Genomic DNA, 54,943 nt, shown 5'->3' on the forward strand with positions numbered 1-54,943 from the left:
GGCAACAGGCTGACCAGGACAGAGACATCCGGCTCACTCGGGCCGGGCATCCGGCCCACCCCGGCCGGCGACGCCGGCATCGGATCAGGAAGGCATCGGTGTGACGGTCACCGCACGCCCGGTCGAGTCGACCGGGGCGCCCAGCCACCCGCCGGGTCGGCACCGCCGCCACCGTCCGTGGCATCTGGCCGGGCTGGCCGGGGCGCTGGCAGCCGCGGTCCTGCTGGTCGTGTTGCCGCAGGCCGGCCCGACGACCAGCGCGGACGAGCCGGGCCGGCTGCGTACCGTCGCCGAGGTCTGGCCGGCGGCCGAAATCACCGAGGTACCCGCCAACCTCGCCGACGGGCCGGCGTACAGCCCGGTGCTCTTCCGCGACGGCGCCACCTCGGTCGGCACCGCGCCGAGCCCGGACGGCACCGCGCTGCGGCTGGTCGTGCGGGCCGCCGACGGATCGGTACGGGAACTGCGCCGGCTCCCGCTCGGCGCTACCCCGCAGTTCGGTGGGTTCACCACCGACGGGGACACGTTGGCCTGGTCCGAGTCGGTCGCGGACGAGGACGGCCGGGGGCGGACCGAGATGTGGGCCGCCGGCTGGGCCGACGACGCCGAGCCACGCCGGCTCACCACCGACACCGGCGACGTGGTCTTCTTCAACTCCCAGTACGACATGGTGATCAACGAAGGCAGTCTGTACTGGGTCGCCGTGGCGCCCGGCACCGAACCGGCGACCGAACTGCGATCGGTCCCGCTGGCCGGCGGCGAGGTGACCACTCGCACCGATCCGGGTGCCTGGGCGTTGTCCAGGTGGCCGACGATGGTCAGCGCCGGCAGCGGCGAGACCGGCCCGATCCGGATCCGTGACCTGGTGCAACGCCGGATCACCGACGTCCCCGCCGGCCCGACCGAGCTGGTCACCTGCGGTCCCACCTGGTGCCGGGTGCTGGTGCTGGCGGCGGACGGCCCAGGCCGCATCGACCTGATGCGCCCGGACGGTACGGACCGTCGGCGCATCGGCGACGGCTCGGTGACCGCAAGCACCATCGACGTCGCCGTGCTGGACCGGTTCGAGGTGCTGTCGCTGTCGTCGGCACCCACCTCACTGACCAACTCGCAGCAGTTGATCATTTACGATCTGCAGCTCGACGAGGCGATCGTGGTGAGCGACGACGTGGGCATGGTGCTCTGCCGGGGCGGTGTGCTGTGGTGGTCGGTCGGCGACGACAGCTCCGCCTCCTGGCAGGTGCTGGATCTGCGAAGCTTGACGGACTGACCGGCTCACCGGCCGAACGGGGCCCGGCTGACCGGCCGGCTCACCGGCCGAACGGGTCCGGCCGACGATCCAGCAGCCGGTGCAGGGCCTGCTGGATCGTCTCCCGCACCTGATCGGCCAGGTTGAACACGACCAACGGGTCATCGGCGTGGTCGGCGAACTGGGTGGTCGGGATCGGCGGGCAGAACTCGATCAGCCACTTGCTCGGCAACGGCACCAGGCCGAGCGGCCCCAGCCACGGGAACGTCGGCGTCACCGGAAAGTACGGCAGGCCGAGTATCCGGGCGAGCGGGGCGATGTTCGCCAGCATCGGATAGGTCTCCTCGGCGCCGACGATCGCCACCGGAACGATCGGCGATCCGGTCCGGATGGCCGCCGAGACGAACCCACCCCGACCGAACCGTTGCAGCTTGTAGCGCTGCGAGTACGGTTTTCCGACTCCCTTGAAGCCCTCCGGGAAGACCCCGACCAGTTCCCCACCACCGAGCAACCGCTCGGCGTCCGGGTTGCAGGCCACCGTACCGCCGAACTTGCGGGTCAGTTCGGACAGGAACGGCAGCCGGAAGACCAGGTCGGCGCTGAGCAGCCGCAGGTGCCGGTGCCGCGGATGCTCGTCGTGCAGGATCGCGGTGAGCACGGCCGCGTCCAGCGCGACCGTGCCGGAGTGGTTGCCGACCACCAGCCCGGCACCGTCCACCGGCAGGTGTTCGATCCCGGACACCTCGGTGCGGAACCACTCGCGGTAGAGCGCCCGCAGTACCGGCAGAAACACGCCTTCGGTGAGCTCGGGATCGAAGCCGAACTCGTCCACCTCGTACTCGCCGGCCAACCGGCGGCGCAGGAACGCCAGGCCGGCGGCCACCCGTTGATCCCAGACGTCGCCGGGTCGGTCCGGCACGGTCATGCCAGTTTCCGCTGATCGCCGACACGGGCGGCGCGGGCCCGGCGGATGCCGTCCAGGATCGCCTGTTCGGCGGCGGCCAGCCGGTCGCCGGCGAGCAGCGCCCCGTCCGGGTGGGCGCGCAGGAAATCGTCGAAGGCGGCCTGCGTCGACCGCGGCTCGAACCCGAACTCGCGGATCAACCGGGAGGTGTCGACCACCCGGCCATGGACGAACAGGTCGATCTGGTCGAACCCGTAGCGCCCGACGCCGAAGGCCCGGGTGACGCCGGCGGCACTCGACAGCCCCGGCTCCAGCACCGGTACGGCGACCCGGCCGGCCCGCCGGATCGCCTGGGAGAGGGTGAGCACGCCCGGACCGGCGACGTTGAACGTGCCCGGACGGTCTTCCACCACGGCCCGGTGCAGCACCTCGAGCGCGTCGTCTACGTGCACGAACTGCAGCCGGGGGTCCCGACCGAAGACGGTCGGCACCAGCGGCTGGGCGAAGTAGCGGGTCAGACTGGTCTCGGCGGTCGAGCCGATGAACGGGGCGAACCGCAACACGGTGGCGGTGACGTCGGGCCGCCGGCGGCGGAAACCGCGCACGTACGCCTCGATGTCCAGGATGTCGCGGGCGAACCCGCCGCGCGGCACCTCACGGGGCTCGGTGTCCTCGGTGAAGACCGCCGGATCGCGGAACGAGGCACCGTACGCCGCCGTTGACGAACGCACCACCAGCTTACGCAGACCAGCCGCCCGCTGGCAGGCGGCGAGCAACTGCATGGTGCCGATGACGTTCTGTTCCTTCATCGCGGCGCGGCCGCCGTACTGCTGATCCGGTCCACTGACCACGGCCAGGTGCACGACGGCTGACGCATCGAGGTCCGCGATGATGCCACTGGCCGCACCAGCGTCGGCGCGGACCTGGTCGACGTCGCGCAACAGATCCGCGAAGTCCGGCGCCGGTGTGGCGGTGTCCAGCCCGACGACCCGGCCGACCCGGGGGTCGGCGGCGAGTCGACCGGCGACCCGGGCACCGATGAATCGGCTCGTCCCGGTTACCACCACGGTCGGGGACCTCACCATAGGGCCCTCCAAGTGCCGGCGGGTGACCGGAGCGTTGCTGAGCCGGGCCTGGGCCCGGCCACGGTCACTTGCCGAGACGTCGACGCTGGACGCGGGTCTTGCGCAGCAGCTTGCGGTGCTTCTTCTTGGCCATACGCTTGCGGCGCTTCTTGACCACCGAGCCCATACGAAAGCCTTTCCAACGAACGTTCGGGTCGGCCCGTGCGCAGCGTGCGGTGAGGCTGACGCGTGGACCGAACTGGACAACCGGCCGGGCCGGCGGGCGGACTCACCCGCGCATGCGACGGCACGGCCGGCGTCAAGCCTAGCCCGCGCGTGTCATCAGCACCAACGCGGCCCCGGCGCCAGCCGGGGGACGCGTCGGTGCCGGGCGTCTCCGGATACCCGCTAGGCGGTCTCCCGGAAAGCCCCTCGCAGGTACTCGTGCACCGCGTGTTCCGGTACCCGGAACGACCGGCCGACCCGTACCGCGGAGAGCTCACCGGAGTGCACGAGTCGATAGACGGTCATCTTGGACACCCGCATCACCCTCGCCACCTCGGCGACGGTCAGGAACTTGACCTCCGACAGCCTGTCCTCGGACTGTGGTGATCCTGCCATGGTTCACCAATCCATCCCATTTCCCCGGCGCGTGCCGCCCGGCGGGACCCTTCCGCGCCGCGACGGACAACGCACGTGTTACCAGTACGGTAACGGGGTCGCTGTGACCGGCGCGATCCGTTCCGTCATTTGATCCCTACGGCGGGACGGCCGACACCCGTACGGGCTACCGGCACGACGGCGGCGGGTGACGGCTCAGCCGACCGCCCGCCGGACGTAGTCGACGCACGCCTCCTGCAGGCCCTCCCAGGCTTCACCGAACTGCGTCCGAGCGGCCTCGTCGAGACTCACGCCGTCGTGCACCACGGACCGGAAGAACGCCAACGTCCGCTCCTCGCCGAACCGGTCGACCAGGTGCCGGACCGCCAGGTAGCCCACCCCGTACCCGGCACCTACCTGCCAGTCCTCGGCGTCCGCGGTCGGCTCGACGCTGCTCAGCGGCCCCTGCCAGTCCTGTTCCAGGACCAGCCGGCGGACGTCGTCCAGCCCTTCGTAGCGGACCACCGGCCGGCCGCCGGCCGCCGCGTGCTCCGCGAGTCCCTCGATCAGCCACCAGGCGGCCCGCTCCCGGTTCCCGCCGTCCGGCAGGGACGCGGCGTGGGTCAACTCGTGACGCAGCAGGTCCGGCCGGACCACGTCGCGCAGATTGGTGCCGTTGAGCACGATCTCGTAGTGTCCGCCGCCGACCGCCACCGCGTACCCGGCGGTCCAGTCCGGACGGTTTCCGCCGTACCAGCTGCCCCATTCGTCGGCACCGGCGTAGAAGACCCGGTACCGGTCCGGAGCGGCACCGGAGACCGCGTACCGGTCCGCGACCGCCGCCGCCTCCTCGGCGTCGCGCAGCAGATCGGGCAGCAGGTCCCGGTACTGCGGAGTGGTCGCCACCAAGGTCCGGTTGCCGGTCGCGACGACCAGTTCACTGACCTCCCAGGGCCGGGGCCCGTCCTGCAGGGTCAGCGACGGCTCGACCGCTACGAGGCGCAGCCGTCCGCCCTCGGTGCTCCAGCGCTGACCGACCACCACTTCGCTGGTCTCGCAGGAGGGCACCACGAAGCAGTGCTGGTAGCTGACCAGCAACCGCCATTCGGTGCCGGTCGGTGACGGGGCGGTCGGTGACGGTGGCGGGCCTGCGGTAACCGTCGCCGTCGCGATCGGCGCGGCGGTGACCGTCGCCGTCGCGATCGGCGCGGCAGTGACCGTCGCGGTCGCCGTCGGTGCGGCGGTGACCGTCGCCGTGGCCGTCGGGGCGGTGGTCGTCGTCGCGGTCGGCGCGGCCGACCCGGTGGCCGCCGGCGTGGGCGTGGCGCTGGCGGTCGGGTCGAACTCGACCGGCAGCGTACTGACCGACGGGCGCCACGCCGTCACCTGCATCGCGCGCAGGGTCTGGAACTGGCGGGCCAGATCGTCGTGGGCGGCCGAGCCGGGTTCGGCGACCGCGAGGAACCCCCGTTCGTCGCCGGCGATCAGCGCGGCGGCCTGCTGGTCGAGCAGGGCGTTGATCTGGGTACGCAGCCAGGCCTGGACAGCGGCCGGCGGATCACCCGGCACCGGGCTGGCCGGCGGGCCGGTCTGCGGGGTGACGGTCGGCTCGATCACCGGCGGTTCCGGGCTGGGCAACCGGTCGATCAGCGCCACCGCGCCGACCACCGGCACGGCGCAGAACAACACCGTCGCGACGATGCCGAGCACCGGCCAGAGCGACCAGCGGCGCTCCGGCGGCGGGGTCACCGGGACCGGCGCAGGATCCGGCTGCTCCGGCTGGTCCGTCGGAGACGAATCCGATTCGTCCGATCCATCGGGCTCCGGCCGGTCCGCCGATCCGTCCGGCTCTCGCTGATCCGCCGATCCGTCCGGGTCCGGCTGGTCGGTCGGTACGGAGTCCTGCCGGTCGGTCACCCGCCGAATGATACGGGGGCCGGAACCGTCCCGGTCCAGCCCGGGTTGAGCGGCAACACAGGGTGCCGGCGTCAGTCGCGGGAGCGCAGCGCCCGGCCGAGAAACGCCACGTTGGCTGGACGCTCGGCCAGCCGGCGCATCAGGTAGCCGTACCAGTCGGTGCCGTAGGGCAGGTAGACCCGCATGGTGTAGCCCTCCCCCGCGAGCCGGGCCTGTTCGGCCGGTCGGACCCCGTACAGCATCTGGAACTCGAACTCCTCCGGCGCCCGGTCGAACCAGCGGGCCCGGTCCTCGGCGATCGCGATCAGGCGCGGGTCGTGAGTGGCCAGCATCGGGTAGCCAGCGCCGGAGAACAGGATGTTGAGGCACCGCACGAAGGACTTGTCGACGTCGATCGCCGACTGGTAGGCGACCGATTCCGGCTCCGCATACGCCCCCTTGCACAGTCGCACCCGGGAACCGGCGGTGGCCAGCTCCCGGCAGTCCGTCTCGGTACGCCGCAGGTACGCCTGCAGCACCGCACCGGTGGACGGATGGTCGGCACGCAGCGTCTGCAGAATGTCCAGGGTCGAGTCGGTGGTGGTGTGGTCCTCCATGTCGAGGGTGACGGTGCCACCGACGGCGGCCGCCGCCGCGCAGATCGCCTGGGCGTGCCCGGTCGCCGCCGGCTCGTCGAACCGCTGCCCGAGGGCGGAGAGCTTCACGCTGACATCGGCGCCGGTGGCGAGACCGGCCCGGTCCAGCGCGTCCAGCAGAGCCAGGTACTCCGCCCGCACCGCGCTGGCCTGCTCGGCGGTGGTGGTGTCCTCACCTAGGTGGTCGATGCTGATCACCAGACCGGTACCGGTGAGCTCGGCCGCGGCGGTCAACGCCTCGTCGATGGTGGTGCCGCCGACGAATCGGCGTACCACGTCGCGGCTGAACGGGGCGGCGGCGACCAGCCGTTCGATCGTGGTCGACCGGGACGCGGCGAGGATGACCGAGCGAAGCATAGGGCGAGCGTATCGCCCTTGACCACGACCGGCCCGGCCAGTGGCCGAGGTCCGGCGACGCCGGGCGTGCGTCGGTGAGCTACAACAGTGCTGTGGACAAGATCTCCCCGCGCCGGCTCCGGTCGACCAGTGTCCAGCTCGGTGCGCTCACCGCGCTGGCGCTCTCCCTCTCCGGCTGCAACCTGGTCCCGGACGACGACTGCGACGACGACCGGTCGATGGGTGCCGGCTCCGGCGGCGGCACGACGGTGCTGGCGATGGCCGCCGACGGCGCCGGGGCGTTCGTCGCCCGTACCGCGCCGGGAGCTCCGGCCGACACCACAGCGGCCATGCCCGAGCGGGGCGGATTCGGCACCCACCTCGCCTCCTGCGGCGGCTGAGCGTGCGGCGCGAAACCTGTCGGCCCCGGCCGGACTGGGACGCGACGGTACGGCAGCAGGGTCTGGTGTACGCCGACACCGAACTACCCAACGGCTCGGTGATGTCCTACTGGGACGAGTCCGCCTGCTACGCCTTCGACCTGTCGGAAGTGCTGCGGCTGGAGGAGGCGACCGAGGAACTGCACCGGATGGCGGTGACGGCGGCCGAGCACGTGGTGACGCACCGGCGGTACGCCGACTTCGGCATTCCGGCGTGGGCCGCCGACGCCGTCGCCCGGTCGTTGCGCGAGCGGCCACCGAGTCTGTACGGCCGGTTCGATCTCTGGTACGACGGCTCCTGGCCGCCGAAGCTGTTGGAGTACAACGCCGACACCCCCACCGCCCTGGTCGAAGCCGCGATCGTGCAGTGGTACTGGCTGGAGGACACCCGACCGCAGCTCGACCAGTGGAACAGCCTGCACGAACGGCTGGTGGCGGGCTGGGCGCAGATCAAGGCCGGGATGTACCACCCGACGCTGCACGTCACCTGGTCGAGCGAGGAGGAGACCGGCGAGGATCTGATGACCGCCGGCTACCTCGCCGAGACCGCCCGCCAGGCCGGGCTGACCGTCGAGCTGCTGCCGATGCTGGACGTCGGCTGGGACGGCCGGCGCTTCGTCGACGCCGCCGACCAGCCGATCACCACCTGCTTCAAGCTCTACCCGTGGGAGTGGATGCTGGCCGAGCCGTACGGGCGGTTGGCGCTCGAATTGGGCACCCCGACCACCTGGATAGAGCCGGCGTGGAAGCTGCTGCTGTCGAACAAGGCCCTGCTGGCGGTGCTCTGGGAGCTGTTTCCGGACCACCCGTACCTGCTGCCGGCGTACCTGGACGGACCGCGCGGGATGTCGGAGTACGTCGCCAAGCCGCTGCTCGGCCGGGAAGGCGCGGCGGTACGGATCGTGACCGCTGGCGGTGAGATCGAGAATCCGGGCGACTACGGCGCCGAAGGCTGGTGCTACCAGGAGTTCCGGGCGCTGCCGGCGTTCGACGGCAACCATCTGGTGCTGGGCAGCTGGGTGGTGGACGGCGAATCGGCCGGTGCCGGGTTGCGGGAGAGTTCCGGTTTGATAACCGACGGGTACGCCCGGTTTCTGCCGCACTACGTGGCCGCCCACCGGGCGATCTGAATCGTCTACGGTTGTCAGGTGGACTTCGACGCCTACGCGCGGACCGCAGTTGATCTGGTCAACTCCCCGTTGGCTGACCTCGACGACCTGAGGGCGCTGTTCCACGGCGACCACGTCTGGATGTGCGACGAGGTCTGTGACCGCGACCTGACGGTGTTCCGGCGGGCCGGTAGACGCCTGCGGGACGTCTTCGAGTACGGCACCACCGGGCGCGACGCCGACGCGGTCGCCGAGCTCAACTCGCTGCTCGCGGCGTTTCCGGTGCAGCCGCGAATCTCCGGCCACGACTCGAACGACTGGCACATGCACGTGACCGGCCGGGGAGCCTCGGTCAGCGCCGAGTATCTGGCCGGGGCGGTGTGGGGGCTGTCGGTCTGGCTGTGCGAGTACGGCAGTGCCCGGTTCGGCGTCTGCGCTGACGCCCGCTGCGGCAACGTCTACCTGGACACGTCGTCGAACTGCTGCCGGCGGTTCTGCTCGGAGCGCTGCGCCACCCGCTCGCACGTGGCCGCGCACCGGGCCCGCAAACGCGCCGCGGTCGAGGACAAGCCGCTGCTGCCGGTCAGCTGACCGGTCTTCCCCGGCTCCAGTCGGCCAGTTTCCTCCGGCCCAGCCGGCCAGTCTTTCCGGCTCAGCCGGCCGGCTGGTCGGCGGTCGCCGACCGGCCGGGGCTGCCGCCGTCGATGGCGGCCAGGTGCCGGCGGGCGAACGCCAACGACTCGCGCAGGTCGGCCTCGCGCACCGTACGGCTGCGGGCGCCGCGGGTGGCGACCTCGACCGCCACCGCGCCCCGGAAGCCATTGCCGGCCAGTGAGCTGAGCAGCTCGCCGCACGGCTGGTTGCCCCGGCCGGGGACCAGATGCTCGTCGCGGCCGAGGCCGCTGCCGTCGCCGAGGTGCACGTGCTCCAGCCGGTCGCCCATCGCGGCGGCGAGGGCCAGTGCGTCGGCCCGCGACGCGGCGCAGTGCGACAGGTCAAGGGTGTACGCGTCGTAGCCGACCTCGGTCGGATCCCAGCCCGGCTGGTACGGAACGAACTCGCGGCCGGCCATCCGGACCGGGAACATGTTCTCCACCGCGAACCGCACCTGTGGGTGGGCGTCGCGCAGGGTACGCAGCCCGTCGGCGAAGGTACGGGCGTAGTCGCGTTGCCAGCTGAACGGTGGATGCACCACGACGGTCGGCGCGCCGAGCGTCTCGGCCAGTACGGCCGAGCGGCGCAGTCGTTCCCACGGGTCGGAGCTCCAGACCCGCTGGGTGACCAGCAGGCAGGGGGCATGCACAGCGAGTACCGGCACACCGTAGTGCGCGGCGAGCCCACGCAGCGCGCCAGCGTCCTGGCTGACCGCATCGGTCCAGACCATCACCTCGATGCCGTCGTAGCCGAGCGCGGCGGCCAGCTCGAAGGCGGCCGCCGTCGGCTCGGGAAACACCGATGAGCTGGAGAGCAGCACGGGTACCGCGGAGGTCACGTCGCCCAGCCTAGCCCGGTCGGCGCGGACCTGCCGGACCGGTGACCGCGCCCAGGTCACCGGCAGAGATCAGCTCCAGCTGTGCCATCCGGCGCAGGATCACCCCTTCCCGCAGCGCCCACGGACAGATGTCCAGCGACTCGATGCCCAACTGCCGCATGACCGACTCGGCCACCACCGCCCCCGCCAGCAACTGATGCCCCCGGCTGGCGCTGACCCCTTCGAGTTCGTGCAACTCGGCAGGCGGGATGTGGCGGATGAACCCGGTCACCTGACGCAGCCCGGTACGGGTCAGCCGCCGGGGTGCCCACAGCCCGGCGCTGGACGGCGCGGCCCCGGTCAGCCGGGCCAGGGTGCGGAACGTCTTGGAGGTGCCGACCGTCCGGTCCCAGCCCTGCGCCTGCAGCAGCGGAACCATCGTCTGCACCTGGGCGTCGACGTACTCCCGCAGGTCGGCGACGAACTGTGCGGCCGGCGGGCTGACGGTGAACGGGGTGACCCCGAGCCGCTCCCGGGTCAACCGGCCGGCCCCGAGCGGCAACGACTGGGCCAGGTGCGGCTCCTCGTCGACCCCGGCGGCCAGCTCCAGGGAGCCGCCGCCGATGTCCAGCACCAGCAGCCGGCCGGCGGACCAGCCGAACCAGCGGCGGACCGCGAGGAAAGTCATCCGGGCCTCGTCGGCGCCGGAGAGCACCTGCAGGTGCACGCCGGTCTCGGCGCGGACCCGGGCCAGCACCGCCGCCGAGTTGGTGGCGTCGCGCACCGCCGAGGTGGCGAACGCGATCAGGTCGCTGGTCTGCCAGTGCTCGGCCGCGGCCCGCGCGGCGGCCACCGCCTCGACCAGGGCGTCCGCCCCGGCCGGGGTGAGCGCGCCGTCCGGTCCGATCTGTTCGGCGAGCCGCAGCAGCGACTTCTCCGAGTGTGCCGGCCACGGGTGGGCGCCGGGGTGTGCGTCCACCACGAGCAGATGCACGGTGTTGGAACCGACGTCGAGCACACCCAGTCGCATGTGATCACCCTAGGCCAACCCGGCGTACCGACCCGCTTGCCCGGCCAGCCGCAGGTGGCAGGCGTACGCTGGCCGGGTGGCACCCCGTGACGAGCTCCGGATCCTGGTCGAGACCCCGGCCGACCCCCGCAGTCGGGAGGTCGAGCTGGACTTTCCCCGTGAGTGGATCGAGTTCGTCGACCCGGCCGACGCCGCGCATCTGGTCCGGGCCGACCTGACCTGGTTGCTGTCCCGCTGGACCTGTGTGTTCGGTGGGTCCTGCCACGGCATCATCGCCGGGCGGGCCGGGGACGGCTGCTGTTCGCACGGTGCCTTCTTCACCGACAGCGACGACGAGAACCGGGTCAAGGCGGCCGCGAAGCGGCTCACCCCGCAGACCTGGCAGCACTACCGGCGCGGGTTCAAGAACTACACCGAGATGGACACCGTCGACGGTAAGAATCCGGCGCGGCGGACCGCCACCCGCAGCGCCGACGGGCCGTGCGTGTTCCACAACGACGCCGACTTCCCCGGCGGCGGGGGCTGTGCGCTGCACGCCCAGGCGCTGCGCGACGGGGTGCATCCGCTGGAGTACAAGCCGGACGTCTGCTGGCAGTTGCCGATCCGCCGGGACCAGGAGTGGACCAAACGCCCGGACGGCAGCAAGGTGCTGGTCTCCACGCTGACCGAGTTCGACCGGCGGGGCTGGGGTGCCGGTGGGCACGACCTGGACTGGTGGTGCACCTCGTCGCCGGAGGCGCACGTCGGGGGCGAGCCGATGTACCGGTCGTACGAGCCGGAGCTGACCGCGCTGGTCGGCAAGGCGGCGTACGCCCGTCTGGCCGAGCTGTGCGTGGCACGGGCCCGGCGTGGCCTGGTGGCAGCGCACCCGGCCACGCCGCGCCGGCGGACGCCGAACGCCCGCCGGTCGGACTGACACCGACGCGACCGGCGGCCCCGGCACCGGCACCGGCACCAACATTCGGTCAGGACTCGAACTTGTAGCCCAGCCCGCGCACGGTGACGATGAAGCGCGGGGCCGACGGCTCCGGTTCGATCTTGGAACGCAGCCGCTTGACGTGCACATCGAGGGTCTTGGTGTCACCGACGTAGTCGGCACCCCACACCCGGTCGATCAGCTGCCCCCGGGTGAGCACCCGGCCGGCGTTGCGCAGCAGCAGCTCGAGCAGCTCGAACTCCTTCAGCGGCAGCTGGACCGAGTCACCGTCGACGGTCACCACGTGCCGCTCGACATCCATCCGGACCGGTCCGGCGGTCAGCGTCGCGGTGGACGGCTCGATCACCTCGGTGCTCTGTCTGCGCAGCACCGCCCGGATCCGGGCGACCAGTTCCCGAGGCGAGTACGGCTTGGTGACGTAGTCGTCGGCGCCGATCTCCAGGCCCACCACCTTGTCGATCTCGCTGTCTCGGGCAGTCACCATGATGATCGGCACCCGGGAGCGTTGCCGCAGTTCACGGCAGACCTCGGTGCCGGACATCTCGGGCAGCATCAGGTCGAGCAGCACGATGTCCGCTCCGGTGCGGTCGAACTCGGTGAGCGCGTCGGTGCCGGTTGGCGCCACCGACACCTCGAACCCCTCTTTGCGCAGCATGTAGGAGAGCGCGTCGGAGAAGGACTCCTCGTCCTCCACCACGAGTACCCGGGCCACTTGTCGTTCCTTCCCTGTGTCCGGCCTGATCCGCTCAGACCTGCTCGTGCGCGGCCGGACCGGTGTCGATCTCAACCGATTCGGGTAGCGGCAGTGCGGCGTCCGGCGGGCTGGCAGGCAGCCGCAGCGTGAACGTCGACCCTCCACCCAGCGTGCTGGACACCTCGACCCGACCGCCATGGTTGGTGACGATGTGCTTGACGATGGCCAGGCCCAGCCCGGTGCCGCCGGTGCTGCGCGAGCGTGCCTGGTCAGCCCGGTAGAACCGCTCGAAGATCCGGTCGACCTCGTCGGGGGCGATGCCGATGCCCTGGTCCGCGACGGCGATGTCGACGTATTCGTCGGCCCGGGAGGCGGTCACCGTGACCCGGGTGTCCTCCCCGGAGTAGGCGATCGCGTTCTCCACCAGGTTCGCCACCGCGGTGGCGATCTGGCTGTCGCGACCGTACACGGTCAGCCCGCGCTCGCCCGTCACCGTCACCTCGATCCGGCGGGCTGCGGCCGGGGTACGGGTCCGGTCCACGACCTCGGCCAGCACCCAGTCGACAGCGATCGGGTCGGGGGCCGGCAGCGGCTCGGCTCCCTGCAGGCGGGTGAGTTCGAGCAGCTCGTTGACCAGCCGGCCGAGCCGGGTCGACTCGTGCTGAATCCGTTCGGCGAACCGGCGGGCGGCGGCCACGTCCTCGGTCGGGTCGGTGACCGCGCTGTCCGGGTCGGTGGCGTCCAGCAACGCCTCGGCGAGCAGCTGCAGGGCGCCGATCGGGGTCTTCAGCTCATGGCTGACGTTGGCGACGAAGTCCCGGCGGACCCGGGCCACCCGGTGCGACTCGGTGACGTCGGCGGCTTCGACCGCCACGTGGTTGCCGCGCAGGCCGACGGCCCGCAGATGCACCCCGAGCGGGTCCTGGGTGCCGCCTTCGCGGCCCCGGGGCAGGTCAAGCTCCACTTCGCGACGCACGCCAGTGCGGCGGACCTGCCCGGCCAGGGTACGGATGATCGGGTGCGCGGTGACGCTGCCCGGCGTCGGCCCGGCCCGGAGCATGCCCATCGCCCGGGCCGCCGGGTTGACCAGCACCGGCATGTCGGTGTCGTCGAGCACCACCACGCCGACCCGCAACGAGTCCAGGCTCCGGCGGGCCAACGAGTCGATGAGGCTGCGGTCCGGGGCCGGGGGTGCCGCAGCGGCGTCGTTCGCGACGATCTGCGGCCTCCCGTTGCTGGACGTACGCTGCCCGCCCCGGTGTTCGACCGGGGCGGATGCCAGTTGTCGTGCCCGGGCTCGCGCCAGGAGCAGACCGGCGACGAGCCCGCCGCCAGTGCCGACGGCCGCACCGCCGGCCAGAACCGCCCAATCCACGGGGCGATCGTAGGGTCATTGTTAACCTGGTCAGCCACCCGAACAGGACATATCTCACCGCAATCGCCAGATGTTCATACTGCCGCCCCGCTCTGTTCACCCCTGTTCATCTGGGTGCCGGCAAGCCGCCATACGGTGTGGGCGACACCGGGCGGGACCAGGACCGGAGACCTCCCACCACGACGACGGAAGGCCACCATGCGCGAGGAGTTCCAGGCCGAGCTGCAGGAAATCAGCGAGCTGCTGGTATCGATGGCGGAAGCCGCTCAGACGGCGCTGCGCCGGGCGACCGGCGCGCTGCTCACCGCCGACCGCGAAGCCGGCGAGCTGGTACTGGTCAACGATGCCGAGATCGATGCCCTCTACCGCACGGTGGAGGAGCGGGTGAGCGATCTGCTGGCCCGGCAGGCGCCGGTCGCCTCCGACCTGCGGATGGCGATCACCGCGCTGCACGTGGCCTCCGGGTTGGAGCGGATGGGCGACCTCGCCGACCACGTGGCCAAGACCGCACTGCGGCGACACCCGTCACCAGCGGTCCCGGCCGAGCTACGCGGAGTCTTCTCGGAGATGGCCGAGGTCGCCGACCGCATGATCGCCAAGGTGGTCGGGGTGCTGCGTACCCCGGACGCGGAGACCGCAGCCGAGCTCGACAGCGACGACGACGCGATGGACGAACTGCACCGCAAGCTGTTCCGGGTGCTGCTGGGCAAGGACTGGCCGTACGGTGCGGAGACCGCCATCGACGGCGCGCTGCTGGGCCGGTTCTACGAGCGGTACGCCGACCACGCGGTCAACGCCGGCCGGCGGGTCGTCTACCACGTGACCGGGGTGAACCCGAACGACTGACCGGCCGGCCGGGGCAGCGGTGGTGCCCGGCCGGCCGTGACCGGGGCCAGGGGTACGGGGCGGACCACGTCCCGTACCCCTGGCCCGACGGCTCAGCGGCCCTGGTTGGCGACCGCGGCGGCCGCTGCCGCGGCGGCGTCCGGGTCCAGGTAGTCACCGCCGGCGTTGACCGGCCGCAGCGCGCCGTCCAGGTCGTAGCGCAGCGGGATGCCGGTCGGGATGTTCAGCTTGGCGATCGCCTCGTCGGAGATCCCGTCAAGGTGCTTCACCAACGCCCGCAGCGAGTTGCCGTGCGCCGCGACCAGCACCTGCTTGCCGGCGAGCAGGTCCGGCACGATCGCGTCGTACCAGTACGGCAGCATCCGCCGCACCACGTCGGCCAGGCATTCGGTGCGGGGCATCAGCTCGGGCGGCAGCTCCCGGTACCGAGGTTCGCCGACCTGCGACCAGTCGTCGTCGTCGGCGATCGGCGGCGGCGGGGTGTCGTAGGAGCGGCGCCAGAGCATGAACTGCTCCTCGCCGTACTCGTCCAGGGTCTGCTTTTTGTTCTTGCCCTGTAGCGCGCCGTAGTGCCGCTCGTTGAGCCGCCACGACCGGCGCACCGGGATCCAGCCCCGGTCCGCGGTGTGCAGCGCCAACTCGCTGGTCCGGATAGCCCGCCGCAGCACGCTGGTGTGCACCACGTCCGGCAGCAGGTTGTGCTGCGCCAGCAGCTCACCGCCGCGCCGCGCCTCGGCCTCGCCCTTGGCGGTCAGATCCACGTCGACCCAACCGGTGAAGAGGTTCTTCGCGTTCCACTCGCTCTCGCCGTGCCGGAGCAGCACCAGTGTCCCCACAGTCATGTCGTCCATCCTGCCGGACCCGGTGCCCGGAGGTTCACCGGCCCGGGGCACCGGCCGGCCGGGGTGACGACCGCCACGCGGAAATTCGCATGCTCGGTACGCCGCCCGCCACCTAGCGTGTAAGGCACAGATGTTGCACTGTTCATTACTGCACGGGGGTAGCTAGCCGATGTCGGGTGCGCGGGGATGGCTACAGCAGACCACCAGCGGCCTGCCCCGGGCCTTCTGGTACCTGTGGACCGGCAGTCTGATCAACCGGCTCGGCTCGTTCGTCGTGATCTTCCTGGCCATCTACCTGACCGCCGGGCGCGGCCTGTCCGGCTCCCAGGCCGGTCTGGTGCTCGGCGCCTGGGGCGCCGGCGGAGCCGTCGGCACCCTGCTCGGCGGGACGCTCGCCGACCGCTGGGGGCGCCGCCCGACGCTGCTCACCGCGCATCTGGGCGCTGCCACCATGCTGATCGTCCTCGGGTTGGCCGACCGGTGGTGGCTGCTCCTGGTGGGCGCCGCACTGCTCGGCCTGTTCAACGAGGGTGCCCGGCCGGCGTACGGGGCGATGATGATCGACGTGGTCCCGGCCGCCGACCGGCTGCGTGCCTTCTCGCTCAACTATTGGGCCATCAACCTGGGGTACGCGTTCGCGGCGGTGCTCGCCGGACTCGCCGCGCAGGTCGACTACTTCCTGCTGTTCGCAGTGAACGCGAGCACCACCCTGGCCACCGCCGCGCTGGTCTTCGTCAAGGTCGGTGAGACCCGGCCGGCGACCCAGGCGGCGGCACCGATCGGCGCGGCCGTGGTCGCGGCCCGACCGGCCGGGTTGCTGGTTGTCGTCACCGACCGGGTCTTCCTCGGCTTCGTCGGGCTGAACGTGCTGCTGGCCATGGTGTTCATGCAGCACGGCGCGATGTTGCCGATCGCGATGGCCGACGACGGGCTGTCCCCCACCACGTTCGGCGTGGTGATGGCGCTCAACGGCGTGCTCATCGTGGTCGGGCAGCTCTTCGTCCCCCGGCTGATCACCGGCCGCAACCGCTCGCACGTGCTGGCTCTGGCCGCGGTGATCGTCGGGGTCGGCTTCGGCCTGACCGCCGTCGCCGACGTCGCCTGGTTGTACGCGGTGACAGTGCTGATCTGGACCGCTGGCGAAATGCTCAACTCGCCGTCGAACGCGACGCTGATCGCCGAGCTGACCCCGGCCGCACTGCGCGGCCGCTACCAGGGTGTCTTCTCGCTGTCCTGGTCGGTCGCCGCCTTCGCCGCGCCGATCACCGGCGGCTTCGTCTGGCAGTACGCGGGAAACACCGCACTGTGGCTCGGCTGCGCCGCGATCGGCGGGGTGGTCGCGGTGGGTCAGCTGATCGCCGGACCGGCTCGCGAGCGGCGGGCCGCCGAGCTGCGGACGGGCCCTCCGGCGGAAACGGATAACCGGCGGCGGGGAGCGACACTCACCCCCGTAAGCGTCGCTCCCCCTCGCCGCCGGTTTCGGGTGGCGCCGTCCCCCAACGGCCCAATGCCACCGGTCCCCCGGCACCCAGCCCGGTTGTTCGGACCGAACCGGTCCGACGGCCCCCAGCCAATCCCGGGCTCGGCGCGTGACTCAACCGTAGTTCCTGACACTTCCGATGGACAAGGCGATTCGGTTGTACGCCCAATCACACCATCCGAGGTGCCGAACGGGGTTTACGCCCGCAACAACACCGACGAGTGATGGCGAATACACGCTCAGGCATCTTCGCGGTCGGGAGATTCGAGCCGGAAGAAATTGCTCGGCGTACCGTCCGTGCGCTGTTCCTGGTAGATGAAGTTCAACCGACGCTGATCAAACGTCCCAAACCACTCATCCCAGGAAATTCTTCGTAGATTGCCGCCACCGTAGCCGGGGAAGTCGATCCGCAGCACGCTGGGCCGGCCATCGCGAGGGGCGCTGACGGTCGCCGGTGTACCGCCCCGGGCGTCGGCCCACTGCCGGATCGTCCGGTGATCGGTGGTGATCAGGCTACGCCCGGCACGTTCGGCGTGCTGCTGCGGATCGTCGATACGCTGGGCGTACTTCAGCGAACTGGACGACTTGGCTCCGGACCGGATCTTGGCACCGCCGGACCGTCCGCCGCCGCCCGCACCAGAGGTGTTCCGCCCCGTCGAACTGGCGCTCTTGCGGGCCGCACTAGTGCTCTTGCGCGCCGAACCGGCGCTCCGCCCCGCCGAACTGGTGCTCTTGCGCGCCGCACTAGCGCTCTTGCGGGCCGAACCGGCGCTCTTGCGGGCCGAACCGGCGCTCTTGCGGGCCGAACCGGCGCTCTTGCGGGCCGGCGACGATGTGCCGGACCGGGCCGAACTGGCGCTCTTGCGGGCCGCACTGGTGCTCTTGCCAGCCGGCGCCGAACGCCGGGAGGTCGGCGAACCGGCCTTCGGCCGGGACGCCTGCTTCGCCCGCGCCGGAGTACCCCGCCGCATCGCCCGCGCCAACGACTTGATCAGATCGGGCTTGCGCAGGTTGGACGTGCCGGTCACCCCACGCTTGCGCAGTTGGTCTCGCAGTTCGTCGACGCGAAGGTCGGCGAGGTCGCTCTCCCGGACCGCGCCGCCGGCCCGGCCGATGGTCGCCGAGCTGGACTTGCGGGCCGAGCTGGAACTGCGAGCCGAGCTGGAGCTGCGGGCCGAGGTGGAGCTACGGCCGGCCTTGGACCGTCCGTTCGACGCAGGGCTGCGGCGCCGGGTGCTGGTCTGTTGAGGCATGGTCTGCTCACTCCCTTTGACAGTGTGCCTGCGGGGGGCAGTGGGCGACGGTTGCGCCACCATGCGAGCAGTACCCTGCTGACTCCCTACAAACCTGGATCCTCCGGCGTCTTGTCGTCGAAAAGGTGCGTGAAGGCGCGCAGGTTCGCCACCGATTCACCTCTCTTGACCCGCCATTCCCACTCGCGGCGGATCGCCGAACCGAAGCCGATCTCCAGCATCGCGTCGAATGACTCGTCGGCATAGGTGAGCACCGAGCCGAGTATCCGGTCCAGTTCGTCTTCGGTGATTCCGGCCAGCCCGACACGACCGGTAAGGTAGATGTCGCCGACCGCGTCGATCGAAAAGGCGACACCGTACATCCGGGCGTTGCGTTGCAGCAGCCAGGTCCACAACTCAGTACGCCGTTCATCGGGCTGCCGCATCACGAATGCTTCTATTCGCAGCGCCTGCTCGCCGACGATCAGATTGCACACCGTCTTCAGCTTGTGGGTGCCCGGCAACGTCACCGCGTACGACAGGTCACCGGTCGGTTCCCAGCTCAGCTCGCGATCGGCGCAGACCGCCTCGATCAGCGCCGCCACCTCGGCTCGTCCGCTCATGGCGCTCCTGGTCAACCCACGCTCGCCGACAGGGCGTCGGCGTCCCGGGACATCCCGGCGGCGGTCGCCGCGCGGTACGCCCGCACCGCCTCACCGTAAACGTCGAGCAGCCCGGCCGCAGTGCGTGTCCAGGAGAACTGCCGGGCGTGCTCCACCGCGCCCCGACCGAGCCGGTCCCGCAACGCCGGAGCGGCAAGCAGATCGCCGATCGCCCGGCCCCAGTCGTCCGGGTGGTGCCCGTCGACCAGCATCCCGCTGTGCCCGTCGCGGACCGCGGTGACCAGGCCACCGACTGAGGCGGCCAGCACCGGCGTGCCGCAGGCCTGAGCCTCCAGGGCGACCAGGCCGAATGATTCGTTGTACGACGGCACCGCGACCAGGTCGGCGGCCCGGAACAGGGCCGGCAGGTCGGTATGGCCCAGCGGCGGCATGAACCGCACCAGATCCTCGACTCCCAGCGATCTGGCCAGGTCGATCAGGGCACCCGGCTGGTCCAGACCGGTGCCGCTCGGGCCGCCGGCGACCACCACCGTGAGATCGGCGACCGCACCCGGATCCCGCCGACGCAGCGCGGCCACCGCGCGCAGCAGCACGTCCGGCGCCTTCAGCGGCTGGATCCGGCCGGCGAACGCCACCAGATGGCCACGGACCGGCAGGCCGAACCGCCGTCGGGCGGCCGCCCGGGTGGCCTGTTCCCGGCCGGGCGGGCCGGGCCGGAACCGGTCCAGGTCGACGCCCGGTTCGACCACGGAGACCCGGTCCGCCTCGGCGCCGTACCAGTCGATCAGCTCGCCGGCCTCGGTCCTGGTGTTCGCCACCAGATGGTCCGCCTCGGTGACCACCTGTTCCTCGCCGATGATCCGGGGGGCCGGCTCCGGCCGGTCACCGGCCGCCAGCCGGGCGTTCTTGACCTTGGCGAGCGTGTGCGCGGTGTGCACCAGCGGCACCCCCCAGCGCTCCTTCGCCAGCCACCCGACCTGCCCGGAGAGCCAGTAGTGTGAGTGGATCAGGTCGTAGTAGCCGGGTGCCCGGGCGGCCTCTGCCCGCAGCACCCCGGCGGTGAATGCGCAGAGCTGCGCCGGCAGGTCCTCCTTCGGCAGCGGCTCCAGCGGGCCGGAGATCACCTGCCGCACCCGTACGCCGGGTGCCATCTCCACCACCGGCGGTACGCCACCCGCCGTCGCCCGGGTGAAGATCTCGACCTCCACGCCGGCCTCGGCCAGCCGCCGGGACACCTCGACGATGTAGACGTTCATGCCGCCGGCGTCGCCGGTGCCCGGCGAGTCCAGCGGAGAGGTGTGCACCGACAGTGTCGCGACCCGACGGGGACGCGGCGGCGGGTTGTCACCCGGCCCGGCCTGACCCACCTGCACCACGTCGCTCCCTCCGCTCGCCTGATCGCAGCCAACGCCACCAACCAGGACGACCCGTCACATCTTCCCGGTACTGGCAGCGACATGCCGCACTACAGCGGGTGGAGGTGACCCACCTCTCGCCGACGGCGACGCCCGAGACCGACCGGCGGCGACCGTCCCGGGCCGCCAAGCGGCGACAATGGCTGGATGACACCGATCGCCATCGTCACCGGAGCGTCCAGCGGAATCGGCGCGGCAACCGCCCGCCGGCTGGCCGCCGAGGGCTTCCACGTGGTCGCCGCCGCCCGCCGCGGCGACCGGCTCGCCGACCTGGTCGACTCGATTCGCGACAACGGCGGGGCCGCCACCGCGGTGACCTGCGACGTCACCGACGACGGATCGGTGGCCGGGTTGGTGCAGGCGGTCAGCGGGTTGGCTCGGCAGGGTGACCGGTCCGGGCGGGTCACCCTGCTGGTGAACAACGCCGGCGGGGCGCGCGGGCTGGACCCGGTCGAGTCCGCACCGGTGGCCGACTGGCGGTGGATGTACGAGGTGAACGTGCTCGGCACGCTGCGGGTCACCCAGGCTCTGCTGCCGGCGCTGACCGCCAGCGGGGCCGGCACCGTCGTGGTGATCGGCTCCACCGCCGGGCAGGTCGTCTACGAGGGCGGTGGCGGCTACACCGCCGCCAAGCACGGCCAGACCGCGCTGGCCGAGACGCTCCGACTGGAGCTGTGCGGCCGGCCGGTCCGGGTGGTCGAGATCGATCCGGGCATGGTGCGTACCGACGAGTTCAGCGTGAACCGGTTTGGCGGGGACACCGCACGGGCCGACGCGGTCTACGCCGGGGTGGCCGAGCCGCTGGTCGCCGACGACATCGCGGACTGCGTCGCCTGGTGCGCCACCCGGCCGCAGCACGTCAACGTGGACCGGCTGGTGGTCCGCCCGTTGGCCCAGGCAGCGCAGCACAAGGTGCACCGGGTGCTGCCCGGGTGAGCAGGGGGAGTCGAATGGCCCGACCGGTCGGAGCCCGCGCGCCCGACGCGGCCCGGCCGGTCGGCGAGGTCACCCGGGGCACTACCGCACCGAACCGCCTCCGCCGGGCCGACCGGTGGATCGCGTACCGCTGCGGGCCGGCACTGACGGACGCAGCCCGGCCACCGCTGGTGGTCGACCTCGGTTTCGGCGCCCACCCGGTGACCACCGTCGAGCTGGCCGCCCGGCTGCGGTCGGTGCGACCGGACGTGCGGGTGGTCGGCCTGGAGATCGACCCGGACCGGGTCGCGGCGGCGGCTCCGGCCGCCGCGCCGCCACAACTGACCTTCGGCCGGGGTGGATTCGAGCTGGCCGGGCTCCGGCCGGTGCTGGTCCGCGCGTTCAACGTACTGCGCCAGTACGCCGAACCCGACGTCGCGGCGGCGTGGGCGACGATGCGCGCCGCGCTCGCTCCCGGAGGTTTGCTGGTCGAGGGGACCTGTGACGAACCGGGCCGGGTCTGCTCCTGGGTGCTGCTCGACGCCACCGGGCCGGTCTCGCTGACCCTGGCCGGCCGGTTGGCGACGCTGGCCGGCCCGGCCGGCGACGGGCCGGCGGTGCTCGCCGAACGGCTGCCGAAGGCGCTGATCCACCGCAACGTGCCGGGCGAGCGGGTGCACGCGCTGCTGCGGGCGCTCGACGAGAGCTGGCGGGCGGCGGCCGGCTACGCACCGTACGGGCCACGGCAGCGCTGGCTGCGCACGGTGGCGGCGGTGCGCGACGGCGGCTGGCCGGTGCTGGACCGACCGGCGCGGTGGCGGCTCGGCGAGTTGACCGTGCCCTGGTCGGCGGTGGCCCCGGCCGACGGCGCAACGGTCGAATCCGGCCGGCGGGTCGGCTAGTCGAACGAGCAGTTGACCAGGACCGGCTCCGGGTGCAGGGTCACGCCGAACCGGTCGCGGACCCCGTCTCTGATGGTGCCGGCCAGGTCGAGCAGCGCGGCGGTGCTGCCGCCGCCCCGGTGGGTGAGCGCCAGGGTGTGCTTGCTGGAGATGGCGACCGGCGCGTCGCCGCCCGGGTAGCCCTTGCCGTACCCGGCCTTGTCGATCAGCCAGGCCGCGCTGACCTTGACCGAGTCGCCACCGGCGACCGGCCAGGTCGCCGGCTCGCCCGTCCCGGCCGCGGCGACCCGGGCGTGGAACCGCCGCGCGGCGGCGGCGTCCAGCACCGGGTTGGTGAAGAACGAGCCCACCGAGCGGGTGTCCGGGTCGGTGGCGTCGAGCACCATCCCCTTGCCGGCCCGTAGCCGCAGCACCGCGGCACGGGCGTCGGCCAGCGGCACCCGGTCACCGACGGCGACACCGAGGCTGCGGGCCAACTCGGCGTAGCGCACCGGGGTGGACAGCTCGCTGCGGGCCAGTCGGAAGTCCACCGCCAGCACCAGGTAGCGGTCGTTGCGTTTGAACAGGCTGTCCCGGTAGGCGAACCGGCAGTCGGCGGCGGACAACGCGTACCGCTCGTCGGTGAGCCGGTCGTGCACGTGCACGGCCTGCACGGTCTCGGCGACCTCCTGACCGTAGGCGCCGACGTTCTGGATCGGGGTGGCACCGGCCGCCCCGGGGATGCCGGACAGGCACTCCACCCCGGACCAGCCGGCGGCGACGGTGGCGGCGACCAGGTCGTCCCACGGCTCGCCGGCCTCGACCCGGATGGTGACGGTGGCCGGACCACCAGCCCTCGCCGGTTCCTCGGCGACCACCTGGAACCCGGTGGAGCGGACCAGGATCACCGTGCCGGGGAAGCCGTCGTCGCCGACCACCACGTTGCTGCCGCCGCTGAGCAGCAGAGTCTGCTCGCCGCGCCGGCCGGCGTCCCGGACCGCCTCGGTCAACTCGTCGGCGGTGGTCGCGGTGACCAGCCGGTCGGCCGGGCCGCCGAGGGCGAGCGTGGTATAGCGTGCCAACGGCGCAAGGGCCGTCGGGTCTTCAGCAGATGGCGCGTGGGCACTAACGTCAGGCACGCCCCTCACCCTAGGCTGGAATCCACCCGCGCCACGCCACTGGCTGTCGGCTCGACCCGGAGGATCATGATGAGCAGGCTGCACGGCTCCAAGGACTTCTGGCTCGGCGCACTGCGGGCGGACGGTTCGGCGTTCCGGGCGGCGGTCGCCCAGGCGCCGCTGGACGCGCCGGTGCCGTCCTGCCCGGACTGGACGGTGGTCGACCTGGTGCACCACCTCGGCATCGTGTACATGTGGGTGCGGGAGACCGTGTCGCGCGGTGTCGCCGACCCGAGGGAGGAGCGGCCGCCGGCCGCCGCCAAACCCGACGGGGCCGAAGCGGTCGGCTGGTGGCAGCAGGAGTACGACGCGCTGGTCACCCTGCTGGACGGGCTCGACCCGGAACTGCCGGCATGGAACTGGGCGCCGCAGGCCAAGAAGGTCGGCTTCTGGGTACGGCGGGTAGCGCACGAGACCGCGGTGCACCGCTGGGACGCGCAGACGGCGGTCGTCGGGGTGGAGCCGGTCGAAGCGAAACTGGCGGTGGACGGGATCAGCGAGGTGCTGGACACCTGGCTGCCGGCGGGCCGGCGGCGCAACCACCAGCCGGCGTACGGGGTGACGCATCTGGTGGCGACCGACGCCGATCAGGAGTGGTACGTCCGGTTGCGGGGCGAGGGAATGGCGCTGCTGGACACCGACACGATCCTCGACTCCGATGATCACCACACCCGGACCCTGGCCACCGGCACCGCGAGTGACCTGCTCCTCGGGCTCTGGGGTCGGGTGCAGTTCGACGTGCTGGACGTCTCCGGCGACGCGGCACTGCTGGACGCGCTGCGGGTCGGCTGACCACTGCCCGCTCTTTCGTCCGTCGGGACTGGTGTAGGTAACGCGCCGGCAACGTTCTGAGAACGCTCTCTTGACAGGGGAGTGATTGACGTCCCACTCTCGTGAGAGCGCTCTCACCAGGCCTTGCCGGATCACCCGGCCAGGTCGTCAGGGTCGACAGAGAGCCAGCCAGCAACCACGCAGTTTCCGCACCCCACCATGCCTGGACCTGAGAGGGGTCAATCCATGGGCGCCAATTCACGCCGTCGGCTGGTCACCGCGACCGCCGCCGCGGTCACCGTACTCGCCGCAGCCACCGGCTGCGGCGGCGACGAAGCCGCCGACGACGGCACCATCACCCTGACCGTCGACGTCTTCGGCCAGTTCGGCTACGAGGAGCTGTACAAGCAGTACGAGGCCGAGAACCCGGGCATCAAGATCGTCGAACGGGGCACCGGCACCAACCTCGACGAGTACTCCCCCAAGCTGACCCAGTGGCTGGCCGCCGGCAAGGGCGCCGGCGACATCGTCGCCATCGAGGAGGGCCTGCTGATCGAGTACAAGGCCAACCCGCAGAACTTCGTGAACCTGCTTGACCACGGTGCCGCCGAGCTCGAAGGCAACTTCATGCCGTGGAAGTGGGACCAGGCGCTGACCGCCGACGGCAGCCAGCTGATCGGGCTCGGCACCGACGTCGGCGGCATGGCGATGTGCTACCGCACCGACCTGTTCGAGGCCGCCGGGCTGCCGACCGACCGCGACGAGGTCTCCGCGCTCTGGCCGACCTGGCAGGACTACATCTCCGTCGGCGAGCAGTTCGTCGAGGCCGACACCGGCGCGTCGTTCCTGGACGCGGCGACCCAGACGTTCAACACGATCGTGCTGCAGACCGCTGGCGCCGCCGAGGGCTACCACTACTACGACCTCGACGACAACCTCGTCGTCGACACCAACCCGGCCGTCAAGCAGGCCTGGGACATCACCATGGACATCATCGACTCCGACCTGAGCGGCAAGTACGGCGCCTGGTCCGACGAGTGGGTGGCCGCGTTCAAGCAGGCCAAGTTCGCCACCATCGCCTGCCCGGCCTGGATGACCGGCGTGATCGAGGGCAACGCCGGCCCGGAGGCGGCCGGCAAGTGGGACATCGCCAAGGTGCCCGGCGACGGCGGCAACTGGGGCGGGTCGCACCTGGCCGTGCCGGCGCAGAGCGAGCACCAGGAGGAAGCCGTCAAGCTGGTCAAGTTCCTGACCAGCCCGGAGGGGCACATCGGGGCGTTCAAGGCCAAGGGCCCGCTGCCGTCGTCGCCGCAGGCGCTCGACGACCCGGCGATCCTGGAGGCGACCAGCGAGTACTTCAACGACGCCCCGATCGGGCAGATCTTCGGTGAGGGCGCCAAGAACCTCAAGCCGGTCTACATGGGACCCAAGAACCAGGCGGTCCGCACCGAGGTGGAGAACGCCGTCCGTACGGTCGAGCTGGGTCAGCGTACGCCCGACGAGGGCTGGACCGACGCGGTGAACAACGCCAAGACGGCGGCCGAGAAGTGACCGCGGGCCGGGTGGCGCAGGTCGAGCCGGAGCAGCCGGCCGCCGACGCCACCCGGCCGGCCCGGCGACAGCCCGAGCCGCCGCACCGGCGGCCCCGGCTGTGGCTGGCCCGGCTGGACACCAAAGCCTCCCCGTACCTGTACATCGCGCCGTTCTTCGTGCTGTTCGCGATCTTCGGCGCCTACCCGCTGGGCTACACGTTCTGGGTGTCGCTGCACGACTGGGACCTGCTCGCCGCCGAGCACCCGTTCGTCGGCTTCGACAACTACAGCCGGCTGCTCGCCGACGGCGACTTCTGGAACTCGGTGCTCAACACGTTGGGCATCTTCGTCATCTCCACCGTGCCGCAGCTGCTGCTGGCGCTCTGGCTGGCCCACCTGCTGAACCGGCAGCTGCGGGCCCGTACGTCGTTCCGGATGAGCATCCTGATCCCGAACATCACCTCGACGGCGGCGGTGGCGATCGTCTTCGGCCAGCTGTTCAGCCGCGAGTTCGGCATGATCAACTGGGCGCTGGACCTGGTCGGCATCGACGCCATCGACTGGCGCAACACCCGGTTCGGCGCCTGGGTGGCGATCTCGACGATGGTCGACTGGCGGTGGACCGGCTACAACGCGCTGATCTTCCTGGCCGCGATGCAGTCCATTCCGAAGGACCTGTACGAGTCGGCGTCGATCGACGGCGCCAGCCCGGTCCGACAGTTCTGGTCGATCACCGTGCCGATGCTGCGGCCGACGATCGTCTTCTGCGTCATCATCTCCACCATCGGCGGGCTGCAGCTGTTCACCGAGCCGCTGCTGTTCAACTCCGGCCCCAACCCGATCCGGGGTGGGCCGCTGCGCGAGTCGCAGACGATGACCATGTACATGTTCGAGAACGCGTTCGCGCCGCACTTCAACTTCGGCTACGGATCGGCGATCGCCTGGATGCTGTTCGCCCTGATCGTCGTCATCTCGCTGATCAACGTGCTGGTGATCCGCCGGCTCGGCAACAGCACCCGGAAGCAGGGGTGAGCACCGTGAAAGCCAGTCAGCACCTGTGGAGCGCCAGCAAACTGACGTACGCCACGCTGATCGTCGCCGGGCTGATGTCGATCTTCCCGATCTACTGGATGTTCGTGGTCGCCACCCGGTCCAGTGACGCGATGGGGCAGATCCCGCCGCCGCTCACCCCGGGCGGCAACCTGCCGGGCAACATCGAGCGGCTGTTCAACAACCCCGACGCGTACTTCCTCACCGGCATGATCAACTCGGCGATCGTCGCCGGCACCGTCACCTTCTCGGTGGTGCTGTTCTCGTCGCTGGCCGGGTTCGCCTTCGCCAAACTGCGGTTCAAGGGCTCCAACGCCCTGCTGCTGGTGATCATCGCGACGATGATGGTGCCGACCCAGCTCGGCGTCATCCCGCTGTACATGCTGATGAGCCAGCTGGACTGGAACGACCGGCTCGCCGCGGTCATCGTGCCGGCGCTGGTCACCGGCTTCGGGGTGTTCCTGATGCGCCAGTACGCCAGCCAGGCGGTCAGCACCGAACTGATCGAGGCGGCCCGGGTCGACGGCTGCTCCACGCTACGGATCTACTGGAACGTGGTGCTGCCGGCGCTGCGCCCCGCCGCCGCCGTGCTCGGCCTGCTCACCTTCATGACCATGTGGAACGACTTCCTCTGGCCGTACGCGGTGCTCAACGACCCGGAGAACCCGACCGTGCAGCTGTCGCTGCGGGCGCTGTCGAACGGCTACTACAACGACATGTCGCAGGTCTTCACCGGTACGGCGCTCGCTACGCTGCCACTACTGATCGTGTTCATCATTTTCGGCCGTCAGATCATCGGCGGCATCATGGAAGGTGCTGTCAAGGCGTGACGAACTCCAACGAGCCCGTACGATTCCCCGACTCGTTCATCTGGGGCGCGGCGACCGCGTCGTACCAGATCGAAGGCGCCGCCCGGGAAGCCGGTCGCGGCCCGTCGATCTGGGACACGTTCAGCCGTACGCCGGGCAAGGTGCACGCCGGGCACACCGGGGACGTCGCCTGCGACCACTACCACCGCTACCGCGACGACGTGGCGCTGATGGCCGAACTGGGGCTGCACACCTACCGGTTCTCGATCGCCTGGCCGCGCGTACAGCCGGACGGCACCGGCCCGGTCAACCCGTACGGGCTGGACTTCTACGACCGGCTCGTCGACGAGCTGCGCGGGCACGGCATCGAGCCGATCATCACGCTCTACCACTGGGACCTGCCGCAGACCCTGGAGGACCGGGGCGGCTGGACCAACCGGGAGACGGCCGAGGCCTTCGCCGAGTACGCGCGGGCCGTGTACGCCCGGCTCGGCGACCGGGTCCAGACCTGGACCACGCTCAACGAGCCGTGGTGCGCGGCGTACCTCGGTTACGGCTCCGGGTTGCACGCACCGGGCCGCACCGACCCGGCCGCCACCTTCCAGACCGTGCACCACCTGCTGCTCGGCCACGGGCTGGCCAACCAGGCGCTGCGCGCCGCCGGCGCGTCCACCGTCGGGATCACGGTCAACCCGACCTCGGCGTTCCCCGCCGACCCGGCCAGCGAAGCCGACGCCAAGGCGGTCGAGCTGGTCGAGGACCTGCAGAACCGGATCTTCCTCGATCCGATCCTGCGCGGCGGCTACCCGCAGCGCATCCTCGACCACGTCAGCCGGTTCACCAGTCTGGACCACATCCGCGACGGCGACGAAAAGATCATCGGCGAGCCGATCGACCTGCTCGGTATCAACTACTACTCCCCCACCTACCTGGCGGCGAAGGAGGGCGCACCCGGTGGCGGCGGGGCGTTCCCCGGCACCGAGGGCATCGAGTTCATCGCCCCGGCACCGCCGCTGACCGACATGGGCTGGCAGATTCAGCCGTCCGGGCTGACCGCGCTGCTGAGCAAGCTGGGGCGGGACTACCCGGGCGTACCGATGATCATCACCGAAAACGGCGCCGCCTTCCCCGACCAGCTGGACCCCGACGGCGAACGGGTCGACGACAGCGACCGGGTCGCCTACCTGGACGGGCATCTGCGGGCCGCGCACGCCGCGATCGCCGCCGGGGTCGACCTGCGCGGTTACCTGGTGTGGTCGCTACTGGACAACTTTGAGTGGTCGTACGGCTACGCCAAGCGATTCGGCATCGTGTACGTGGACTACCTGACCCAGCGGCGGGTGCCGAAGGCCAGCGCACGGTGGTACCAAGAGGTGATCCGCCGCAACGGCATCGGCTGAGCCGCTGGCGTTTTCCGAGGTGGCGGGAGCTTTTACAGACGGGGAGCGCAGGCGTGAGCATGGCCAGGGAACGTCCGACGCTGGAGGCAGTCGCCCGCCGGGCCGGCGTGTCCCGGGCCACCGTGTCGCGCGTGGTGAACGGCTCCACCACCGTTGCCGAACCGATTCAGGACGCGGTCCGGCGGGCGGTCCAGGAGCTGGGGTACGTCCCCAACCTGGCCGCCCGCAGCCTGGTCACCCAGCGCACCGACTCGATGGGGCTGATCCTGCCGGAGACCGCCACCCGGGTCTTCTCCGACGACCAGGTCTTCCCCGGCATCATCCACGGCGTCAGCCAGGAGCTGGAGGCGGCCGACAAGCAGCTGGTGCTGATGATGTCCGGCTCGGTCGGCAGCCACGACCGGGTCGAGCGGTACGCCCTGGGCCGACACGTCGACGGAGTCATGTTCGCCTCGATCCACGGCGTCGACCCGATGCCCGGCACGCTGGCCCGCAGCGGCCTGCCGGTGGTGTGCAGCGGCCGACCAATGGGCCAGGTCAGCGCCGGAGTGCCGTACGTTGACGTGGAGAACGAGGCCGGTGCCGAGCGGGCGGTCCGCTACCTGCTCGAGTCCGGCCGGCAGCGGGTGGCGACAATCGCCGGCCCACAGGACATGATCGCCGGGGTGGACCGGCTGGCCGGCTACCGTACGGTGATCCGGGAGACCGGTGGGCGGTCGCTGGTCGCCGCCGGCGACTTCACCCGCGAGTCGGGCGCGGTCGCGATGCGTCAGCTGCTCGAGGACGACCCGGCGTTGGACGCGGTCTTCGTCGCCTCCGACCTGATGGCCCACGGTGCCATCCGTACGCTGCGGGAAGCCGGCCGCCGGGTGCCCGACGACGTCGCGATCATCGGCTTCGACGACATCGAGATGGCTGGCTACATGGATCCGGCGCTGACCACCGTCCGCCAGCCGATCCAGGAGATCGGCCGGACGCTGGCCCGGCTGCTGCTACGGCTGGCCGACGGCGAGCCCGTCGAGCCGGCGGTGGTGCTGCCCACCGAACTCGTCCGGCGCGACTCCGCCTGAGGTCCAACTCCAGGTCCGCACCCGGTACGCACCCGGTCCCGCTCTGACCCTGACTCACCCTGCCTGACCCTGACTGACCCTGACTGACTGGGTACGCGCGGTTTGCGAGATCATGCAAATAAATGCAGTCGCCGAAACCACTGGTCAGCCGCAATTCAATTTCGACTTTTCGTAGTTGTCGCAGGTCGGCACGCCCTTGTCGGCACGAGCCGTATAACGACAAGACATTGCCGATCACGAATGGCGCTGTTACGGTGACATCAAATCCGCAACAGGAAGGGGACATCCGTGCGTACTCTCGCAAGAGTCGCCGCCACCGCGGCGATGGTCGTGGGCGCGATGGTTGCCACCGGGACCGCCGCGGTCGCCGCCGATTCGTCGTCGAACGCCCAGGCCAGCACCACGTCCGCCAGCTCGGCTGCGGTCGGCTACTACTACGGCTATGGCAGCGGAAGCAGCGCGAGCAGCGCCATCTACAACGCCAGGTACCAGGCCGAAATCTGGGCACAGATCGACGGCTACAACCCGTTCATCGACTGTTTCGTCGTCAACTCGTACGTGACCCAGATCAGCGACTACTACTACACCGCGAACGTCACCCTGCTCTGCTACTGACCAGCAATACTTGAAGACCGGAACAATTGCGCCGGCTCACCTGAAAAGTGGGCCGGCGCACCCTTCCCGGCCCCGGACCTCGCGCCGTGCTTCGCGCCCCGGGCTTCCTGCTTGGCGCTTCGGGTCGGCGTGTCGGGCGGGTCGGCAACTTCCGGTTACCTCAAGGCGCCTCCGACAACCTGATGCCACACGTGCATCTTGATGCACCTGTGGCATCAAACCTCAACCGGCATCCCCGACCCCGAATGCGTGACACTTCGCGCGCATGTCGACCAGCTCGCCCCTCGGCGACCGCTACGGCGTGCAGCATCCGAGGTTCCGGCCTCACGCCGACGGCGTACCGACCAGGTGCCTCATCGCTGCCAGCGTCTGGTCGATGACGGCGGGGAGGTCGGGGTCGCCGTGCTGGTCGAGCCAGCGGGTCACCGCTATCCGGAACGTGGTCACAGCGATCTCGGCGGCCAGCCGGGCGGTCAGGTCGTCGATGCCGCGATCGCGGAAGCCCTGCTCCAGAGCCTCCGACAGCAGCGAGAACTTGCGCAGCTCGCGCTCGCGCAGGGCGGGCTCGGCATCGATCACGGCCCGTCGGCGGAGCAGATAGTCGAGGCTGCGCCCCTCGAAGATCGCGGCCGCTGCAGGCCCCAGGCCCGTGGCGATCAGGTCCATCGGGCCGAGTGACCGCTGGGCCCCGACCATCAGGCGGGCCACCTGCTCGGGCATCGATTCCTCGCCACCGAACAGCACCTCCCGCTTGTCGGCGAAATGCCGGAAGAACGTACGGGTGGTGAGCCCGGCCCGTGCCGTGATCTGCGGCACGGTGGTCTCGGTGAAGCCCTGCTCGAGGAAGAGGTCGAGCGCGGCCTGCTCGAGCCGTTCCCGCGCTCCCGGCTGCCATCGACCCATGCTGCACATCCTAGTGATGACATGACGTGTCGTGCCGTGCAATAGTGATGACACGACGTGCCATGACTGATGGAGGCGAACATGGCGGGTGAGATCTGGGTGCTCGGCGCGACCGGCCGGGTCGGCCGAGAGGCGGTGCAGCGTCTGCGGCAGGCGGGCACCGAGGTGGTGGTGGTTGGCCGCGATCGGGAGCGGCTGATCCGGATGATTCCGGACACCCGGGCGGTGGCCGGCTCACTCGACGAGATCTGCGCTCGGCTCGCCACCGAGTCGCCGGCCGTCGTGATCAACACGGTGGGCCCGTTCGCGGTCACCGCGCCGCAGGTCGCGCGGGCCTGCCCGGCCGGCACCCACTACGTCGACGTCGGCAACGAACTGAGCGCGTTCGAGTCGCTGCACACCATGCACGCAGATGCTGCGGCGGCCGGTCGCACGCTGGTCTACGGGGCAGGATTCGGCGTGCTCGCGACCGAGAGCATCCTGCTGCACCTGCTGGCGGGCGAGGAAAAACCTTCCCGGGTACGCGTCGACGCGCTCGCGTCGGTCGAGGTCGAACCGGGCGCCCTCGGCGAAGCCCTGGCCGCCACCATCGTGCACGCGGTGCTCGACGGCGGCCGCGAGGTGCGACACGGCCGGTTGGTACGCACCCGGGCCGGCGGTGCCGCCGAGCGGTTGACCACCCCCGACGGCGACGTGGTCACCACCGCCGCCATGGGCAGCGGCGAACTCTTCGCGGCCTGGCAGGCCAGCGGCGCCCCGTCGGTGATCGGCGCCTCGGCTCTCGCCCCCGCCACCCCCGCCGCCAGGGCGGCGATGTCGGCGGTCGGTGGCCTGCTGCGGCTGCCTGGCCTGGCCGGCTTCGCCACCCGGCGGCTCGCCCGCGTCACCACGACCACGGCCAGGGAGCGCCCACGCCGGTCGTCCTGGGGCCGCGCCCGGGTCGAATGGCCGTCCGGCCGGGTACGCGAGGGCTGGCTGCGCACCGGCGAGGGCATGACGTTCACGGCCGACGCCGTCACCGAGGTGGCCCTCCGCCTGGCCAAGGGCGAGGGCCGTCCCGGCGCGTACACCCCGGCCAGGCTCTTCGGCCCCGACGTAGCACTGGCCGCCGGCGCCGAGTTCGTCGCCTGACCCGCCCCCTCGGCGACCACGATTGTTCGAAGATCGAACAGTGAGCCTTTTCCAAGCTGATCTTGCAGGTCAGGGCGGGCGCAGCAAGCCCGGAGAGCGATGAGGGCGAGGCTCCAGGTAAGACAGCAGTCGACCAAGATCCGATGCCCCGACCGGGAGCCTCGCCCGTGCTGTCTTACCCCTCCACGATCCCGCTGTCCAGCCGCACCCTCAACCACCTCACCGACCTCATCCGAGCCCACCGCAACCAGCATCGATCCCGATGGCGGCGCCTCGACCCCGGCCGCCAGGCACTACTCGCCCTGGCCCACCTACGCAACGGCGACACCTACACCCGGCTCGCCGCCGGGTTCGCCGTCGGCGTCGCCACCGCCTGGCGGTACGTGCAGGAAGCGATCGCCCTGCTCGCCGCGGTCGCCGAGGACCTGACCACGGCGATGCGCCGCATCCGACACCTGGCGTACACGATCCTCGACGGCACCCTGATCCCGATCGACCGAGTGGCGGACCAGAAGCCGTACTACTCCGGCAAACACCAGCGCCACGGCGTGAACGTGCAGGTCATCGCCGACGCCGCCGGCCGGCTCGTCTGGGCCTCCCGGACACTGCCGGGCTCGGCGCACGACCTCACCGCCGCCCGCGTCCACGGCATCACCCACGCGCTGACCAGCGCCCAGGTGATGACTTTCGCCGACAAGGGCTACCAGGGCGCCCGAGGCACCGTCCGCACCCCGTTCAAGCGCCACCGCTTCCGACCGAAGCTGTCACGCCGACAGAAGACGATCAACCGGGCGCACGCGAAGATCCGAGCACACGGCGAACGGGCCATCGCCACGCTCAAGACCTGGAAGATCCTGACCAAGCTGCGCTGCAGCCCACACCGCGCCACCGCGATCGTGCAGGCCATCCTCGTCCTGCACCACGTCGAAGCCAACCCCTACACAGGATGAAAATGGCTCAATGATCGACTTGCAGGAGGCCATCCGCAAGGAGCGGACCGCGCGAGGGCTGTCGCAGGAGCAGCTCGGCGCGCTGGTCGGGGTGAGTGGGTCGTCGATCGGCAGCTACGAGGCGGGGCGGCTCATCCCGGTGCCGGCGATCGCCAAGGCACTCGACGGCGTCTTTGAGACCGGCGACCGGATCCAGCGGCTGGCGGCCCAGGCGCGCGGGCAGTCAATCGCGCCGTTCCTGCGCTCGTGGGCCGAGAACGAGGCGCAGGCGAGCATCCTGCGCTACTTCGAACTCTCCGTCGTGCCGGGGCTGTTGCAGACCGAGGCGTACGCCCGACAGTTGCTCACCGACGTCGGCCCGGTTGACGACGTCGAGACATCGCTGGCCAACCGACTGGCCCGGCAGGAGATCATCACCCGGGCAGACAATCCGGCGCACTTCGTCGCGGTGCTGGACCGGTCCGTGCTGCACCGACAGGTCGGCTCGCCGGACGTGATGGTGGAGCAGTTGACCGCGCTCGCCGCCGCCTGTGACCGACCCAACGTTCGGGTGCACGTCGTGCCGGCCACCGCCGGCGCGTACGCCGGGCTCAACGGTCCGTTCGTGCTGGGCACGGTGCACGACCGGAGGGTGGGCTACCTGGACACCCACTTCGGCGGCGAGCCCATCGACGATCCGCAACGGGTGCGTCGGCTCGAACAGGTGTGGGAAGATGTCCGCAGCCACGCCCTGCCCATCGCGGAGTCCCGCGAGATGATCGAGAAAGCGGCGCTGACATGGAGCTGACCGGCACCCCGCGTTTCCGCAAGTCGACCCGGTCCAACGGTGCCGGCGGCGCGTGTGTCGAGGTCGCCGACAACCTGCCCGGCACGGTGCTGGTACGTGACAGCAAGGACCAGGCCGGCCCGGTGCTCACCTTCGCCCCCGCCGCCTGGTCCACCTTCGTCACCCACCTCCCCACGCACCCCTGAGCTCAACTCAGGCAGCGCACCCGGACCGCGATCGGCACCCGCTGAGCGCCGCCCGTGTCCCACTCGATGACGGTCAGCTCGGCGCGGTGCCGTTCCATCGAGACCGCCTCGCCGCCCTCGGTGGCGAGGCAGGTCGGATAGCTCTCGTCCGAGTGCACCGTTCCCAGAGCCAAAGCAAAGTCAGTTGGTCATGGTTGCGATGCGTTGAGCAGGGCCGGGATGAGCATTTTGTCGGCGTGGTGACGTTCCATCACCTGCTTGATCCTGGAGTGTCCAGCGAGCCGGATGAGGGCGATGGTGAGGTTGCGCAGGGCGGCCATGGCGTGGGCGACGCCGCCGAGCCAGGCGTGGTGGGTGTCCTCGCCGAACAGGACGTCACGGACCCAGTGGACCTTGTTCTCGATCCACCAGTGGGTGCGCACGTGTCGGGCGATCTCGGCCCCCGCGCTGGTCAGGCTGGTGATGCCGTGGACGATCTGTTTGCTGATCCGTTGCCCGTCCGGGGCGTACACGTCACGGCGGAGCCGGAACACCGTGGGGAAGTCGACGCCGGTGGCGGGTGCCGTCCAGATGGTGCGGGTGGCCCGACAGCCGCTGCGGCGTTCGGTGTCGGTGTGGTCGCTGGTCGCGGCCGTGGCGGCGGGTAGCCGGTCGGTGATCGCGGCCAGCAGCGCGGGCCTGTTGCCCTTCACGGTGAACACGTAGTCCGCCTCTCGGTTCCGCAGGTAGGTGGCGGTGTCGCCGCTGGGGTGCGCGGCGTCGGCGGTGATCACCGTGCCGGCGACCTCGACGTGATCGAGCAACGCCCGGATCTGGGTGACCTCGGTGGTGCCGGCCGGGACCAGTACCTGGGCGACGACCACCGCGGTGTCGTGGCGCATCGCGGCGAACAACTGCACGTCGACCCCGTCCGGTCCGCCCGAGTGGCGGACGGTCTTACCATCCACCGCCAGCCCGCACTGGTCGGCCGGTGGGGCGAGTCGGGTGGCCAGCCAGGCGCTGACGAGGCGGTCCACCATGGCCGCGTCGACCGCTTCGACCACCCGGCGCAGCGTGTCGCGGCCCGGCGCGACGCGGACCCCGAGCACCGGATGCCGGCGGGCGCCAGCGGCGGCCAGCAGCGGCTGCGGCAACTCGGCCACCCGGTCGGCGGCCTGCCGGAAGTTACGGGCTCCGCACAGCAACGCCATCGTCAGCACGGTCAACACCGCCGCGAGCCGGTGCCGGACGCCCCGCGCCTTCCGTGGATCGGTGACCTGCCCGAACAGTGTCGCCAGCGCGGTGACCTGCCGGGTGTCCACCTCCCCGCGATCATCGGTGACGGTGTCGAACGCGGCGTGGGAGACTGACACGAGCGGCCTTTCTTTGCAGACGACGACTGGCGTAGGAACCTTCATCGTCTACTTGGGAAGGCCGCGCTCGTTCACCACCCTCGGACCAGACCTGCGGACACCCTCCTCACCAGGCAAAACGAAGATCAACTAACTTTGCTTTGGCTCTGGCACCGTTCCCTCGGCGTCCTGCCAATTGTCGGTGAGTACGGAGTAGATCTTGTCCCCATCGTCGGGCTCGCGCACGATGCCGTCCGGATCGAACGCGATCAGTCGTGTCTGCTCGTTCGACCAGACGACGGTGCCGGTCAATACCACCGCAGTGGCCGAATGCCGGTCACGCGCCAACCCGATCTGATAGCTGCCGAGCCCGGCGGCGACGAGCGCGGCGATAGCCGCGAGCGTGATCGATATCCGTCTCTGCTGAGGCGCTGGTACAACGGTGACGCGTCCTTGAGCGGTGCTCGACATCGTGGCAGGGTACGTCAGCAACCAGCGGTGAGGGGTACGATGTGGCTTCGGCGGTTCGATTTCTGCTGGTCACGACGGTGTAGATCGTTGTGGTCGCGTTCGCTTCCGCGATGACGCTGCAGGGGTGATGTCGAGTCACGAGTTCAACCAGGACACGGGATGGGCGAAGGTCGCTGCCCGCACCGGGCCGGTCTTCATCACGGATCGAGGACCACCAGCGGCCGACCATCAGCCAAGGGAACATCTTCGCCCTGATCGGGCTGCCCCCGAGCCGTCGACTCCGGTGCGCTTGCCGTTGATTAGCGGAGGTGCCTGCGGATTTCCGCCGTGAACTGCGGTAGGCCGGCGCGTTCGAGCAGTGGCAGGAGTGCGGCGACGGTCGTCGGCTCGCGTCGATACGAGGCGGCCTGTTGTTCGAGGATCTCGATAGTCAGGCCGGGGTAGAGATCGAGTTGATCGAGAAGGAAGTCGTCGGGGTGGACCGCGAGGATGTCGTACGGCTTCAACGCAGATTCGGGGAAGTCTCGAAGGTTGAAGGTGACGATGACCTCGGCGTTGGCGCGCACGGCGGCGGCGAGGATGTGACGGTCCTTCGGATCATTCGACATACCATCAATGAGTGTCTCGTACCCGGTAACCATTGCGTCCGGGAACGTGCGAACCATGTGACCGATACGTCGGTCAACCCGGCCGACGTCGATGCCTGCCGCGACCAGATTGCGGTGCAGTTCTGTGTGGATGTCAGTCGACCACAGTGGGCGATACGCCTCGGCCTCGGCGAGTCGGAGAAGGGTGTCGCAGAGGTAGACCGGGTAGAGCACACAGGTGTCGAGTAGGGCGGGAAAGGCCACGACTGGTCTGCCTCACCTGGTCCGCTTGGGCGTCGCGGCCAGATCGTAGAGACCGTCTTCCTCAGCTTCGGTGGCCATCTGGTCGAGAGTTTGGCGGCGTTCGCGGCGGGTGCGTTCGCGATAGTCGAGGATGTCGCGAAGCATGACCCGGCGGTGTCGTCCGCGCATGGTGTAGGAGATCTCGCCGTCGGTCAACAGCCGTACGAGAGTGGGGCGCGAGATGTTGAGCAGGTCGGCAGCTTCCTGCGTGGTGAGCATGGTGTTGTGTGGCGCGATCGAGACTGCCATCCCCTGTGACAGGGCGGTCACCACGTCCCGTAGTACCCCATACAGCTCATCCGGGATGTTTAGGTAGGTGCCGTCCGGCCCGATGAGTCTTGCCTGAATGGGCGGAGTCGCGTCGGCCATACCACGGGCGAACCTGGCGAGATCGGAGCCGTCCTCTGGCGGGAGGACTGTCCGCTCGCGAAGCGCGTTGACCATGCATCGAGTCTAACGCTAATCGAAAAATCCGCAACAAGTTGAGGTTCGTGTAGTAGGTGAAGGCGGTGATCTGGGGTGATTTGTCGAGTCGGACCACGTCGACCCAGTCGGCGGCGAGCACCATCTGCAGGTAGCTGTGCCGGGCCGCCCCGTCGCGTAGCTCGGCCTCGACGACGTCAGGTATCACCACGGTGACGTCTGCGAGGAGCGCCTTCAACACGCCGAGCCACTGGCTGCGGGCGAAATAGCTCAACGGACCGGTGTCGAGGACGTACGTCTGGCGGTCGGGATTCACGAGGTGAAGGCCCAGATCTCGGCTTCCTCCGCCGGGCTCGGGCAGGTCGTCGGCGGCGAACGTGCCGAGCAGGAGGTCGAGCGCCCGTTCGAGGGTGACGATTTCCCGCCGGTACAGCCGCAGGACCGCCTGGCCGCCACCCGCTCGCCGATACTCACTGAGCCTTTTCCAAGCTGATCTTGCAGCTCAGGGCGGATGCGGTAGGCCCGCTGATCGATGGGTGCGAGGCTCCAGGTAGGACAGCTGTCGACCAAGACTCGAAGCCCCGACCGGGAGCCTCGCCATGCTGTCCTACCCCGCCACGATCTCGTTGTCCAGCCGCACCCTGAACCACCTGGCCGAACGCATCCGCAGCCACCGTAAGCAGCGCCGATCGCGGTGGCGGCGCCTCGAACCCGGCCGGCAGGCGCTGCTCGCCCTGGCCCATCTGCGCAACGGCGACACCTACACCCGACTCGCGGCCGGCTTCGAGATCGGCGTCGCCACCGCCTGGCGCTACGTCCAGGAAGCGATAGCCCTGCTCGCGACGGCCGCCGATGACCTGGCCACCGCCATGGTACGGATCCGCCGACTGGCGTACGCGATCCTGGACGGCACCCTGATTCCGATCGATCGGGTCGCCGACCAGCGACCCTACTACTCTGGAAAACACAAGCACCACGGCGTGAATGTGCAGGTCATCGCCGATGCCGCTGGCCGGCTCGTCTGGGCTTCACCGGCGCTGCCCGGTTCGGTTCATGACCTGACCGCAGCCAGGACCTACGGCATTATCGATGCGCTGACCAGGGCGGACGTGATGACCTTCGCCGATAAGGGCTACCAAGGAGCCCGCGGCAGCGTGCGCACTCCGTTCAAGCGACGCCGCTTCCGCCCGAAGCTGTCACGCCGGCAGAAGGCCATCAACCGCGCCCACGCGAAGATCCGCGCCCGCGGTGAACGCGCAATCGCCACCCTCAAGGCCTGGAAGATCCTGGCCAAGCTGCGCTGCTGTCCACGGCGAGCGACCGCGATCGTGCAGGCCATCCTCGTTCTGCACCACGTCGAGACCGACCGCTACGCAGCATGAAAAGGGCTCATTGCTGACCCGCGTTGCAAACCTGCCTGATCGCCGAGCATCCGGCGGGGCGACTCGCAGCCTGTCGGCGTCCTCGGTGTCCGCGCTGGCGGCTGCGGAGACGACCCGGTCCCGCCTTCGACCGAGTTCGCCGGCTCGATCAACATCGACTTCCGGCGCGGCACCTGCATGCTGGCAGCGCCGGCCGACGACGAACGGGGAATGGTCGTGGGGATCAGCACCGAGGCCGGTAGAGGTGTATATACTCGGGAGCATCCAGTATTCACAAGGAGGTAGACGTTGAAGACGGTGATCGACCTGGACGAGGAGTTGCTGGACCGCGCCCGTCGTGAACTCGGGACCAGCACCAAGAAGGAGACGATCCACGAGGCGCTGCGTCTGGTCGCCGAACGCGGGGCCCGACTGGCTGCGATCCAGGAGCTCATGTCCATCGACCGGGACTGGGACGGCATCGTCGATGACGACAAGACGCCCACCAGCGGCCGAGACGCGGCGTGAACATCGCCCGAGGGCTGTACCTGATCGATACCTCGGCCTGGGCCCGGATGTCCGCACCGGCAGTGAACAAGCGGCTCGTCATGATCCTGCAGGAAGGGGCAGCAGCGACCTGTCTCCCGCTGGACCTCGAAGACGGTCGCAGCGCTCGCAACTTCCGGGACGCGATGGCAATCCGCGCCCGCCGGGCCGAAATCATGACTGATCTGCCGATCAACTCGGCAGTCGCCACTCGGGCCCGGGACATCCAGGTAGCGCTGACCAGACGCGGGTACCACCGGGCGGCCAGCCCGGTCGATCTGATCGCCGCCGCAGCAGCGGCTGAGCACGGCGCGACAGTCCTGCACTACGACCGTGACTTCGACCTGATCACCGAGGCCGGCGGACCGCGCAGTGAGTGGATCGCGCCCGCCGGGACACTTCGGTAGTTACACCGGCTCGCGCCGGGTCAGCGGGTCGCGGGGTTGGCGGCGAGCATGGCGCAGAACAGCGCGCCCTGCTCGATCGCGTCGTCCAGGGCGACATGCTCATGCTCATGCTCGCCGAACCACTCGCGGGGCATGGTCCGCTTCGACGTCGTCCGGTAGCCGGTGCCCATCAGCGCCATGGCGTACGTCTTGATGTCCAGTGCCGAGTGGGAGAACGGGCTCGATCCGGTGAAGCGGATCAGGTACCAGTAGACGAACATGAAGTCGTACGCCGCCGGGTAGCCGATGAACACCGGCCGCCCCGGCAGCTGGGCCAGCCACTCGGTGTAGCGGGCCATCGCGACCGCCGGCTCCTCCTGGTCGGCCCGGCACGCCGCCCACGCCTCCGGCTGCGTCTCCCACCACGCCATCGTCTGCGGGGCACCGGTCGCGCCGGGCAGCGTGACCAGGTTGGCGCTGAACGTGCCGACTAGCTCCTTGCCGGCCGTGTACGCCGCCGAGGCGAAGCTCAACATCGAGTGCGGGCCGGGGATCGGCCCGTCCGCCTCGACGTCCGTGCTGACGTAGATCTCCGCTTGTGCCATGCCAGCACCGTACGGCAGCCCTGCTCCGCCGCCGACCGCGACAGTGCATCGCCGCCGCCGGCACCGCGAGTTGAATGTCAGATACCTAATGCCAGCGTCTTGAGGTATCTGAGCTTCAGCTCGCGGTGGAGGCGACAAGCAGGAGGCGGGTTGGCAGGCGTGGGCACGGCGCGCGGTGGCGCGGTGGGCGCGAGGGGCACGGTGGGCGCGGGGTACGTGGACGCGGGCGGAGATGGTGGTCAGCTGAGGGCGAAGGTGGCCGAGGCGCGGCCGGCGGCGTCCGGTACGGCTTCCAGGTAGAGCAGTCCGTCACGGTGGCGGACGTACTGGCCGGGGTAGTTGACCGACTCCAGCGACAGTTTGCCCACGTCGGCCAGCCCGGCGCGGGCCATGAACGTGGCGTCCTGCCGGAACAGGTTCGACCCGTCGTTGGCCTCCACCCAGATCTGGTGGTTGCGGTGCCGCAGGTAGTAGCCGGGAAAGTTGGTCGACTCCAGCGAGATGCCGGCCGAGTTGGCCAGCCCGGGGACGACCCGGAACTGCGAGTCGGCCAGGTTGGCGACATTCGCCTCAAGACGGACCCGGTACTCCCAGTGCCGCAGGTAGCGGCCCGGCTGGTCATGGGCGCTGAGCCGGATCGGGGTGGCGCCGTCCGGCACCGGCACGCCGAAGTTCGGTGTGCCGTCGGCGTTCCAGTAGATCTTCTGCACCCGGGTACGGCGGTTCGGGTCGTTCAACGGGTCGTAGCCGTTGCCGAGGTAGCGCTCGTAGTTGCGGGAGTGGTAGACGATGACGTCGCTGCCGTCCTCGGCGACGGTGAACGAGTTGTGGCCGGGCCCCCACTGGCCGGTCCGGCTGTTGCTGGCCAGCACCGGGTTGGGGCTCTTGGTCCACGATGACGCGTTCAGCAGGTTGCTGCCGGCCGACGCGGTGAGCAGTCCGACGGCGTAGTTGGCGTCGGTGGCGCTGGCCGAGTAGGTCATGAAGACCCGTCCGTTGCGGATGATCACCGCCGGGCCTTCGTTGACCCGGTAGCCGCGGGTCTCCCAGGCGTACGTCGGGGTGCTGATCATGACCGGGGTGCCGGTGTAGGTCCACGGGTTGACCATCCGGGCCAGGTAGATGTTGGAGTTGTTGCCGGCGTACTCGGCCCAGGCCAGGTAGCGGACTCCGTTGTGGACGAAAGTGGTGGCGTCCAGCGAGAAGCCGGGGCGCGGGGGCTGGATCTGGCCGCGTTCGATCCACGGTCCGTCGAGCGGGTTGGCGGCGGAGGATTCCAACACGTACGGGCGGATGGCCCAGATATCCTCGGCTCGGCCGGCGGCGAAGTGGATGTACCACCTGCCGTCGATGAAGTGCAGCTCCGGTGCCCAGATGTGCGCGCCCATCTCGCCGGTCGAGTGCTTGCGCCAGATCACCCGCTCGGCTGCGGTGGCCAGGCCCTGCAGGGTGGTGGCCCGGCGCATGACGATGCGGTCGTACTCGGGGACGGTGGCGACGAAGTAGTAGTAGCCGTCGGTGTGCCGGTGGACGTGCGGGTCGGCCCGCTGTTCGACGATCGGGTTGGTGAACTGGACGGTAGGCGGGACCGCCGCCGCGATTACGGCCGAGCTGCCCGCGAGAGCAGCCGAGGCCGGGGCAGCCGCGACAGCAGCCGAGGCCGCCGGAGTTGCCGCCGCGACAGCAGCCGGGGCGGCGGCGACCACGGCGGTGGTGGCCGCAGTCACCAGGGCGGCGGTTGTCGCCGCCAGCCAGTTGACCGTGGATCGCGATCGCCTCATGACCGACACCCTTCGCAGTCATCATCTACGATGCAAACAGTGTTAGCGCTCACACAATCCAGGTCAAGAGGATGCGTCATCTTCACGAAACAATCCGGCGGGGCGGCGGGAATTTTCCCGCCGCCCCGCCGGGACACTGTCCAGACTGGCTCCAGCAAGGCCTGCCGCTGGAGACGCGGCCGAGGCCGGCCGCTTCGGCTACTCGCCGCCGAGATTCACCAGCGCCTGCGCGGTCCGGAAGTACGGGTTCCGGCCGAGGTCTCCGACGGTGACGATGCCGAAGGCGTCCTTGAGCAGCTTGGCGTCGCTCTCGCTGACGCCCTTCAGCGCGGCGACCGGCGCGGCGACGATCTCGGCCAGGGACTTGTCCTGGTAGGCCTTGTCGACCAGCGTAGTCAGGTCAGCGGTGACCGGCATCCTGTCTGTTCTCCTTGTGCTCGATGGGGGTATGACCCGGCCCACGGCGGGCCGGGCCCGTCGACTCCGGCTATCTGCGGTGCTGCGTCCTGGAGTGCTGTGCCCGAAGCGCGGGCAGCGGCTACTCCTCGGCCTCTTCTTCCTCGGACTCTTCCTCGTCGCCGTCGCCGATGACGTCGAAGACCTCCTCGGCGACCATGCCGGCGGCGAAACCGGCGAGGGCGCCGCCGGCCGCACCGGCCAGTACGCCGCCCATCCCGGAGCCACCGTCCTCGTGTCCACCGTGGTGCCCGCCATGACCGTGACCACCGCCGTAGCCACCGTGACCGCCGAGCAGCGCATGTCGCTGTTCCAGCGACTGCCGCAGCCAGGAGTCCACCAGGGCGATCCAGTCGATGCTCTCGGCGGCCGCGTGCTCGACCCGGTAGTGGCCGTACGCGTCATGACCGGGGGTGAACAGCCCGGACTTCTTGTCGAACTCCAGGACCACGGTCACCCCGTGCGGGTCGGCGACGAACGTCAGCTCGACCTGGCTGACCCCCGGGTACTGCGGGGCCGACGCGTACTCGATCTCCTGGTAGAACGGCATCGTCTGGGGCAGGCCGGCCAACTGGCCGTGCTCCAGGTCGGCACCGGTGAACGGCAGCCCGAGCGCGGCGAACGCCTCCAGGATCCGCTCCTGCACCGGCAGCGGATAGACGTGCACGTCGTCGAGGTCGCCCGGGTCGATGGCACCGCGGACCCAGATCTTGGTACGCAGGCCCATGGTCATGCCGGGCAGCCGCTGACCGTACATGTCGGTGACCGGCGTCTCCCACGGCACGTCGATCTCGAACGGCAGCGACAACTGCTGCCCGGCGGCAAGACGCAGCTCGCCGCAGACCGGCACCCGATGGAACTCGACCGTACCGTCGTACTCCTCGTCGTCGGTCTCCATCTCGACCCGGGTGACCAGCGCGACGGTGATCTGGTCGATCTCCACCTCGTGGTCGCCGCCGGTGATGTCGACCTGGCCGGCCAGGGTCAGGCCGGGGCGGGTGCTGGCGTTGGACAGGACGGTGTCGACAGTCGGTCCACCGACTCCGAAGGCTCGGAGCATCCGTTTGAAGACCACGTGGCTATCTCTCCCTGGCGGTACGCTGGCGCGATCCCCGGGCGCACCGATCGTTGCCGCACAACATGATCAGATATGTCTATTTTGGAACCGGGGTTGCCGACGATGTTAGCGGGACAGCCTGAGAGGTTGCTGAACAGCAGATATCGAGTACGCAAAGTAATTCCACGAATACATCTCGCTATTGTTCTCAGTCAACTCGCAGGTTTTCGCAGCCCTCGGCTGATTATGCTGAGATCATGCCCACTACCAGCGACCCTCCTAGTCCCGGCCGCCCCGTCACCGTCGAAGGAGTGACCGGGCGGTGACGGAGTGGGCGCTGCTAGGCGTCGCGGTGCTGCTGGTCGCCGCCAACGCCGTGTTCGTCGCCGCCGAGTTCGCCTTCGTAACGGTCGACCGGGCGACCGTGGAACGGCAGGCCGCCGCCGGTGACCGCCGCTCGGCGGGCCTGCTGCGCGGCCTGCGGACGCTGTCCACCCAGCTGTCCGGCGCCCAGCTCGGCATAACCGTGACCAGCCTGGTCGTCGGCTTCCTCGCCGAGCCCTCACTGGCCACTCTGCTACGCGGCCCGCTCGGGCTCACCGGCCTGCCGGACGGCGCGACCACCGCGCTCTCGCTGACGCTGGCGCTGATCCTGGCCACCGGCTTTCAGATGACCTTCGGCGAGCTGGTGCCGAAGAACTGGGCCATCGCCGAACCGCTGCGGGTCGGCCGGGCGGTCGCTGGCGCGCAGCGCGGCTTCACCGCCGCCACCGGCCCGTTGATCCGGTTTCTCAACGGTACGGCCAACCGGATCCTGCGGGCGTTCGGCATCGAGCCCACCGAGGAGCTGGCGTCCGCCCGTACGCCTCAGGAGCTGGCGTCGCTGGTCAGCCGGTCCGGCGAGGAAGGCACCCTGGACGCGGAGACCGCCGAGCTGGTCTCCCGGTCGATCGACTTCGGCGAACGGACCGCCGCCGACGTGATGACCCCCCGACCCCGGGTACGGTTCGTCACCGCCGACGCACCGGTGGCCGAGGTGCTGCGGCTGGCCGCCGCCACCGGACACGCCCGCTTCCCGGTCACCGGCGCCGGAGTCGACGAGGTGCTCGGCGCCGTGCATTTCAAGCATGCCCTCGCCGTACCGACCGGGGAACGCGACACCCGGCCGGTGCGGTCGGTGATGGTCGAGCTGCCCGAGGTCCCGGAGACCGCCGAGCTGGACCCGCTGCTCGGTACGCTGCGCAGCCGGGGACTGCAGATGGCGGTGGTGGTCGACGAGTACGGCGGCACCGCCGGCATCGTCACCCTGGAAGACCTGGTCGAGGAGATCGTCGGGGAGATCGCCGACGAACAGGACCGGCCGACCGGTCGACACCAGCGCGCCGCCGACGGTTCGTGGCAGCTCTCCGGCCTGCTGCGGCCCGACGAGGCGGCCCGGCTGACCGGGCTCGACCTGCCGGAGGGCCGGATCTCCGACACCCTCGGTGGGGTGATCATCGAGGAGCTCGGCCGGCTGCCCCGGGTCGGTGACACCGTCACGGTCGTCGCCGACGACCGCGAACACCCGGACCCGGACGGGCTACCCACGTCCGTACCGGTGGAACTGACCGTGACCCGGGTCGACGGCCGGCGCGCCGACCGGCTGCTGCTGCGCCGCGCCGACGCCACCGCAGCCGCCGGGTCTCCTGACGGACGCCGGAACGGCCACTCGGCCGGGCACCCGGAGGAGACCGCGTCATGAGTGACTGGTTGGCGATCCTCGTCGGGGTGCTGCTGCTCGCCGGCAACGCGTTCTTCGTCGGTGCCGAGTTCGCACTGATCTCGGCCCGCCGGACACAGATCGAGCCACGGGCCGCCGCCGGGTCTCGGCTGGCCCGCGTCACGCTGCGGGCCATGGAGTCCGTGTCGCTGATGATGGCCGGCGCGCAGCTCGGCATCACCGTCTGTTCGCTCGGCCTGGGTGCCATCGGCGAGCCGGCCGTGGCGCACCTGATGGAGCCGGCCTTCGCCGCCGCCGGGGTGCCGGACGCGCTGGTGCACCCGATCGCGTTCGCCATCGCCCTGGCGATCGTGGTCTTCCTGCACATGGTGATCGGCGAGATGGTGCCGAAGAACATCGCCCTCGCCGGTCCGGAGCGGTCCGCGATGGTCCTGGGCCCGGTGCTGTACGGCGTGGTCACCGTGCTGCGGCCACTGATCTGGCTGCTCAACCAGCTCGCCAACATCGTCCTGCGCCTGCTGCGGGTGCAGCCGAAGGACGAGGTGACCTCCACCTTCACCCGGGAGGAGGTTTCCGGGTTCATCGCCCAGTCCCGCCGTGAGGGCCTGATCGACGAGCACGAACACCGGCTGCTGACCGGTGCGCTGGCGTTCAGCGACCAGCCGACCGCCCGGGTGGCGATCCCGCTGGATTCGCTGGTCACGGTGTCCGCCACCAGCACGCCGGTCGAGCTGGAGATGCGCTGCGCCGACACCGGCTACTCCCGCTTCCCGGTCGTCGACGGCGCCGCACAGGTGACCGGCTACCTACACGTCAAGGACGTGCTCGGGGCCTCGGCGCAGGACCGGGACCGGGCGGTCGACTCCCGGCTGATCCGGCCGCTGGTCACGGTCCGGGCCACCCAACCGATGCGGGACACCCTGACGGTCATGCAGCAACGGGGCGCCCACCTGGCCCGGGTGGTGGACGCCGACGGCCGGTTGACCGGCCTGGCCGCGTTGGAGGACGTGATCGAGGAGCTGGTCGGTGAGGTCCGCGACGCCGCACAGGCCGCCAGCCGCTAAACACCGCACAGGCCGCCAGCCGCTAAACACCGCGCCGGCCGCCAGCCGCTAGGCGGGCGGAGCAAGCTGGGGCGGCCCGTCGGTGGGCTGGTTGAGCGACTGGCGGGCGAGCAGCGTCGCGCCGGCCACGGCCGCCGGCATGACCAGCACCGCGCCGAACGGGATCAGGCAGCAGCAGAAGACCGCCACCCCGAAGCCGAGCGCCTTCGGCCGGTTGGTGCGCAGCGCCACCCGGCGGTCCGGTAGCCGCAGCCCACGGCGGTAGAACGCGGACCCAACCAGCTCAAGGGCGAGCCGCCAGCCGCCGAACAGGGCAGCGACCACCGGCACCAGGGTCTGCCCGACGATCGGGATGAACCCGCAGAGGAACAGCGGAATCCCGATGACGATGCCGAACGCGATCAGCCGGGCCGAGTCGAGCAGGCTGTGCCACAGCGATCGCCACCACGGCACGTCGACCCCGTTCGGCACCCCGCCGTGCTGCTCCTCCACCCATTCGGAAATTTTCTCGTAAAACGGATCCCCGATGAACAGGGTCACGGCGGTGAAGGTGAGTACACCGATCAGCCCGCCGAGGGCCAGCAACGCGACGGCGACCGCACCGCGGACCGCGTCCCGGGTGCCCGCCGACCAGTCGTCGGCGAACGGGGTGAGCCAGCCGGCGACGTCGACCACGACGGCTATCCAGCCGACGAACGCGGCCACGAACAGCACCCCGGCGATCACCGCCGGGATCAGCCCGAGCAGCACCATCTTCGGGTTGCGGGCGTAGGTGCCGAAGCCCCGCAGGAACAGCCGGACACCGTCGAGGAAGGCGCGGATCATCTCAGCCGGCCAGGCGCAGCCGTACCCGGCGGTTGGCCCGACCTTTGCTCTCCACCTTGACCACCTGGACCTTGCCGATCTGGGCGGTGGAGGCGACGTGGGTGCCGCCGTCGGCCTGCACGTCCAGGCCGACGATGTCGACGATGCGGATCTCCTGCTCGTCGGCGGGGATCAGATTGGCCTGGGTGCGGACGATGTCCGGGATGGCCAGCGCCTCGTCCCGGTCGAGGACCCGCACGGCGACCGCCCGGTCGGCGACGACCTCGGCGTTGACCAGGTCTTCCAGCTGAGCTTTGAAGCCGGGCGGCACCTCGGGCAGGTTGAAGTCCATCCGGGCTTCACCGGGCTCCATGTTGCCGCCGGTCACCAGGGCACCGAAGTCGCGGAACACCACGCCGCAGAGCACGTGCAGCCCGGAGTGGGTACGCATCAGCAGGCTGCGGCGGGTGTCCTCGACCGCGCCGGTGACCTGGGCGCCGACCGGCGGCAGCGGGTCGCCGTCGGCGGGGATCAGGTAGAGGTCGTCGCCCTTGCGAGTGCCGACGATCCGGGTCTGCGCCCCCTGCCAGAGCAGTACGCCGTGATCTGGCGGCTGGCCGCCGCCTCCCGGGTAGAAGGCGGAGCGGTCCAGCACGATGCCCTGCTCGGCGTCGGCGTGCAGTACGGTGCACTGCCACTCACGCAGGGTCGGGTCGCGCAGGTCGAGTCGGTCGGTACGGCCGTGACTGGTGACACCCACGGGTGGCAGGTTACCGCCGACCAGGCGGAATCACCCAGTTGGCTGATTTGATGAGTGTCAAACTTGACCATCGTCGAAACAGCGGGCATCGTATTGTTGATTCGACGATCATCGAGACTACGAACGCTCGCCAGCACGGAGGGATTCATGATCAACGAGGAGCTACCGGCCGTCGTCATCGGGGCCGGACCGGTCGGCCTGGCCGCCGCCGCCCACCTGCACGAGCGCGGTCTGCCCTGGGTCCTGCTGGAGGCCGGCGGCAGTGCCGGCGCGGCGGTCAGCAAGTGGGGGCACGTCCAGCTCTTCTCCCCCTGGCGTCACAACATCGACACGGCCGCCCGCCGGCTGCTCGACGCCGCCGGCTGGGCCGCCCCCGATCCCGGCCACCTGCCGACCGGCGCCGAGCTGGTCGGCGACTACCTCGAACCACTGGCCAAGCTGCCCGACCTGGCCGGTCGGATCCGGTACGGCGCGCGGGTCGTCGCGCTGGGCCGCGCCGGAATCGACCGGGTCCGCACCGACGGCCGGGAGCAGGCACCGTTCGTGGTCCGGCTCGCCGACGGTACGGAGCTCAGCGCCGGTGCCGTCATCGACGCCTCCGGCACCTGGGGTACGCCGAACGTCCTGGGCGTCAACGGGCTGCCCGCCCACGGCGAACCGCAGGCAGCCCACCTGATCAGCACCGCTCTGCCGGATGTGCTCGGTGCCCACCGGGCCGACCACAGCGGCCGGCACACCGTCGTCGTGGGTGCCGGCCACTCCGCCGCCAACACCCTGCTGGCCCTCGCCGAGCTGGCCGCTCAGGAGCCGGACACCCGGGTCAGCTGGGTCACCCGTGGCGCGACCATCGACCGGGCGCTCGGCGGCGGCGACGCCGACGCCCTGCCTGGCCGCGGCAAATTGGGCACCGGACTGCGGTTGCTTGTCGACTCCGGCCGAGTCGAGCTGGTCAGCGGATTCGGCGTACACACCGTACGGGTCACCGCCAGCGGCCAGGCCGAGCTGGTCGCGACCGACGGCCGGACGCTGGCCGCCGACCGAATCGTCTCGGCCACCGGTTTCCGCCCCGACCACCGGATCGCCGACGAGCTACGGCTGGACCTGGACCCGGCGCTGGGCTGCACCCGGAGGCTGGCCCCGCTGATCGACCCGAACGAGCATTCCTGCGGCACCGTCCCGCCACACGGGGTGGACGAGCTCACCCAGCCAGAGCCGGGGTATTACGTGGTCGGCATGAAGAGTTACGGCCGGGCGCCGACGTTCCTGCTGGCCACCGGCTACGAGCAGGTCCGCTCGGTCACGGCGGCGTTGGCCGGTGACTGGACCGCAGCCCGGGACGTGCAGCTGGATCTGCCGGAGACCGGCGTCTGCTCGGTGGCGCCCAGCGACCAGTCCACCACGCCGTCCGCTGCCTCCGGCGGCTGCTGCGGTTGACCGTCGTCGACCTGATCAGCGACCGGAGCCACGGCGCGTGCCGCTGATCAGATCGGCTCGTTGAGAAAGCCGGAGACCCGCTGCCGCAGATCGGTGCGCTGATTCCAGAGCACGCCGGGGCGGTCGTAGACGTGCAGGGCGGCGCCCGGGATGGCGGCGGCCAGCCGCTCGGCGGTCTCGGCCGGGTGCAGGTCGTCGCCGACGCAGCCGATCACCAGGACCCGGGCGGTGACCGCGGCGAGCGCGGCCGGGTCGGGCACCGGCACCGCGTCGGCCAGGTCGACCAGTTCGGCGGCGAGTCCGTCGCGCAGCAGCTGGTCGATCCTGGTACGCAGGTACGCCCACGCGGCCGGGGTGTTGCGTACCGGCACCGGGGTCTCCGCCGCGATCAGCTCGGCCACCCCGGAGACGTCGCTGTCGTTGACCGCGGTGACCAGCTCGGCGATCCGCTGGCGGGCCGAGGCCGGCCGGGCCGCGTCGAAGGCTGACGGTAGGAAGAACACCGCCCGGTCGAACCGCTGCGGGCTGTCGGTCAGCAACCGGGCCAACGCCCCGGCACCGAGGCTCATCCCGACCGCCCGGCCGGCACCGGTCAGATCGGCCACGGCCCGCAGGTCCCGGGCCAGGTCGGGGTAGCCCCATGGGCCGGCCGGCGCGGCGGAGCGGCCATGCCCCCGGAACTGGAAGAACACCTTGCGCCCGGCGACTCCGCTGCCCAGCGGCCGGGTGGTGGCGATGCCGTGCGCTATGCCGTGCGCGAAGACGGTGGTCGGCTCACCGGACCCGGTGACCAGCCGTTCCAGCTCCACGCCGTGCGGCGTGGTGATCACCTCGGTCTCCGGCTCGGGCAGCGCGGGTCGGCCGGTACGGGGACCGGACGGGCCGGGCCCGTAGGTCCGCGGCCCGCCGTCCGGCGGCGGTGGCCAACGGAAATCTCTCACCAGGAGCCTCGGCCGTCGGCGATGTCCCGCAGCCCGACCCGCACGTCGAGCAGGTAGATCAGCCCGGCGGCGATCCCGATCAGGCCGAACAGGCTGACCTGGAACAGCAGGGTGAGCAGCAGGCAGACGCCGAGGATGGCCAGCCACGCGCCTTTCGGCAGGGTGCCGATCGCCGGGAACGCCTCGCCCTTCTGGGTGACGCAGTGCACCAGCGCGACAGCCTGCACGACGAGGGCGAACACGAACAGCGCCAGGTCGAGGATGTACCGGACGTCGGCATAGAACAGCGGCGCGGCAGAGTCCATGCCCAAAGCTTATGCCGCGGGCCCCGGATGCGTGCCACCTGCATCCGGGGCCCGCGGGTCACCCGGACCCGCCGGAACTACTCGGCCTTGGCCTGGGTGGGCTTGGCCGACTCGGTCGAGTCGGCTTCCGGTGCTGCGGTGACCTGGGCCGGAGCCTCGGTGGTCTCCATGTCGGCGTTGACGGTGTCGGCGGCCCGGACCACCCCGGTGCCGACGACCCGCTCGCCGTGCGCCACCAGCGTGCCGTAGATCGCCACGGCCCGCTGCCCGGCCGACTGGGCACCGGCGAGCACCGCGTCGCGGTTGCGCAGCGCGATCGCCCGCAGGCGCTCCAGGTCGGCACCGGTGTTGGCCCGCTCACGCAGCTCGGCGGTGCTCTGTGCGGCCTTCTCCCGCAGGCCGACGGTGCCGAGGGTGGCCTTGCCGGTCAGCTGGGTGACGGCCACCGGCAGCTTGCGCAGCTGCTGGTAAGCCAGGTCGCCGGCGCCGGCGACGGCGTACAGGGGTGCTGGGATCCGCTTGGTCTTCGGCTGGCTCATCGTTGCTCCTCCTCGGCCGCTGCGGCGGCCTGCTCGGTTTCCCCGGCCCGGGGCGTACGACGCCGGGGGGTGGTCTTCTGCCGGGAGGTGGTCCTGGTCGGCGCGGTGGACGGCGGGTCCTCGGTCGCCGGGCCAGGTGCGGCCCCGGCCTCGGTGACGGCGACCGACTGCAGGGTCTGCTCCTCAACTTCTTCGGCGGCGGTAGCTGCGTCCGCGTCGGCGTCCGGTCCGGCGTGCCGGGCGTTCTCCCGGCGGAACGTCTCGTAGATCTGGCTCAGCGACTGCTTCTGCGCCATGGTGAGGTCGGGGTCCGAAGCGATCGCGGCGAGCACGCCCTGGCCGTCCTTGTCGTCGAGCAGCCCGGCCCTCAGGTACATCACCGGCGTGGAGACCCGCAGTGCGCTGGCCAACTGCTGGAGCACCTCCGCGCTCGGCTTGCGCAGGCCGCGCTCCACCTGGCTGAGGTAGGGGTTGCTGACGCCGGCCTGCTCGGCGAGCTGCCGCAGCGAGATGCGGGCGTTGTGCCGCAGGTCGCGGATGAAGCCCCCGATGTCGCGGGGCAGGTCCTTCGGTGTTGCCATGCCTCGACGGTAACCCGATCTGCTTGCAACTGCTAGCGAAACGCTAACGAAAGTTAGCGGAGTCACCCGGAAGGTTCGGCGGGAGGAGCCGCCGGGAAAGTCGTTGGCGGCCACCCGCCCCGTGTCGCTAGGCTCCCCGCCGATGACGACGATCCGGGTTGGCGACGCGACAATCAGCTACGACGACGTCGGCACCGGGCCGCCCGTACTGCTGATCCACGCCGGCATCGCCGACCGCCGGATGTGGCGGGCGCAGGTCGCCGCGCTTCGTGACCGGCACCGGGTGATCGCCATGGATCTGCGCGGCTACGGCGAGTCCGATCTGCCGGCCACCGCGTTCGCCCACCACGACGACGTGATCGGCCTGCTGGACGCGCTCGGCGTCGCCCGCGCCGCGCTGGTCGGCTGTTCGTTCGGCGGCGCGGTCGCCATCGACGCCGCCCTCGCCCATCCCAGCCGGGTCACCGCCCTCGCCCTGTTCGGGTCGGCACTGGGCGGCCACGACTGGTCCGACGCCACCGAACAGCTCTGGGACGACCTGGTCGGCGCGGTGGACCCGGAGGACCTGGACGCGATGGCCGACGCCGAGGTGCGGTTCTGGGTCGTCGGCCCGCATCGGCAGCCCGCCGATGTCGACCCGGAGCTGATCGCCTTCGCCCGCGAAATGGACCGTCGGGCGCTCGCCGCCGAAGCCGCGCTCGGCGACGTCACCCACCGCGAACTCGATCCACCGGCGGCCCGCCGGCTCGCTGAGATCGGCGTGCCGGTGCTGGTCGGCGCCGGGGCGCTCGACGTGCCGGACATCCTTGCCCTGGCCGACCTGATCAGCACCGGCATCCCGACCGCCCGGCGGCTGCCGGACGTGCCCGGCGCGGCCCACCTGCTGCCGTTGGAGTGCCCCGGGCCGGTCGACGCCGCGCTGCGCGAGTTCCTCGCCGACACCGCGCGATAGACGACCACACCGTGCGATCGACGATCACCGTGCGATAGCCAACTCGTCCGCCGGCCAGCCTCGTCAGGACGGCCGGCACAGGGCGCGCAGCGCGCCGACCGGCTGGCCGCCACCGAGCACCGGCGGCTCACCGAGTTCGGCCAGAGCCATCGAATCCAGGCCCTCGGCGTCGGTGCCCGTGCCGACGCCGAGCCGGCGCAGCGCGGCAACCACCGGCGGCACCGTCGCCCGCTGCGCACCGTCGTCGATCTTCACCGCGATCGCCCCGACGCCGGGCACCGCCACCGCCAGCACACCCTCCGCGCCGACCTTGGCCAGCAGCCCGGGCACCGCCCGCATCAGCCGGGTGTCGGCCCGTCCGGTGCCGGCCACCAGCTCCGGGTACGCCCGCATCGCGTCCGCCACGGTCCGCTCCACCGACCCGGCGAGGCCGTGTACCAGCCGCAGGAACGCCCGCGCCACCGCGGTCAGCGACAGCGCCAGCACCGGCGCGCCGCAGCCGTCCACCCCGACGGCGGCGGCCGGCTCACCGGCGTACTCCTCGACGGCGGCCCGGATCCGTTCCTGCAACGGATGCTCCGGATGCCAGTACTCCTCCACCGGCCAGCCGGCCGCCCGGCAGGTCAGCAGCATCCCGGCATGCTTGCCGGAGCAGTTCATCTGCAGCCGACTCGGCCCGCCACCGGCGCGCAGCACGTCGGCCGCGGCGGCCGCGCCGACCGGCAGCTCCGGCGGGCAGCGCAGCGCCGCCTCGGTGAGCCCGGCGGTACGCAGCAGCGCAGCCACCCGGGCCAGGTGGAAGTCCTCGCCACTGTGGCTGGCACAGACCACCGCCAGATCGGCGGGATCGGCCAGCCGCAGCCCGGCCCACAGCATGCCGATCGCCTGCAACGGCTTGTTCGCCGACCGGGGAAACACCGGCGACTCCACGTCGCCGAACCGCTCCCGCAGGCCGCCGTCAGCGGCCAGCACCACCAGTGAGCCGTGATGCCGGCTCTCCACGAAACCGGAGCGGGCCATCTCGACCAGCGGCACCCCGCCGGCGTACCCGGTCAACTCTGCGACATCCCGGCTCAGGGCTCGATCGCGGCGGTGAACTCACCGGCACGCAGATCGGCGTCGTCCGGCACGTTGCGTTTCACCACCGCCAGAGCGACCATGCCGAGCTCGTGGTGGCGCAGCGCGGTGCCAACGAAGCCGACCGTCCGGCCCTCCAGGGTCAGCGGGGTGCCGGCGTCCGGCGGAGTGTCACTGGCCACCCCGTCGAGGTGCAGCAGCACCAGCCGGCGCGGTGGCCGGCCCAGGTTGTGCACCCGGGCCACCGTCTCCTGCCCCCGGTAGCAGCCCTTGTCGAGGTGGACCGCCGGTCCGAGCAGGCCGACCTCCGCCGGAATCGCCCGGTGGTCGGTCTCCAGACCGACCCGGGGGGTACGCGAGGCGACCCGCATCGCCTCGTACGCCCAGAGCCCGGCCGGGGCGGCACCGGCCACAGTCGCCTCGGCCACCAGCTGTGCTGTCGCGGCCCGGGGTACCAGCAGGTCGACGCCGAGTGGCACCCGACGGGCCCAGCCACCCCGGTACGGCCCGTCCGTCGGCAGCGCGGCCACCGGGTAGAGCACGGTGGGCCGGTCGGGGATCGACCCGGCGGCGAACTTCGACGCGGGCACCGGCAGCAGGTCCGGGTCGGCCAGTCCGGTCACGCCCAGCGCCGCCGCCGCGTCGACCGCAGCCGGGCCGACCAGCGACAGCACCGCCCAGTCGGCGGTCACCTCCGCCGGGTCGACCTGGGTGAAGAACCGCATTTTCAGCAGGTACGCCAGCAGTTCGCCGGCCATCTGCGGCTCGGTGTCCAGCCAGGTGGTCGTGCCGTCCTCGGCGACCATCGCGTGCTGCTCCACGTGGCCGTGCGGGGAGAGCACCAGCAGCTCGGTGCCCTGACCGGCGCGCAGCGTCGCCAGGTGCTGGGTGGTCAGGGTGTGCAGCCAGCCGATCCGTTCGGCACCGGGCACCGCCAGCACGCCCCGGTTGCTCCGGTCGACCAGGCCGACCTCGGTGGCGAGCCGACGCTGCTCACGCATCGGGTCGCCGTAGTGGGCGGCGACCCCGGCGTCGGGGGATCCGGTGGCCACGTCGGCGATGTCCACCGCGCCGGCTACGTCG

61 protein-coding genes and 1 pseudogene (2 of these 62 cut by a window edge) are annotated in these 54,943 nt (G+C 70.8%); 29 read left to right on the forward strand and 33 right to left on the reverse strand.

What is annotated here, in order from left to right; all coding sequences use genetic code 11:
- Positions 1-13, forward strand: the final stretch of a protein-coding gene (locus O7629_RS22795; protein ID WP_278171635.1) for an HAD-IB family hydrolase. Its footprint begins 863 nt before the window's first position; the window shows 13 of its 876 coding nt (coding positions 864-876); the start codon falls outside the window, past its left edge; its stop codon occupies positions 11-13.
- An 87-nt stretch (positions 14-100) separates the two neighbouring features.
- Positions 101-1,270 carry a hypothetical protein gene (locus tag O7629_RS22800; RefSeq protein ID WP_278171637.1) on the forward strand — a complete coding sequence of 390 codons (1,170 nt, stop codon included), beginning with the start codon at positions 101-103 and terminating at the stop codon, positions 1,268-1,270.
- A gap of 40 nt (positions 1,271-1,310) precedes the next feature.
- Here the strand turns inward: O7629_RS22800 and O7629_RS22805 are convergent, their stop codons facing one another.
- The 6 genes from O7629_RS22805 to O7629_RS22830 form a co-directional block, all read right to left on the reverse strand.
- Entirely contained in the window at positions 1,311-2,174 is an 864-nt protein-coding gene (locus tag O7629_RS22805; RefSeq protein ID WP_278171639.1) for a lysophospholipid acyltransferase family protein, read from the reverse strand.
- Complete coding sequence (locus tag O7629_RS22810) at positions 2,171-3,235, reverse strand: NAD-dependent epimerase/dehydratase family protein (protein ID WP_278171641.1); 1,065 nt, start codon at positions 3,233-3,235, stop codon at positions 2,171-2,173. The genes O7629_RS22805 and O7629_RS22810 overlap by 4 nt, the downstream gene beginning before the upstream one ends.
- Positions 3,236-3,302: 67 nt before the next feature.
- Positions 3,303-3,404 carry an AURKAIP1/COX24 domain-containing protein gene (locus tag O7629_RS22815; RefSeq protein ID WP_007465623.1) on the reverse strand — a complete coding sequence of 34 codons (102 nt, stop codon included), beginning with the start codon at positions 3,402-3,404 and terminating at the stop codon, positions 3,303-3,305.
- A gap of 221 nt (positions 3,405-3,625) precedes the next feature.
- The gene (locus tag O7629_RS22820) at positions 3,626-3,838 is read right to left on the reverse strand and encodes a helix-turn-helix domain-containing protein (protein ID WP_123605749.1); all 213 of its coding nucleotides are present in this window, start codon (positions 3,836-3,838) and stop codon (positions 3,626-3,628) included.
- Positions 3,839-4,033: 195 nt separating this feature from the next.
- Entirely contained in the window at positions 4,034-5,734 is a 1,701-nt protein-coding gene (locus O7629_RS22825; RefSeq protein ID WP_278171644.1) for a hypothetical protein, read from the reverse strand.
- A 71-nt stretch (positions 5,735-5,805) separates the two neighbouring features.
- On the reverse strand, positions 5,806-6,726 hold the full coding sequence (locus tag O7629_RS22830) for a proline dehydrogenase family protein (RefSeq protein WP_278171645.1): 921 nt from the start codon (positions 6,724-6,726) through the stop codon (positions 5,806-5,808).
- Between the two features lie 74 nt (positions 6,727-6,800).
- Here O7629_RS22830 and O7629_RS22835 point away from each other — a divergent pair, with 74 nt between their 5' ends.
- From O7629_RS22835 to O7629_RS22845, 3 genes are read left to right on the forward strand one after another with little or no spacing between them, the layout of a single operon-like run.
- The gene (locus O7629_RS22835) at positions 6,801-7,106 is read left to right on the forward strand and encodes a hypothetical protein (protein ID WP_278171646.1); all 306 of its coding nucleotides are present in this window, start codon (positions 6,801-6,803) and stop codon (positions 7,104-7,106) included.
- A 2-nt stretch (positions 7,107-7,108) separates the two neighbouring features.
- Positions 7,109-8,275: a glutathionylspermidine synthase family protein gene (locus O7629_RS22840; protein WP_278171647.1), complete on the forward strand. Its 1,167-nt coding sequence runs from the start codon at positions 7,109-7,111 to the stop codon at positions 8,273-8,275.
- An 18-nt stretch (positions 8,276-8,293) separates the two neighbouring features.
- On the forward strand, positions 8,294-8,845 hold the full coding sequence (locus O7629_RS22845; RefSeq protein ID WP_278171648.1) for a CGNR zinc finger domain-containing protein: 552 nt from the start codon (positions 8,294-8,296) through the stop codon (positions 8,843-8,845).
- A 61-nt stretch (positions 8,846-8,906) separates the two neighbouring features.
- Here O7629_RS22845 and O7629_RS22850 read toward each other — a convergent pair whose 3' ends face one another.
- Entirely contained in the window at positions 8,907-9,746 is an 840-nt protein-coding gene (locus tag O7629_RS22850; RefSeq protein WP_278171649.1) for a sugar phosphate isomerase/epimerase, read from the reverse strand.
- Positions 9,747-9,756: 10 nt separating this feature from the next.
- Positions 9,757-10,755, reverse strand: coding sequence for a Ppx/GppA phosphatase family protein (locus O7629_RS22855; RefSeq protein ID WP_278171650.1), 999 nt, complete (start codon positions 10,753-10,755; stop codon positions 9,757-9,759).
- Between the two features lie 76 nt (positions 10,756-10,831).
- Between O7629_RS22855 and O7629_RS22860 the strand changes: the two genes are divergently transcribed.
- Positions 10,832-11,671 carry a hypothetical protein gene (locus tag O7629_RS22860; RefSeq protein ID WP_278171652.1) on the forward strand — a complete coding sequence of 280 codons (840 nt, stop codon included), beginning with the start codon at positions 10,832-10,834 and terminating at the stop codon, positions 11,669-11,671.
- Positions 11,672-11,720: 49 nt separating this feature from the next.
- On the opposite strand, the gene O7629_RS22865 is transcribed toward O7629_RS22860, so the two are convergent.
- Both O7629_RS22865 and O7629_RS22870 read right to left on the reverse strand, forming a co-directional pair.
- Positions 11,721-12,404 carry a response regulator transcription factor gene (locus O7629_RS22865; protein ID WP_123605755.1) on the reverse strand — a complete coding sequence of 228 codons (684 nt, stop codon included), beginning with the start codon at positions 12,402-12,404 and terminating at the stop codon, positions 11,721-11,723.
- A 34-nt stretch (positions 12,405-12,438) separates the two neighbouring features.
- Positions 12,439-13,761, reverse strand: a complete 1,323-nt coding sequence (locus O7629_RS22870; protein ID WP_278171655.1) for an ATP-binding protein — start codon at positions 13,759-13,761, stop codon at positions 12,439-12,441.
- A 198-nt stretch (positions 13,762-13,959) separates the two neighbouring features.
- Here O7629_RS22870 and phoU point away from each other — a divergent pair, with 198 nt between their 5' ends.
- Positions 13,960-14,607 carry a phosphate signaling complex protein PhoU gene (gene phoU, locus O7629_RS22875; protein WP_278171657.1) on the forward strand — a complete coding sequence of 216 codons (648 nt, stop codon included), beginning with the start codon at positions 13,960-13,962 and terminating at the stop codon, positions 14,605-14,607.
- A 92-nt stretch (positions 14,608-14,699) separates the two neighbouring features.
- Here phoU and O7629_RS22880 read toward each other — a convergent pair whose 3' ends face one another.
- Positions 14,700-15,458 (reverse strand): phosphoglyceromutase, encoded by a 759-nt coding sequence (locus tag O7629_RS22880; RefSeq protein WP_347403689.1) that lies wholly within the window; start codon positions 15,456-15,458, stop codon positions 14,700-14,702.
- A gap of 160 nt (positions 15,459-15,618) precedes the next feature.
- Between O7629_RS22880 and O7629_RS22885 the strand changes: the two are divergent.
- A pseudogene (locus O7629_RS22885) lies at positions 15,619-16,845 on the forward strand (MFS transporter); the annotation flags it as partial.
- A 323-nt stretch (positions 16,846-17,168) separates the two neighbouring features.
- Here the strand turns inward: O7629_RS22885 and O7629_RS22890 are convergent.
- The 3 genes from O7629_RS22890 to mshA form a co-directional block, all read right to left on the reverse strand.
- Positions 17,169-18,182 (reverse strand): hypothetical protein, encoded by a 1,014-nt coding sequence (locus O7629_RS22890; protein WP_278171662.1) that lies wholly within the window; start codon positions 18,180-18,182, stop codon positions 17,169-17,171.
- An 86-nt stretch (positions 18,183-18,268) separates the two neighbouring features.
- On the reverse strand, positions 18,269-18,784 hold the full coding sequence (locus tag O7629_RS22895; protein WP_278171663.1) for a YbjN domain-containing protein: 516 nt from the start codon (positions 18,782-18,784) through the stop codon (positions 18,269-18,271).
- An 11-nt stretch (positions 18,785-18,795) separates the two neighbouring features.
- Entirely contained in the window at positions 18,796-20,160 is a 1,365-nt protein-coding gene (gene mshA / locus O7629_RS22900; RefSeq protein ID WP_278171665.1) for a D-inositol-3-phosphate glycosyltransferase, read from the reverse strand.
- A 186-nt stretch (positions 20,161-20,346) separates the two neighbouring features.
- Between mshA and O7629_RS22905 the strand changes: the two genes are divergently transcribed.
- Together O7629_RS22905 and O7629_RS22910 are read left to right on the forward strand one after the other, a co-directional pair.
- Positions 20,347-21,135, forward strand: a complete 789-nt coding sequence (locus O7629_RS22905; RefSeq protein WP_278171666.1) for an SDR family oxidoreductase — start codon at positions 20,347-20,349, stop codon at positions 21,133-21,135.
- Between the two features lie 14 nt (positions 21,136-21,149).
- On the forward strand, positions 21,150-22,016 hold the full coding sequence (locus O7629_RS22910) for a class I SAM-dependent methyltransferase (protein ID WP_278171667.1): 867 nt from the start codon (positions 21,150-21,152) through the stop codon (positions 22,014-22,016).
- Here O7629_RS22910 and O7629_RS22915 read toward each other — a convergent pair.
- A complete protein-coding gene (locus tag O7629_RS22915) occupies positions 22,013-23,134 on the reverse strand; it encodes a UDP-N-acetylmuramate dehydrogenase (RefSeq protein ID WP_278171668.1) in 1,122 nt (373 codons plus the stop codon). The genes O7629_RS22910 and O7629_RS22915 overlap by 4 nt on opposite strands.
- A 69-nt stretch (positions 23,135-23,203) precedes the next feature.
- Between O7629_RS22915 and O7629_RS22920 the strand changes: the two genes are divergently transcribed.
- From O7629_RS22920 to O7629_RS22950, 7 genes are all read left to right on the forward strand, one after another.
- Positions 23,204-23,965 (forward strand): maleylpyruvate isomerase N-terminal domain-containing protein, encoded by a 762-nt coding sequence (locus tag O7629_RS22920; protein WP_278171669.1) that lies wholly within the window; start codon positions 23,204-23,206, stop codon positions 23,963-23,965.
- A 225-nt stretch (positions 23,966-24,190) separates the two neighbouring features.
- Entirely contained in the window at positions 24,191-25,495 is a 1,305-nt protein-coding gene (locus tag O7629_RS22925) for an ABC transporter substrate-binding protein (protein ID WP_278171670.1), read from the forward strand.
- Between the two features lie 98 nt (positions 25,496-25,593).
- Positions 25,594-26,508 (forward strand): sugar ABC transporter permease, encoded by a 915-nt coding sequence (locus O7629_RS22930; RefSeq protein WP_278174645.1) that lies wholly within the window; start codon positions 25,594-25,596, stop codon positions 26,506-26,508.
- A gap of 74 nt (positions 26,509-26,582) precedes the next feature.
- The gene (locus O7629_RS22935) at positions 26,583-27,356 is read left to right on the forward strand and encodes a carbohydrate ABC transporter permease (RefSeq protein ID WP_123607253.1); all 774 of its coding nucleotides are present in this window, start codon (positions 26,583-26,585) and stop codon (positions 27,354-27,356) included.
- Positions 27,353-28,735: a GH1 family beta-glucosidase gene (locus tag O7629_RS22940; RefSeq protein ID WP_278171672.1), complete on the forward strand. Its 1,383-nt coding sequence runs from the start codon at positions 27,353-27,355 to the stop codon at positions 28,733-28,735. The genes O7629_RS22935 and O7629_RS22940 overlap by 4 nt, the downstream gene beginning before the upstream one ends.
- Positions 28,736-28,794: 59 nt before the next feature.
- Entirely contained in the window at positions 28,795-29,805 is a 1,011-nt protein-coding gene (locus tag O7629_RS22945) for a LacI family DNA-binding transcriptional regulator (protein WP_278174646.1), read from the forward strand.
- A gap of 288 nt (positions 29,806-30,093) precedes the next feature.
- Complete coding sequence (locus tag O7629_RS22950) at positions 30,094-30,420, forward strand: hypothetical protein (protein ID WP_278171673.1); 327 nt, start codon at positions 30,094-30,096, stop codon at positions 30,418-30,420.
- A gap of 324 nt (positions 30,421-30,744) precedes the next feature.
- On the opposite strand, the gene O7629_RS22955 is transcribed toward O7629_RS22950, so the two are convergent.
- Positions 30,745-31,323 carry a TetR/AcrR family transcriptional regulator gene (locus O7629_RS22955; protein ID WP_278171674.1) on the reverse strand — a complete coding sequence of 193 codons (579 nt, stop codon included), beginning with the start codon at positions 31,321-31,323 and terminating at the stop codon, positions 30,745-30,747.
- 81 nt (positions 31,324-31,404) lie between these two features.
- Here O7629_RS22955 and O7629_RS22960 point away from each other — a divergent pair, with 81 nt between their 5' ends.
- From O7629_RS22960 to O7629_RS22975, 4 genes are all read left to right on the forward strand, one after another.
- Entirely contained in the window at positions 31,405-32,454 is a 1,050-nt protein-coding gene (locus O7629_RS22960; protein WP_278171675.1) for a saccharopine dehydrogenase NADP-binding domain-containing protein, read from the forward strand.
- 167 nt (positions 32,455-32,621) lie between these two features.
- Positions 32,622-33,404, forward strand: coding sequence for a transposase family protein (locus O7629_RS22965; RefSeq protein WP_278169418.1), 783 nt, complete (start codon positions 32,622-32,624; stop codon positions 33,402-33,404).
- Positions 33,405-33,414: 10 nt separating this feature from the next.
- Complete coding sequence (locus O7629_RS22970; RefSeq protein ID WP_278171676.1) at positions 33,415-34,191, forward strand: helix-turn-helix transcriptional regulator; 777 nt, start codon at positions 33,415-33,417, stop codon at positions 34,189-34,191.
- Positions 34,182-34,376 carry a DUF397 domain-containing protein gene (locus O7629_RS22975; RefSeq protein WP_278171677.1) on the forward strand — a complete coding sequence of 65 codons (195 nt, stop codon included), beginning with the start codon at positions 34,182-34,184 and terminating at the stop codon, positions 34,374-34,376. The genes O7629_RS22970 and O7629_RS22975 overlap by 10 nt, the downstream gene beginning before the upstream one ends.
- Positions 34,377-34,378: 2 nt before the next feature.
- Here the strand turns inward: O7629_RS22975 and O7629_RS22980 are convergent, their stop codons facing one another.
- The 5 genes from O7629_RS22980 to O7629_RS23000 all read right to left on the reverse strand — a co-directional run bounded on the left by O7629_RS22980 (position 34,379) and on the right by O7629_RS23000 (position 37,512).
- Positions 34,379-34,534 carry a hypothetical protein gene (locus tag O7629_RS22980; protein WP_278171679.1) on the reverse strand — a complete coding sequence of 52 codons (156 nt, stop codon included), beginning with the start codon at positions 34,532-34,534 and terminating at the stop codon, positions 34,379-34,381.
- Positions 34,535-34,564: 30 nt separating this feature from the next.
- On the reverse strand, positions 34,565-35,728 hold the full coding sequence (locus tag O7629_RS22985; RefSeq protein ID WP_278171680.1) for an ISAs1 family transposase: 1,164 nt from the start codon (positions 35,726-35,728) through the stop codon (positions 34,565-34,567).
- 129 nt (positions 35,729-35,857) lie between these two features.
- Positions 35,858-36,178: a hypothetical protein gene (locus O7629_RS22990; RefSeq protein WP_278171681.1), complete on the reverse strand. Its 321-nt coding sequence runs from the start codon at positions 36,176-36,178 to the stop codon at positions 35,858-35,860.
- Between the two features lie 299 nt (positions 36,179-36,477).
- The gene (locus tag O7629_RS22995) at positions 36,478-37,029 is read right to left on the reverse strand and encodes a PIN domain-containing protein (protein ID WP_278171683.1); all 552 of its coding nucleotides are present in this window, start codon (positions 37,027-37,029) and stop codon (positions 36,478-36,480) included.
- A gap of 12 nt (positions 37,030-37,041) precedes the next feature.
- On the reverse strand, positions 37,042-37,512 hold the full coding sequence (locus tag O7629_RS23000; protein WP_278171685.1) for a helix-turn-helix domain-containing protein: 471 nt from the start codon (positions 37,510-37,512) through the stop codon (positions 37,042-37,044).
- 298 nt (positions 37,513-37,810) lie between these two features.
- Between O7629_RS23000 and O7629_RS23005 the strand changes: the two genes are divergently transcribed.
- The 4 genes from O7629_RS23005 to O7629_RS23020 all read left to right on the forward strand — a co-directional run bounded on the left by O7629_RS23005 (position 37,811) and on the right by O7629_RS23020 (position 39,805).
- Positions 37,811-37,984, forward strand: a complete 174-nt coding sequence (locus tag O7629_RS23005; protein ID WP_278171686.1) for a hypothetical protein — start codon at positions 37,811-37,813, stop codon at positions 37,982-37,984.
- Positions 37,985-38,090: 106 nt separating this feature from the next.
- Positions 38,091-38,873, forward strand: coding sequence for a transposase family protein (locus O7629_RS23010; protein ID WP_278168437.1), 783 nt, complete (start codon positions 38,091-38,093; stop codon positions 38,871-38,873).
- A gap of 297 nt (positions 38,874-39,170) precedes the next feature.
- Complete coding sequence (locus tag O7629_RS23015) at positions 39,171-39,380, forward strand: type II toxin-antitoxin system VapB family antitoxin (RefSeq protein WP_233606701.1); 210 nt, start codon at positions 39,171-39,173, stop codon at positions 39,378-39,380.
- Entirely contained in the window at positions 39,377-39,805 is a 429-nt protein-coding gene (locus tag O7629_RS23020) for a PIN domain-containing protein (RefSeq protein ID WP_278171698.1), read from the forward strand. The genes O7629_RS23015 and O7629_RS23020 overlap by 4 nt, the downstream gene beginning before the upstream one ends.
- A 20-nt stretch (positions 39,806-39,825) precedes the next feature.
- On the opposite strand, the gene O7629_RS23025 is transcribed toward O7629_RS23020, so the two are convergent.
- The 4 genes from O7629_RS23025 to O7629_RS23040 all read right to left on the reverse strand — a co-directional run bounded on the left by O7629_RS23025 (position 39,826) and on the right by O7629_RS23040 (position 43,701).
- Complete coding sequence (locus tag O7629_RS23025) at positions 39,826-40,389, reverse strand: exonuclease (protein ID WP_278171700.1); 564 nt, start codon at positions 40,387-40,389, stop codon at positions 39,826-39,828.
- Between the two features lie 239 nt (positions 40,390-40,628).
- Positions 40,629-42,170, reverse strand: a complete 1,542-nt coding sequence (locus O7629_RS23030) for a family 43 glycosylhydrolase (RefSeq protein ID WP_278171702.1) — start codon at positions 42,168-42,170, stop codon at positions 40,629-40,631.
- A 198-nt stretch (positions 42,171-42,368) separates the two neighbouring features.
- The gene (locus O7629_RS23035; protein ID WP_123605794.1) at positions 42,369-42,587 is read right to left on the reverse strand and encodes a hypothetical protein; all 219 of its coding nucleotides are present in this window, start codon (positions 42,585-42,587) and stop codon (positions 42,369-42,371) included.
- A 121-nt stretch (positions 42,588-42,708) separates the two neighbouring features.
- Positions 42,709-43,701, reverse strand: a complete 993-nt coding sequence (locus tag O7629_RS23040; protein ID WP_278171703.1) for a sporulation protein — start codon at positions 43,699-43,701, stop codon at positions 42,709-42,711.
- 304 nt (positions 43,702-44,005) lie between these two features.
- Here O7629_RS23040 and O7629_RS23045 point away from each other — a divergent pair, with 304 nt between their 5' ends.
- Positions 44,006-45,424, forward strand: a complete 1,419-nt coding sequence (locus O7629_RS23045) for a hemolysin family protein (RefSeq protein WP_278171705.1) — start codon at positions 44,006-44,008, stop codon at positions 45,422-45,424.
- The gene (locus O7629_RS23050; protein WP_278171707.1) at positions 45,421-46,467 is read left to right on the forward strand and encodes a hemolysin family protein; all 1,047 of its coding nucleotides are present in this window, start codon (positions 45,421-45,423) and stop codon (positions 46,465-46,467) included. The genes O7629_RS23045 and O7629_RS23050 overlap by 4 nt, the downstream gene beginning before the upstream one ends.
- 48 nt (positions 46,468-46,515) lie before the next feature.
- Here O7629_RS23050 and O7629_RS23055 read toward each other — a convergent pair whose 3' ends face one another.
- Both O7629_RS23055 and O7629_RS23060 read right to left on the reverse strand, forming a co-directional pair.
- Positions 46,516-47,292, reverse strand: coding sequence for an EI24 domain-containing protein (locus O7629_RS23055; protein WP_278171708.1), 777 nt, complete (start codon positions 47,290-47,292; stop codon positions 46,516-46,518).
- 1 nt (position 47,293) lies between these two features.
- Complete coding sequence (locus tag O7629_RS23060) at positions 47,294-48,031, reverse strand: alanyl-tRNA editing protein (protein ID WP_278171710.1); 738 nt, start codon at positions 48,029-48,031, stop codon at positions 47,294-47,296.
- A gap of 147 nt (positions 48,032-48,178) precedes the next feature.
- Between O7629_RS23060 and O7629_RS23065 the strand changes: the two genes are divergently transcribed.
- A complete protein-coding gene (locus tag O7629_RS23065; RefSeq protein ID WP_278171712.1) occupies positions 48,179-49,465 on the forward strand; it encodes an FAD-dependent oxidoreductase in 1,287 nt (428 codons plus the stop codon).
- A 47-nt stretch (positions 49,466-49,512) separates the two neighbouring features.
- On the opposite strand, the gene O7629_RS23070 is transcribed toward O7629_RS23065, so the two are convergent.
- From O7629_RS23070 to O7629_RS23085, 4 genes are all read right to left on the reverse strand, one after another.
- Entirely contained in the window at positions 49,513-50,406 is an 894-nt protein-coding gene (locus O7629_RS23070) for an alpha/beta hydrolase (protein WP_278171714.1), read from the reverse strand.
- Positions 50,403-50,711 carry a DUF2516 family protein gene (locus O7629_RS23075; protein ID WP_123605844.1) on the reverse strand — a complete coding sequence of 103 codons (309 nt, stop codon included), beginning with the start codon at positions 50,709-50,711 and terminating at the stop codon, positions 50,403-50,405. Before O7629_RS23075 ends, O7629_RS23070 begins: the two co-directional genes overlap by 4 nt.
- Positions 50,712-50,788: 77 nt before the next feature.
- Positions 50,789-51,250: a hypothetical protein gene (locus O7629_RS23080; RefSeq protein WP_278171717.1), complete on the reverse strand. Its 462-nt coding sequence runs from the start codon at positions 51,248-51,250 to the stop codon at positions 50,789-50,791.
- Positions 51,247-51,831, reverse strand: a complete 585-nt coding sequence (locus O7629_RS23085) for a helix-turn-helix domain-containing protein (RefSeq protein WP_278171718.1) — start codon at positions 51,829-51,831, stop codon at positions 51,247-51,249. The genes O7629_RS23080 and O7629_RS23085 overlap by 4 nt, the downstream gene beginning before the upstream one ends.
- A 142-nt stretch (positions 51,832-51,973) precedes the next feature.
- On the opposite strand from O7629_RS23085, the gene O7629_RS23090 reads away from it, so the two are divergent.
- A complete protein-coding gene (locus O7629_RS23090; protein ID WP_278171719.1) occupies positions 51,974-52,783 on the forward strand; it encodes an alpha/beta hydrolase in 810 nt (269 codons plus the stop codon).
- 63 nt (positions 52,784-52,846) lie between these two features.
- On the opposite strand, the gene O7629_RS23095 is transcribed toward O7629_RS23090, so the two are convergent.
- The gene (locus O7629_RS23095) at positions 52,847-53,803 is read right to left on the reverse strand and encodes an asparaginase (RefSeq protein ID WP_278174647.1); all 957 of its coding nucleotides are present in this window, start codon (positions 53,801-53,803) and stop codon (positions 52,847-52,849) included.
- A 53-nt stretch (positions 53,804-53,856) separates the two neighbouring features.
- Positions 53,857-54,943: the 3' portion of a folate-binding protein gene (locus O7629_RS23100; RefSeq protein WP_347403737.1), read on the reverse strand. Its footprint extends 2 nt past the window's final position; only the last 1,087 of its 1,089 coding nucleotides appear in the window; only part of the start codon is in view: it crosses the right edge, with 1 base visible at position 54,943; its stop codon occupies positions 53,857-53,859.

The organism is Solwaraspora sp. WMMD792 (assembly GCF_029626105.1).
GTDB lineage: Bacteria > Actinomycetota > Actinomycetes > Mycobacteriales > Micromonosporaceae > Micromonospora_E.

Bases quoted from the DNA above. Each gene is read 5' to 3' on its own strand.
- O7629_RS22805 (WP_278171639.1), bottom strand. From the start codon at position 2,174: ATGACCGTGCCGGACCGACCCGGCGACGTCTGGGATCAACGGGTGGCC.
- O7629_RS22815 (WP_007465623.1), bottom strand. From the start codon at position 3,404: ATGGGCTCGGTGGTCAAGAAGCGCCGCAAGCGTATGGCCAAGAAGAAG.
- O7629_RS22820 (WP_123605749.1), bottom strand. From the start codon at position 3,838: ATGGCAGGATCACCACAGTCCGAGGACAGGCTGTCGGAGGTCAAGTTC.
- O7629_RS22830 (WP_278171645.1), bottom strand. From the start codon at position 6,726: ATGCTTCGCTCGGTCATCCTCGCCGCGTCCCGGTCGACCACGATCGAA.
- O7629_RS22855 (WP_278171650.1), bottom strand. From the start codon at position 10,755: ATGCGACTGGGTGTGCTCGACGTCGGTTCCAACACCGTGCATCTGCTC.
- phoU (WP_278171657.1), top strand. From the start codon at position 13,960: ATGCGCGAGGAGTTCCAGGCCGAGCTGCAGGAAATCAGCGAGCTGCTG.
- O7629_RS22880 (WP_347403689.1), bottom strand. From the start codon at position 15,458: ATGGACGACATGACTGTGGGGACACTGGTGCTGCTCCGGCACGGCGAG.
- O7629_RS22890 (WP_278171662.1), bottom strand. From the start codon at position 18,182: ATGCCTCAACAGACCAGCACCCGGCGCCGCAGCCCTGCGTCGAACGGA.
- O7629_RS22895 (WP_278171663.1), bottom strand. From the start codon at position 18,784: ATGAGCGGACGAGCCGAGGTGGCGGCGCTGATCGAGGCGGTCTGCGCC.
- O7629_RS22905 (WP_278171666.1), top strand. From the start codon at position 20,347: ATGACACCGATCGCCATCGTCACCGGAGCGTCCAGCGGAATCGGCGCG.
- O7629_RS22910 (WP_278171667.1), top strand. From the start codon at position 21,150: ATGGCCCGACCGGTCGGAGCCCGCGCGCCCGACGCGGCCCGGCCGGTC.
- O7629_RS22920 (WP_278171669.1), top strand. From the start codon at position 23,204: ATGAGCAGGCTGCACGGCTCCAAGGACTTCTGGCTCGGCGCACTGCGG.
- O7629_RS22925 (WP_278171670.1), top strand. From the start codon at position 24,191: ATGGGCGCCAATTCACGCCGTCGGCTGGTCACCGCGACCGCCGCCGCG.
- O7629_RS22935 (WP_123607253.1), top strand. From the start codon at position 26,583: ATGTCGATCTTCCCGATCTACTGGATGTTCGTGGTCGCCACCCGGTCC.
- O7629_RS22945 (WP_278174646.1), top strand. From the start codon at position 28,795: ATGGCCAGGGAACGTCCGACGCTGGAGGCAGTCGCCCGCCGGGCCGGC.
- O7629_RS22955 (WP_278171674.1), bottom strand. From the start codon at position 31,323: ATGGGTCGATGGCAGCCGGGAGCGCGGGAACGGCTCGAGCAGGCCGCG.
- O7629_RS22960 (WP_278171675.1), top strand. From the start codon at position 31,405: ATGGCGGGTGAGATCTGGGTGCTCGGCGCGACCGGCCGGGTCGGCCGA.
- O7629_RS22970 (WP_278171676.1), top strand. From the start codon at position 33,415: ATGATCGACTTGCAGGAGGCCATCCGCAAGGAGCGGACCGCGCGAGGG.
- O7629_RS22975 (WP_278171677.1), top strand. From the start codon at position 34,182: ATGGAGCTGACCGGCACCCCGCGTTTCCGCAAGTCGACCCGGTCCAAC.
- O7629_RS22990 (WP_278171681.1), bottom strand. From the start codon at position 36,178: ATGTCGAGCACCGCTCAAGGACGCGTCACCGTTGTACCAGCGCCTCAG.
- O7629_RS23000 (WP_278171685.1), bottom strand. From the start codon at position 37,512: ATGGTCAACGCGCTTCGCGAGCGGACAGTCCTCCCGCCAGAGGACGGC.
- O7629_RS23010 (WP_278168437.1), top strand. From the start codon at position 38,091: ATGCTGTCCTACCCCGCCACGATCTCGTTGTCCAGCCGCACCCTGAAC.
- O7629_RS23025 (WP_278171700.1), bottom strand. From the start codon at position 40,389: ATGGCACAAGCGGAGATCTACGTCAGCACGGACGTCGAGGCGGACGGG.
- O7629_RS23030 (WP_278171702.1), bottom strand. From the start codon at position 42,170: ATGAGGCGATCGCGATCCACGGTCAACTGGCTGGCGGCGACAACCGCC.
- O7629_RS23035 (WP_123605794.1), bottom strand. From the start codon at position 42,587: ATGCCGGTCACCGCTGACCTGACTACGCTGGTCGACAAGGCCTACCAG.
- O7629_RS23050 (WP_278171707.1), top strand. From the start codon at position 45,421: ATGAGTGACTGGTTGGCGATCCTCGTCGGGGTGCTGCTGCTCGCCGGC.
- O7629_RS23055 (WP_278171708.1), bottom strand. From the start codon at position 47,292: ATGATCCGCGCCTTCCTCGACGGTGTCCGGCTGTTCCTGCGGGGCTTC.
- O7629_RS23065 (WP_278171712.1), top strand. From the start codon at position 48,179: ATGATCAACGAGGAGCTACCGGCCGTCGTCATCGGGGCCGGACCGGTC.
- O7629_RS23075 (WP_123605844.1), bottom strand. From the start codon at position 50,711: ATGGACTCTGCCGCGCCGCTGTTCTATGCCGACGTCCGGTACATCCTC.
- O7629_RS23080 (WP_278171717.1), bottom strand. From the start codon at position 51,250: ATGAGCCAGCCGAAGACCAAGCGGATCCCAGCACCCCTGTACGCCGTC.
- O7629_RS23085 (WP_278171718.1), bottom strand. From the start codon at position 51,831: ATGGCAACACCGAAGGACCTGCCCCGCGACATCGGGGGCTTCATCCGC.
- O7629_RS23090 (WP_278171719.1), top strand. From the start codon at position 51,974: ATGACGACGATCCGGGTTGGCGACGCGACAATCAGCTACGACGACGTC.
- O7629_RS23095 (WP_278174647.1), bottom strand. From the start codon at position 53,803: ATGGCCCGCTCCGGTTTCGTGGAGAGCCGGCATCACGGCTCACTGGTG.